Here is a 57,671-nt window from a genome sequence, read left to right as displayed (position 1 = left end):
ACCGTTCGGCAGTGCTCGAATGGGTGGGAACCAGGGGGGCGTTTTCGTGCGGTCCGGCTGTGTCCGGACGGGCCACGACAGTGCGCGCTCGGAGCGGGATCAGTCGCTGCCGGGAAGCGAGGCCAGCAGTTCCACGAGCTGATCGCGGTCGGCGTCGGTGAGTACCTCGAGCGCTTGCCCGAACGACTCGTTGGTGAGCTGCTCGGCCCGCTGCCTGCGTTCGACCAGGTCACGGCGCGCCTGCGCGCGGATGATCAGCGCGTCGGCGTCGTCGGCTCTCCACCCGGTGCGCAGCAATCGTCCGCGCCCTCCATCCGGGTCGGCAACCACGGCTTCGGAAATACCGAGTCCGCAAGCGCGTAGCGCCGCAAAGTGCAGGCCACCACGCAGTTCGCGCACGAGCATCAAGGCGTGTGCGAGGCGGGCGGGGGCGTCGGCGGGTCGTGTCCGAATCCGCCACCCGGAAACCAGCGGCAGTGTCGAGACGTCCGCCGCATCCACGATGCGGCAGAGCAGTGTGGCAGCGTGGGCCGTCGAGGGGACGTCGGCGAAGACCCGACGACCCCAGGCGGCGCACGCGCGCGTGTAAGCGTCGATGGCATCTGCCGCGGACACTGCGGGGGTCGTCTTGCCGATCATCAGCTCGATCAGCCAGTCGGGAAAGATCCCGAACAACGCCGTCACGACGTGTGCGGGCGGGTCGCCGAGAGCTGCGGAGCGACCCCGGAAGTACAGCGAGCGCTCCGGCAGACCGAGATCGGCCTCCTGGACTGCCATCTCCTCGGAAGTCATGAACGCCCCGCCGAGGGTGACGATCGGGCTGCGGGTGCGGTGAGCGGTATCGGTCGCGTGGTTCATGAGGACCTCTTCTTCCGGGACGACACTAGAGTGGCGTCCGGTCGGTGGACGGCGCGGCGTCCAGCGCTGCCATCAGCAGCTTGGTGTAACGGGCGTAGTCGGCGTAGGGGACGCCGCTGCGTTCCACGAGGTCGGCGAAGCGACGCTCGAGCAATTCCCGGCACTGTTCGACCAGCTGCTTGCCGGCCGGTGTGAGATTGAGGCGGCGCCGATTGCCGCCGGCGGGATCGAGTCGGGAATCGAGCAGTCCGGTTTCGGCCAGGGTGCCGGCCATCCGGCTCACCGACGGCTCGGTCACGCCCATCCGCTCGGCGAGGGCCCGCTGCGTGGTTGCGCCCAACTCGCCAACGAGCAACAACGTCCGGAACCGCCGATAGGACAGGTTGTACTCGGCCTGCAGGAGCCGATCGGCAGAGCGGTCCAGCCGCGCGGTCAGTGCGTGGAGATCGAAGCTGAGGGTGTGATCCACCTCTCTATGTTAGCATGCTAACTTAGCAATGCAGCATACCGGCAGGGCGAGGCCCGGTCATGTCTGCAGAGGCTTGGCGACAGGGGCAGTGCGAGGTTGGACGGCTTGGTCGGTGAAGCGGGCCCAGGCGACGAACCCGGCGAGCAACCCCAGTACGGCGGGCTGGATGGCCACCGAGTACGCCCCGATGATGATGTTCGTGATGGCGGCCCCGAGCATCACCACGACGAGCCCGCTGGCGGCCAGCGGTGTCAGGACCGGGCCGATCCGGGTGGCCGCGGGCAGGATCAACCCGAGCGCGCCGAGCACCTCGGCCGCCCCCGCGATCCGCAGCAGGATCACCGGAACTCCTTGGGACAGCTGCTCCATCCCGGCGGTTGGGGTGATCAACTTCATTCCGCCGACGAGGAAAAACGCAAGTGCCAGCAGGGCCGAAACGACCCACACAGCGACCTTCATGTCGACTCCCCTTCCGGACCTTGTCCGTGCTTTCCGATCGTCTCGGGCGTCCAAGCGGTACCCGCTGATCGTGTGGACCGGACGAGACATCGAAATTCATCGATCGAGGCACCGAGCCGCTCCGGCGGGGAACTCGGTGAGGACGTTGTACGACTTGCCGGGCAGTAGCACGGTCGCAACAGCCCGGGAGGTAGGCCCGTGACAGCCCCACACCGCGATTCCGCAGCCGAGGCGGATCCGGACGAAAAACCGCCGCCGCAGCAACCGAGACGGCGAGCTGCGCTGCGGCCGTTGTTGTGGCGGCTGCATTTCTTCGGTGGCCTGCTGGCCGCGCCGGTGGTGCTGTCCCTGGCAGTCACCGGAATCCTGTATGCCTGGAATCCGCAGATCGAACAGGCGCAATATCGGCAGGCGCTCACGGCGGTTGCCGAGGGGCCGGCGCGCCCGCTGAGCGAGCAGGTCGCAGCTGCCCGGGCCACGCACCCGGACTGGCAGGTGTCCACTGTCACTCCGCCCGCACCGAACACTCCGGGTGGGGAGGAAACCACCGGGGTCACGTTGACACCGCCCGGGGCCGACTCCGGCGGCTTCGGCCCGGTGGCCGGGGCCACGACCGTCTACGTCGATCCCGCCTCGGCGCAGGTGACCGGGCAGATCGTGGAGACCCGGCGTCCCGACGAGTGGCTGCGGAACCTGCATTCCAGCTGGCGTCTGGGGCCGGTGGCCGAGCCGATCACCGAGCTGGCGGCCAGCTGGGTGCTCGTGTCGCTGCTGACCGGACTGTGTCTGTGGTGGCCACGCAGCCGACGCGGCCTGCGGCGTGCCTTCCGGCTCTCCCGTCCTGGCCGGGCCCGCTGGCGCTCGCTGCACGGACTGCTGGGGGTGGGGTTCTTCGTCGGGTTGCTGCTCATGGTCGGTACCGGGCTGACCTGGACCAACTACGCCGGTACGTGGATCGACGTCGCCCGCTCCCAGTTCCGGTCCGAAGCTCCGTCGGTGTCCACCCAGCTCGCAGCCGCACCAGCGACCGGAGGACACCAGCCCGAGCAGCCTGGTGAGCAGACAGCCACCCCCGAGGCTCTGGCCGGTATCGACCGGGTCGCGGCCACGGCCCGAGACGCCGGCCTGCACGGGGTCCTCGAACTCGAACCCCCGGACAAGCCGGGACAGGCCTGGACGGCCGGCCTCGACGACAACCGCTGGCCGATCGAGGCAACCACTGTGGCCGTCGATGCCGCCCGTGGGCAGGTCACCGACCGCGTCGACTGGGACGACCACCCGCTGCTGGCCAAGGCCACCACACTGGGCGTCGCCTACCACCAGGCCCAGCTGTTCGGACTGGCCAACCAGATCGGCCTGACCGTGCTGGCCCTCGGAGTGATCGCCGTGGTCGCCGCCGGGTATCGCACCTGGTGGCTGCGCCGCCCGCCCGAAGGGCTCGGCGCGCCCCCAGGATGGGACCGCTCCTGCGCACCGTGCCCCTACCGTTGCTGGCCGGTTTCGGTGTGCTCATGGTGCTGCTGCCCATGCTCGGCGTGTCCTTTGTGGCCTATTTGATCATCGAGCGCGGCATCCGACGGCTGCGCAGCCGAGCCACGACAACCCCCTAGCCGCACGGACACCACGACGCCCGGGCGCCTACTCGTATGACCTGCAACGGCAGCCCGGGGACCGTGTGCGTGTGGTCTTCGCAATGCCACCGCCGGGAGCGTGGAAGAAAATCCGGTCGCCTGCGTGTTGCCGCCGACGATGATGCGACACGTCCCCCGCCGCCGGCCGGCGTACTGCACATGCCTGCTCGCGCACGCACTCCACCTTGTCGACGACGGCTTCTGAGCGATCCGCCCGCCAAGAATGCTCTCGATTCGTTGACTGGAGGTTTTGTCGTGTCCGCTCCCGAGCGTTCCCGGGCCCCGATCACCGGGCCTGCCGGGGCATCCGGCGTCACCGAACAGCCCCGTCCGGCGCGCCGCGTGCCGTTGATCGTGGGTGCCGTCCTCGCCGTCGCGCTGGGTGGGGCGACCGTTGCCGTCAGCGGCTGGCGGATGGCCGTACTGTATGTGATCGGTCTGGCGTTCGGTGCTGTGCTCTTCCACGCCCGGTTCGGATTCACCTCGGCGTGGCGCCAGCTCGTGGCCGTGGGGCAGGGGCGCGCTCTGCGCGCGCACACGCTCATGCTCGCGGTCGCCTGCATCCTTTTCGCTCCGCTGCTGGCAGCCGGCGTCGGCGTGGGGGTCGATCCGGAGGGCTATGTCTCTCCGCTGGGCGTGAGTGTGGTGGTCGGCGCGTTCCTGTTCGGCCTCGGCATGCAGATCGGCGGTTCGTGCGCCTCCGGCACGCTGTACAACGTCGGCGGTGGTCAGACCGCGATCGTGTTCACCCTCGTCGGCTTCATCGTGGGTTCCGTGCTGGGGGCGTGGAACTTCACCTTCTGGACTTCCACGATGCCGAGCGGACCGGCGATCTCGCTCGCGCAGATGCCATGGGGCTACGGGGGCGCACTGGCCGTTTCGCTGGCGGTGTTGGGGCTCGTCGCGGCCTCGACCTTCGTCATCACCCGGCGTAGGCAGCCGCCCGAAGTCGGCCGTCCACCGGCTGCGAAGGGCCTTGCCAGAATCGTGCGCGGCTCCTGGCCACTGTGGGTCGGGGCTCTCGCGCTCGCCGGACTCAACGCGCTCACCCTGGTCTTCAAGGGCAGCCCGTGGGGAATCACCTCGGCGTTCGCGCTGTGGGGATCGAAGATCGCCCAGGGAGCCGGCGTGGACGTGGCGAGCTGGCCGTACTGGTCCGCTCCGGAAAAAGCCGAGACACTGGCCGGTCCCGTGCTCGCCCACGCGACCTCGGTGATGGACCTCGGCATCATCCTCGGCGCCCTCGTGGCGGCGGCCGCAGGTGGTTCCTTCGTCCTGCACCGCAAGGTGCCGCCCAGGGTCGTGCTCGGCGCGATCGTCGGCGGGATCCTGATGGGGTACGGCGCACGCATCGCCTACGGCTGCAACATCGGCGCGTACTTCGGCGGTATCGCCTCGTTCAGTCTGCACGGCTGGTTGTGGGCGCTCGTGGCGATCGCCGGAACATATGCCGGACTCAAGGCCCGGCCGCTGTTCGGCCTTGCCGTGCCGAAGTCCACCGACTCCTCCTGCTGAACAGCAGCCCGGTGCCCGGTGAGCGCACTCCACCGGGCCGGGCTCGGCAGGAGCACCTCGCAGACACCATCGGGCGCCCGCCCCCGACTCGTCGATGGGGACGGGCGCCCGACGCGGAGAAGTTCAGCCCGAGTGCGCTCCGACACCGGTGAGCGAGCGGACCTCCATTTCCGCCTGCCGGTCGTCGTCCTCGGGACTCCGCTCCAGGAAGGTGCCGATGAACCCGCACACGAACGACAGGGGTATGGCGACGATGCCCGGGTTGTTCAGTGGGAAGAGCGCGAAGTCCACTCCGGGAATCATCGAGTCCGGCTCGCCGGAAACCACCGGGGAGAACAGGACAAGCAGCAGGCAGGAGCCCAGGCCGCTGTACATGCCCCAGAGCGTGCCCGTGGTGTTGAATCGCCGCCAGAACATCGTGTAGACCAAAGTGGACAGGTTTGCCGACGCCGCGAACGCGAAGGCCAGCCCCACCAGGAAGGCGATGTTCTGCCCGCTGACGAGGATGCCGCCGAGAACGGAGACGGCACCGAGCACCATGGCCGTCCGGCGGGCCACCCGGACCTCGGCTTCCGGACCGGCGTCGTTGCTTTTGAACACGTTCGCGTAGAGATCGTGGGCGAACGAGGCAGAGGCGGTCAGAGTGAGGCCCGCCACGACGGCGAGGATCGTCGCGAATGCCACGGCGGAGACCGCGCCGAGCAGGAACGTGCCGCCGACTTCGTAGGCCAGCAGCGGCGCGGCGGAATTCTCCCCGCTCGGTGCGTTGGCGATCTTCTCACTGCCGACCAGAGCCGCCGCACCGTAGCCGATGACCAGGGTGCACAGGTAGAACAGGCTCATCAGCCAGATCGCCCACACCACCGAGCGGCGGGCTTCCCGGCTGCTGGGCACCGTGTAGAAGCGCATCAGCACATGGGGCAGGCCGGCGACGCCGAGAACCAGCGCCAGCGACAGGGATACGAAGTCGAGTTTGCTCACCGCATCCTCGCCGTACTTGGCCCCGGGGGCGAAGATGTCCGAGCCGAGGGGGTTGTTGGCTGCGGCCTGCTCCAGCAGTGCGCTGAAGCTGAACCCGAACTTGCCGAGCAGGAACAGCGTGATCATCGTGACGGACAGGAGCAGCAGGGCGCCCTTGATGATCTGCACCCACGTGGTGCCTTTCATCCCGCCGATGAGCACGTACAGAACCATGACGAGGCCCACCACGGCGATCACCAGCGCCTGACCCCATTCACTGCGGACGTCGAGCAGCAGTGCCACCAGGCCACCGGCTCCCGCCATCTGCGCGATCATGTAAAAGCACGTGATCATGAGGGTGGACACGGCGGAGGCCGCGCGGACCGGGCGTCGGCGCATCCGGAAGCTCAGTACGTCACCCATCGTGAAGCGGCCGGTGTTCCGCAGCCGCTCGGCGATCAGGAGCAGGTTCACCAGCCAGGCCACCAGAAAGCCGATGGAGTACAGGAACCCGTCGTAGCCGTGTACGGCGATCGCCCCCGCGATACCGAGAAACGATGCCGCGGACAGGAAGTCCCCGGCCAGCGCGACACCGTTCTGCGGGCCGCTGAAAGCGCTGCCCGCGGCGAAGTAGTCGCTCGAGGTGCTCCGGCTGTTGACGAAGTAGACAACGGCCAGAGTCACCACGATCAGGCCCGCGAAGACGGCGACGTTGACCATCGGGCTGCTGTCGGGCAGCGGCGTGCTCTGGTCCATCTGCGCGAGGTTCATTGCTCGGTGTCCTCCACGTTCTGACGGATCTCGTCCGCGTACGGGTCGATCCGGCGGTTCGCGAACCGGACATAGATCGTGGTGATGACCACAGTCGTCACGAACTGGAGGACCCCCAGCAGGAGACCGACGTTGACCTTGCCGACCACGGGTTCGGCCATGAAGTCGTGCGCGTAGGCGGCGAGCAGGACGTAACCGATGTACCAGGCGAGAAACAAGATGGTCATCGGGAACACGAACCAGCGCACTCGGCGTCGGAGCCGGGTGAATTCCTCGGATCGCTGGATCACGGTGAAATCGGGTGCCGCCGTTGACCGGCGGGTTGCACTCTTATCGATTCCGCCGAAGGACGCCGGTGCGTTTCCGGTCCGCTCCGCGGATCGTGCCCGCAAGGGGGGCGGCGTTGCGTTGGTCATGCATCCTTCCGGGAGTCCAGGACAAGAGTCCGCGAACTGTGTGGACGGCTCGATCTACTCGAGGAACGAATGGATCGCAACGGTGTATATCGAACTGTTGCCGAAGTGATCCGCGAGTGGGGATACAACTTCGTGGTGAGGGACCTTACTAGGAGGCGAGTGGGCTCGTGATCCAGGGACCCGAAGCGCCCTCGCCTCCGAAAGCCCGTCGAGGGTGGCCGGATGTCGGGGAAGTACCGGCTGCCGTCCGACGGATGTGCCACTCGGAACAGGCGTGCGGCATCCCGATTACCGGTTGGTGCCGCACTTATTCGAAGCCGTTGTGCTTACCGGTTCTCATGGGCGCCCGAATCGACTAGGATCCGTCCGTTCGGCGGTTTTTGATTCCGGGTAAAACGAGCCCGGTGCGACTTGCGCTGGCCACATTACTTTCCGTGTCGAGCCATTTGGCGCCCGGTAATCAACCGCCTCCGTTTCTTTTCGGTGTACGGACCCTCGGTCGGTTACCGGTTGTGAGCCTCTATACTGAGAGCAGGCCCACAAGGAGCATGTGTGGAAATAACCGGTACAGCGATCCCGTGGTGAGCGCCGACCGGTGACGCAGAGTGTCACAGCTCCGTGTTGCGCCGAAAATAACGAACACCCGGCGGCGGATTCGTCTTCCCGGCAAACCGGACCTTTCGGACCGGCATTCCGGGCTGGTCATCGCCGTGGCAGAGTGCCAAGCGCCGTTCTCCAACGATTTGCTCGCTCGGAAGGGACCGCACTGTGACAGAGCACGACGCACGACAGCCCGGAATCCGGGGGGGCTTGTGACCCCGAGGGAACGAGCCACGGCATCGGGGACGGGGCAGCGCACGTCCCGGCGAGGCGTGATCACGCAGTGGCGCAACTGGAGGCTCCCGGTCAAGCTGGCCGCGGTGGTGTTGGTGCCCGTGGTCTTCGCGATCACGCTGGGTGTGATCCGGATTCACGACCAGGTGGAGAGCGCGGATCGCTATGAGCACCTCGGCAACATGGTCGAGGCGCGTGACCGTATCCAGCCGCTGCTCACCGGTTTGCAGAAGGAACGCACACTCGCGGCGGCGTTCCTGTCCGGAGCCGGCGATCCGAAGGCGCTGCGCGCCACGGCTGACGCTGTGACCAAGGCCGCTTCCCAGGCGCCCGAGGTGCTCGACTCGGTCGGCGGCTTCAGCCCCACCGCCGCGGCTCAGTTCGGTCGGCTGCAAAAGCAGCTCGCCGGGCTGGCGAAGCTGCGCAAGCAGGTGCTCACCCACTCCATCGATCCGGTCACCGCGGTGCAGACCTACAGCGGCATGGTCAGTGCGCTGCTGGGACTGGAGCGTGCGGTGATCAGTGACCTGGGAGACCCGCAGATTTACGGTCCGGTCAGTGCCCTGCACCAGCTTTCCGTCGCCGAGGACGAGGCCCGGATCCAGCGGGCGCTGATCGGCAGTGCGCTGGCACGGGGCAATTTCGGTGACGCCCTGCTGGACGCGGTCAACGATTCGCGAGCCAGGATGGACGCCCGGATCGACGAATTCCTGGTGGCCGCCAGCCCCGAGCAGCAGCGCGCTTACCAGCAGACGGTGGCTGTCGAGGAGACGGCCGCGCGCGAACGTTCGCTCAACCGGATCGTGGAACTCGCCTCGTCCGGTGATGCCGAGGACATCACGCTGACAGTGCGGGAGTGGAACGCCCAGTCCGAGGCGTTCATCTCGAGGACGACCGAGGTTCGTACGCAGCTGTCCCAGCATGTCAGTAGCATCGCGTCCTCGCTGTACGAGGACTCCAGCAACCGGGCCGGAGCCATCACGGTCATCCTGTCGGCCGCACTGATGCTCGCAGCGGCGGTCATCTACGTCATCTCCAGGAACCTGCTCGGTTCGCTGGCCGTCCTGCGGCGCAGCGCGCTCAACGCGGCCGAGCACCAGTTGCCCGAAGCGGTCTCCCGGGTCCGGCGAGGCGAGGAGTCGGAGAACTCGGTCGCCGAGGTTCCGGTGTCGACCACCGAGGAAGTCGGTCAGGTCGCACGGGCCTTCGACGAGGTGAACCGCCAGGCGTTGTACCTCGCGGCCGAGCAGGCGAGCTTGCGGCGCGCCTACAGTGACTCGTTCATCAACGTCTCCCGGCGGAGCCAGAGCCTGCTCGAACGGCAGTTGCGCCTGTTCGAGCAACTGGAGCAGGACGAGGACGATCCCGATCAGCTCGCCACACTGTTCCGGCTGGACCACCTGGCCACCCGGATGCGGCGCAACAACGAGAACCTGATGGTGCTGTCGGGCAACGATCTCGCGCGCCGGTTCAACCAGCCCGTGCCGGTGGCCGACGTGCTGCGCGCTGCGGTCTCGGAGATCGAACACTACCCGCGGGTGATCGTGCAGTCGCCCCCGCAGGCTCGCCTGGTCGGCTATGCGGGCAGTGACCTCGTGCGGCTGATCGCCGAACTGCTCGACAACGCAGCGAACTTCTCGGCGCCGAACACCTCGGTGACCGTGTCCAGTTACCAGGCCGATGACGGTTCGATCGGCATCGACGTGCTGGACCGAGGTATCGGGATGGACAACAGTGAGCTGGCGGAGGCCAATGAGAGGCTGGCCTCGAGCGAGGAACCGGACATGTCGACGTCGCGTCGCCTGGGGATGCTGGTGATCAGCAAGCTGGCGTCGCGGCACGGGATCGCGGTGCGACTGTACGGCGGTGAGGAATTCGAGGGTGTGCGCGCCGCCGTGCTGATTCCGGCCGAACTGGTGCTCTCCGCGCCCTCCCGAGGCAAGTCGCCGTCGTACGACCCTTCGCCGTCCCAGTCGGGGCTTCAGCCGACCGGGACGCAGCCGCCCTCTCCTCCGGAGCCACCCGTTCCGCAGATTTCCGGGCTCGCACCATCGGGCCCGGCGGGTTCGGACACCCCGAGGTCGGTACCCGAGCAGTCGCCGCCGCAGCAGTCCTCGCCCGGCCGGTCGTTGCCTGCCCGGTCGTCGCAGGAGCAGCACCACAACGGGACGGTGCAACAGCAGGGAACGGCTTCGCACAACAACGGAGCGGTCCGCAGGCAGGTTCTGGAGGGAGGTCTTCCCCAACGCACACCCCGGGGTGAGTTCCCCGACGGTCACTTCGCTCCGTTCGGTTCCGGCACGGCGTCGGCTCCTGCCCGGGAGCCCGAACCCGCGGACGCGGAACCGGTGACGGAGGAGCGCGTGCGCGGGCTGTTCGAGCCGCCCCCCAAGCAGGGTGAACCCGAGGCGCCGCCGGCTCGGCCCGGCCGGTCCGGACCGGATGGGGCATCGCAGCAGAGGTACTCGCCCGGGCAGGTGTCCGGGGACGGTCCCTCGCATGTCGGTGGAGCGGGTGACCAGCGCGGTCCGGAACTTCCCGGGGCGCCGCAGGCCTTCACCGAGATGGCGACCCAGTGGTTCCAGCCCTCCCGGGAGGACGCCCACTACCAGGAGACACAGCGGCAGCCTTCCGAGAGCCCTCACTGGCCCGGTGAGGACTCTCCGCAGCCGGGCGCCGGGCGGCGCGACACGAGGCAGCGGCAGCAGACGGGTTCCGGCAGCGGTACCGCGGCATGGAACTTCGAAACGGATCAGGCCCAGCACCAGGCCGACGCCATTGCCCAGCCCGAAGCCGCGAGCTACACCTCCTCGGGGTTGCCTCGCAGGAGTCCGCGCAAGCACCTCGCTCCCGGTGTCATGGCGAGCAAACCCGCTACGGGTGCCGGTCCCGCCTCCACGGCGGGAGTCAACGGCGCAGCCGGGGAGCAGAGCGGTTCCGGGCAGGATGCGGACGATCTGCGTGGCCGACTGTCCAGCTTCCAGCGTGGTGCGCGCCGGGGCGAGCCGGAGAAGCCTTCGTCGGCGGAAGCGAACGACTCCGGGCAACGGGCCGCCGCCCGGCAACGATCGGAAACTCCCGCGGGGGGAGATTCCGGCCGGGAGGCACCCGGAGGGACGGGAGCTGCCGGTCGGGAAGAGGCTGCGTGGAATTTCGTGACGGACTCGGCGCAGTACGAGGCCGATGCCGCCGCAAGCCACGAGCCCACGGATTTCACGGCCGCCGGACTACCCCGTAGGACCCCTCGTGCCCAGCTCGCACCCGGCAGTGCTCCGCTGATGGGGAGCGCGGGTGGTGACTCCGACACTCGTGTCTCATCCACACCGAACGATCTGCGTGGCCGGTTGTCCAGCTTCCAGCAGGGCGTTCGTCGGGGCCGGCACAGCTCGGACGAGTAGGAGCCGTCTCTTGCGTATCCCGGTTGCAATTGCTGAAGTGGAGCACTTGTTGGAGATGATCACTCTCAACAGCCCGTATCCCGGTGATTGCACCATGCGTTGACGAAACGCGCTCTGCTTGCCACGAGCCGGGCCCCTGGCTCGTGTGAGATCAGCAAAGGAGGCTGCATGACGTCGCAGCAGGCAAAAACCGACCAGTTCGCATGGCTGGTCACCGACTTCACCGAGCGAGTGGCCGGGGTGGCCCATGCCATTGTCGTGTCGGCTGACGGGTTGTTGCTCGTTTCCTCGGACAAGCTGCCGAAGGACCGGGCCGATCAGCTCGCCGCCGTCGCCTCGGGCTTGCTGAGTCTGACGCAAGGTGCCGCCCGGTGCTTCGAGGCGGGCGGGATCAAGGAGACCATTGTCGAGATGGACCGCGGTCTGATGCTGCAGATGGCCATCAGTGATGGCTCGTGCCTGACCGTGCTCGCTTCCCCACAGTGCGATATGGGGCTGGTCGCATATGAGATGGCCATGCTCGTGCAGCGCGTCGGACGTATTCTCACTCCGGAACTGCGGTCGCAGCTGCAGGGTTCGAATCGCCCCGTGACCGAGCAGTTGGTGTGAGGCCGCGATGAGCGAAGGGCCTGGTTACTACGAGCGCCCCCCGAGGGGTGGGCGACCACAGCCCGGGCGCGGGCGGGATGATGAGGACGGCGGTGCGACGTTCGCCGACGTGTTCAACGGGTTCACCTTCGGAAGCAACCGCGACCGTCGCCAACAGGAGGAGCAGGCATCATCCGCCGCGGAACGATCCGGTTACTCTGGCGGAGGCGCTGACGAGCCATCGTGGAGCGGTCATTCGGCCGATCCGGAGAATGATGACGCTGCTCCGGCAGCCAGCATCCGGCCGTATGCCTGGACCGGCGGCCGCACGAAGTCGAACGTCGATCTGGAACTGGAAACGCTGGTCTCCACCAGTGAGCACTACCAACCGGGAATGCCGCTGAGGCACGAGCACCAGTCCGTCGCGGAGCTGTGCCGTCATCCTCGTTCTGCTGCGGAGGTCGGCGCATTGCTCGGTGTTCCGTTCGGTGTGGCCAAGGTTCTGCTGGCCGACATGGCCGAGCAGGGCCTGATCCACGTCCACCAGACCGTGACCGACAGTGGCAGTGCACCGCATTTGATGTTGATGGAAAGGGTATTGAGTGGACTCCGTCGGCTATAGGGCGCCGCAGGAAAGCGGGAAATCGAGCACCAGTTCGGCCAAGATCGTGGTCGCGGGCGGGTTCGGAGTGGGCAAGACGACCTACGTCGGTTCCGTTTCCGAGATCGTGCCGCTGACCACGGAAGCGGTGATGACGGAGGCCAGCGAGGGCGTCGACGATCTCGCCGCGACTCCCGGCAAGACATCGACGACGGTCGCGATGGACTTCGGGAGATTGTCACTGGACTCGGACCTGATTCTGTACCTGTTCGGGACACCCGGGCAGCAGCGCTTCTGGTTCATGTGGGACGACCTGGTGCGAGGGGCGATCGGTGCGGTTGTCCTCGTGGACACCCGTCGCCTCGCGGACTGCTTTTCCGCCGTGGACTTCTTCGAGGACCGAGGCGTGCCGTACGTGATCGGGGTGAACTGCTTCGACGGTTCGTTGCGGCATCAGGTCGAAGAGGTGCGCGAGGCCGTCGCGGTCGGGCCGAACGTGCCGATCGTGCCGTGCGACGCCCGGGATCCAGAGTCCACGAAGCAGTCGCTGATCGCCCTGGTCGAATACGCCATGAGCTGGTGGGCTGCCGCCCATCCCACGCCTCAGCGTTAGTCCGGACGGGTGCCCCCCGGTCAAGCGAACACATCCGCCGTCCCGGTGAGCCGGAGAGGCCGGCTCGGTTTCGAGTCTCTCCGGCTTGCTCGAGGTCCCTCGTCGCCGTGTGGATTTCTCGCGATGTCCCGACCGGCGCAGTGGAGACCGCTCGGCCGGGCCACATCATCTCATCCGGTGCGGGGCTCGTCGCCGTAAACGAGTTCGTCGGCCTGAGCGAGACCCGCATCGAGTACTTCACGGTTCCGGGCGGTGAGGCACTCGCGAAAGTCCGTTCCCGCGGCCCGGACCAGCACCATCAGTTTTTTGGCCATCCCGCGCGCCTGGGTCAGGCGTACCTCCTCGCCGACGAGCAGCTCCCGGGAGTCGTGGATGAGTTTGCGGTACCGGTGGTTGAGTTCGGCATGCTCGTCCACCACGTTCAGCGCTTCCGCGAGCCGCGACAACCCGGCCGTCGGCATCCGCACGTGATACGGATCGTCCACCACATCCGGCACTCTAGTGGCCCGATCGCCCCGGTCGCCGATGGGCATGTGCGACTCGGTGGCTCTCGCTTCGGGGAAGTGCGCCGGAAACCAATCCCGATCGGAAATCTGCCGCCGCAACGACCCGCTCGTCGGTTCAGGCCTGGGAAGCCGCCCAGCCGGTCCAGCGGTGCACCCGGACGACGATCAGGGTCGACGATGGTCGGTGCTGCTGGTATTGCCCGTACTTGGTGGCCAGAGCCGCCACCAACTCCGGTCGCTCGGTAGCACCGGTGAGGCTCGCCGTGCCGTCCGCGCGGACCCACCACAGCCGTGACCAGTCGTCCTCGTAGTGATCGACGAGCAGGGTGACCTCGGGATTTTCTGTGATGTTGCGCAGTCTCTTCAGAGCCGTGGTGTGTTTGGGCTTGTGATCCACGGCCGTGGTGATCAGATCACCGGTCACCACGAACGTGACCGGCACCAGATGGGGCTGTGCCCGTTCGCTCGCGGTCGCCAGCCGGGCGACCCGTGCCCGGGAGAATTCCCGGCGTGCCTGATCGGACTTCATGAGCATGCCTCTCATCCGCCTCGGGTTCCGCGAGGAAGCCGGCCGGGAGTCACGTTCGGTTACTCTCAGTGCTCATTTTCCCGGTTTTACCCACGAACAGGCCAGCCCGGCTCTGGTCAACGCCCAGTGTCGTGCGTCAGGATCAGCACGGCGAGGGTGTCGCATGGTGGGAGGAAGTGGATGCTCGAGCGTCACCGCTCCCTCAGCCGGCAGGCGTACCCCGACGTGCCGAGGCCCCCCGTGCGGGCCGAGGCCGATCCGGCACGGACGCGAGTCTTCACCCGGTTCTCGCTCGGTGTACTGCTGGGCGGGATCGTCATCAGCGCGTCGACCTCGGCATGGCTTCCGTTCCGCTACACCCCCGAGTTGCTGCTCATCGGCCCACTGCTGGCGATGGGCTTTCTGCTGGCCGAGCAACTCACCATCGACGTCGACGTCAAGCGGGTCGGTTGGACGATCTCGTTCACCGAGATACCGCTGATCGTGGGACTGCTCACCGCTCCCTTCGAGGTGGTTCTCGCGGCCAACCTGCTGGCAGGCCTGGGGGCTCAGGTCGGCAGGCGGGCCGCCAGCCATGTCCTCTACAACGCGGGCGTCCTGTGCTTGGAAATCGCTGTGCCGTTCGCGGTCGCCACCGGAGTGAACACCGGCTTGGCCGGGGTGGCCCCGATGTGGTTCGGGGCGGCTGCGGGCACGTTGACCTCGACGCTGATCAGCTGTGGCTGTGCCCTGACTGCCCTGCACGTTCTCGGCGGTGGGATGCGGCTCGGCCCCGGCGTTCGCCTGGGGGTGCGCACGTTCGCGGTCGGTCTGCTCAATACCTCTCTGGGTCTGGCCGGGTACGAGGTCGCGGTGAAAACCGAGTGGGGATGGGCCCTCGTGGCGCTGCTCGGTACCGGCGCGGTCGCGGTGTACCGGACGTACTCGGGACTGCTGCGGGAACAGCGCGATCTGGAGACGCTCGGCGACGTCAGCCTCGGTGTCGCCCGGTCCGGACAGGCTGCCGCGCGCGGCCCCTCGGGGACGGATGTCTCCGAGGGGGACGATTCGGTCGGCGAGTGGGTTCCGGTTGCCGAACGCATCCGTGAGCAGCTCGACGCGACGCGGGTGGTGTTGCGGCTGTGCCTGGATCCGCGAGGTGAGGTGAGCACCCTTGTGGCCGGGAAGCCGCTGCCCGAGTCGGCCACGGGAGAGGGAGCCTCCCTGCTGCGCGAATGCCCGATACTGCAGCTGCCGGGCAGTCACGTTCGCTCGTATCGCACGCTGGACGCGCCGGAGGACATCCGTGATGCCCTGCGCCGGCGCGGGGCGCACGAGTCGTTGGTGGTACCGCTGCGAGGAGCGAACCAGATGCTCGGCGCGGTGGAGGCTCACGACCGGGTCAGCCGGTGGCGCGGCTTCGGGCGCGCCGACGTGCGCCTGTTGCACACGCTCGCCAGTCACCTGGCCACGGCGATGGACAACCGGCGCCTGCTGGCGCGATTGCGGCATGATGCTTACCACGATCCGCTCACCGGCCTGCTCAACCGCGCCGGATTCCGGGAAATGGCTCGCGAGGGCCTGCACGCAGGCACCGTTGTCGTACTGCGCGTCGATCTGGAACTGCTGACCACCGTCAGTGAGGCACTCGGCTACACCTGGGAGGACCGGCTGGTGGTCGCCGCCGGGCGGCGCATGCGTGAGACGCTCGGAGCCGATGTGCCGCTGGCCAGACTGGAAGCGCACTCGTTCGCGGTGCTGCTACGGGAGTACAGCGGACAGCAGGCCCACGAACTCGCCGAGCACCTCAGGTCGGTGATCGCCGAGCCGTATCCGGTGGACCGTCTCGTGGTGGAGGCCAGCGGCGTGGCCGGCTACGTCTCCTCCGCATCCGCCGAGCACGACGACACCGACGTCGACGTGGACACCCTGCTCCAGCGTGCCGATGTGGCGGTGCGCGCGGCACGGAATGGCGAGGACGGGGTGCGCGGTTACGTCGCCAGCATGGGACAGATCTTTCTGCGCCGGTTCCAGCTGGTCACCCAGTTCCGCCAGGCACTGGATGCCGGGCAGATCGAGGTGCACTACCAACCGAAGGTGGCCCTGCCCGAGCGGCGTGTTGTGGGTGCCGAGGCACTGGTGCGTTGGTCCCACCCGGAGTACGGACGGCTGAGCCCGGACGAGTTCATCCCCGTCGTCGAAGCGACCGGGATGGTCGATGCACTGACCACGTTCGTGATGGAGCGTGTGCTGGTGCGTGTGCGCGCCTGGCTGGCTCGGGGTTTGCGACTGTCGGGCGCGGTGAACCTGTCGGTGCGCAATCTGGCCGATGAGTCGTTCCCGGACCGGGTGGCCGAAGCGCTGGCTCGCCATGGCATCCCCCCGGGACTGCTGACCTTCGAGCTCACCGAGTCCAGCGTGATGGCCGACCCGGAACGGTGTCTGCCTGTGCTGCGGCGGCTGCGGGCGTTGGGTGTCCACCTGGCGGTGGACGACTTCGGTACCGGGTACTCCTCACTGGCCTACCTGCGTCAGCTACCGGTGGACGAAGTGAAGATCGACAAGAGTTTCGTCCTGGGGATGGGGACCGACCTCGGTGACATGGCGGTGGTGCGCTCGATCGTCGAACTCGGGCATTCGCTGGAACTGAAGGTGGTGGCCGAAGGTGTCGAGGACGACGCGGCACGGGACGAACTCGTGCGGATGGGATGTGACACGGCGCAGGGCTACCTGATCTCGCGACCGCTGTCCGAGAATCGTTTCGAGGTGTGGCTGCAGGCCCGTACCGTCCGGAAGTCCCGTCCCGGACAGGAAGCGGAGGAGCATGTCGCCGACTCCGTGGAGGAGATCCTGGCCCTGCAGCACCAGGACCAGGTGTGAACTGGGACTTCGCCGATGACCACCCCCCGCTTGAGGGACCGGCGGGTGCGGTGTGTAGAGTTTGGGTTGCTCCGCAAGGGCATGCCCCAATAGCTCAGTCGGCAGAGCGTCGCCATGGTAAGGCGAAGGTCTACGGTTCAAGTCCGTATTGGGGCTCTGAAAGCAGCTGCGGTACTCGGTAAGATGAGTGCTGCGGCTGCCTTGTGCAGAGCGGTCTGCAGGCTCTGCACAAGGAACCACGGGATACGTCCCACGGAGAGGTATCCTGCACGGCGGTGTAGCTCAGTGGTAGAGCAAACGGCTCATAATCGTTGTGTCGTCGGTTCGAATCCGGCCACCGCTACTACAGCTGCCGACCGCCCGTGAGGCGGTCCCCGCCCGCAAGGGGATCGGACAGTCGCACTGCCCGTTTCCGAGCACGAGAGAGAGGTCCTCCCGTGGCCAAGGCTGCCACCGATGTTCGCCCCAAGATCACTCTGGCGTGCGAGGTGTGCAAGGAGCGCAACTACATCACGAACAAGAACCGGCGGAACAATCCCGACCGGATGTCGATGAGGAAGCACTGCCCTCGTTGCAACGCGCACCGCACGCACAAGGAGACGCGCTGATTCCAGCGGCTCCGCCGCTGATCGAATCCGAGAATTCCCAAAGGCCCGTCCGGCTCCGGCCGCGGCGGGCCTTTTGCGTACCGGCTCTGCGGTAGCCTGCTGTGCGTGCCGCTCGATCAGTCATTCATCGGACGTGAGTACCCGCCCACTCGGCCCTACGAGGTCGGCCGGGAGAAAATTCGCGAGTTCGCCGAGGCCATTCGGGACGACTCCGCGCTGTACCGGGACATCGAGGCGGCGAAGGCCGCAGGATATCCCGACGTGATCGCTCCCCCGACCTTCGCCGTACTGCTGTCGATGTCGGCGCAGGAGACGATCGTCGAGGACGCACAGCTCGGTCTGGACTACAGCCGTGTGGTGCACGGCCAGCAGGATTTCACCCATCATCGCCCCATCCGCGCCGGTGACGAACTCGTCACCGTGGTGCACGTGGACGACATCAGGGCGCGGGCGGGCAACGACTTCCTGACGGTGCGCGTCGAGATCGGCACGGCGGGGGGCGAGGCGGTGTGCACCGCGACCTCCATGCTGGTGGCCCGCGGAACAGCCGAGGAGGAGCAAACGTGACGGTGCAGCTGTCCGAGGTCGCCGAAGGCGACCGGCTGCCGGAATTGTCGATTCCGGTAACCCGGGCCGACCTGGTGCGCTATGCGGGCGCTTCCGGGGACTTCAACCCGCTCCACTGGAACGAACGGTTCGCCGTCGACGTGGGGCTGCCGGATGTGATCGCGCACGGGATGCTCACGATGGCGCTGGCCGGCCGCCTGGTTACCGAGTGGACGGGCGATCCGGGTGCGATCCTCCACTACGGTGCGCGCTTTACACGACCCGTGGTGGTGCCCGACGACGGTGCGGGCGCACGGGTCGAGGTCTCCGGCAAGGTGGCCGCCAAGAACGCGGACGGCACGGTCAAGGTCTCCATCACCGCCCGCAGCGGGGGACAGGGTGTTCTCGGCGGGGCCAGCGCGACCGTGCGCCTGCCCGGGTGATCCCTCGCGGTGGGTAGCAGTGGGGCGTGAACTTCAACGGCGCCGAACGCCCTGCGTCAGGTAAGCGACGTCAGTCGCTTTCGTCGACGCACGCAGGCCGGCACCGCCCAGCAGTTTTCAGGCGGCGTCAGCCGCGTCCGCGGCCTGATCAACCGGCACCGCCGCGGGTTCTCAGGCGAGTGCCTCGCGAGGACAGTCCCGACGTGGTGTAGGTGGCTACATGATGTCGGGACTCCCACAGCGAGGCGCCGCCTGAGGTTCTGCTACCGAGCCGCTTCGCAAAGTAACCCGCCGAAAATGGGAATTACTTCGCTTCGCGGAGGAGGTTGCCCATCCGCCGAACCCCCTCGGCCAGGTCCTCGTCACCGAGGGCGTAGGACATCCGGAAGTAGCCGGGTGTGCCGAACGCCTCACCGGGCACCACGGCGACCTCCGCCTGTTCCAGGACGAGCTCGGCGAGTTCGGTGCTCGTCCGGGGCCGGACACCGCGGATCTCCGATCCCAGCAGCTCCTTCACCGAGGGGTATGCGTAGAACGCGCCGTGCGGTTCGGGGCAGCTCACGCCGGGAATCTCCGCGAGCATGTCGACGATGGTGCGCCGCCGCCGGTCGAAGGCCTCCCGCATCTCCGCGACAGCATCGAGCGGACCGCTGACGGCCTCCAGCGCGGCGCGCTGCGAGACGTTGGCGACGTTGGACGTCAGGTGCGACTGCAGATTCGTCGCGGCCTTGATGACGTCGGTCGGCCCGATCATCCAGCCGACCCGCCAGCCGGTCATGGCGTAGGTCTTGGCAACCCCGTTGAGAACCACACAGGTGTCGGCCAGTTCCGGGACCACAGCGGGCATCGACACATGGCGGGCGCTGCCGTAGACGAGATGCTCGTAGATCTCGTCGGTGATCACCCAGATACCGTGCTCGGCAGCCCAGCGCCCGATCTCCTCGATCCGTTCCGGTGGGTAGACGGCACCGGTCGGGTTCGACGGCGAGTTGAACAGCAGCACCTTGGTGCGCGGGGTACGCGCGGCCTCCAACTGCTCGATGCCGGCCAGGTATCCGGTGGATTCGTCGGTGCCGACCACGACCGGAACGCCGCCCGCCAGCGAGACGGCCTCCGGGTAGGTCGTCCAGTACGGCGCGGGGAGCAGCACCTCGTCCCCGCGGTCGAGCAGCGTGGCGAATGCCTGATACACGGCCTGCTTGCCGCCGTTGGTCACCAGTACCTGGTTCGGCTGGATCGTGTAGTTCGAGTCACGGGCTGTCTTGGTGACGATGGCCTCACGCAGTTCCGGCAGGCCCGATGCCGGACTGTAGCGGTGGTTGCGGGGATCTTCGCAGGCTGCGGAGGCAGCCTGCACGATCGGACCGGGTGTGGGGAAGTCGGGTTCACCCGCGCCGAAACCGATCACGGGTCGCCCCGCGGCTTTGAGCGCCTTGGCCTTGGAATCGACCGCGAGGGTGGCGGACTCGCTGATCCCACCGATACGTGCGGAAACGCGTGGCTTGCCTGCGCTGGAGGAGGACTGTGTCTCGGGTGCGGCCATGGTGGCATCCTCGCAGATGAGCGGCGCGCGCTCGCACGCTACCCGGCCGGGGATGTGCCGAAACGGGGATGCGGTTGGAGCCGCGCGGCCACCGTGCCGTACACTTTGGGACTTGGGATGGCTGGATCGCCCACATCCGCGGTGAAATGCGGCCGTGGGTGAGATCTGGTTGTCCTGTCTCGTGGCCGGTAAGGCGGTCACGAAGGGGTGTAGCTCAAGTGGCAGAGCAGCGGTCTCCAAAACCGCAGGTTGCGGGTTCAAGTCCTGTCACCCCTGCGTCGATGCGGACGGTGAGCGTCGGGATGCGGACGTTGAGCGAGCCGGAGGGCTCATCGACCATCGCAGCCGCGTTCACGCGTTCGACAGGCGCCGGTGAGGAGGATGCGTGAGCGAGGACCGCGAGCACGAGCAGGAGCCGAGCGGGGAGCAGCCCCGTCCGGCCGGTGCCGCGCGGCGTGAGCGCCGTGCCTCCGCCCGCTCGAGTGCCGGTAAGGGTCAGGGGGACCGTGGCGGCACGTCGAGCACTCCCGGATCGGCGGACGCGACGCAGCCCAAGGGTCGGCCGACCCCGGCGCGGGACGGTCGACAGGGCCGGGTGTCGCCGTTTCGGAAAGTCGGTCGCTTCCTGCGGGAAGTGGTCGCGGAACTGCGCAAGGTCATCTGGCCGACACGCCGGACGCTGCTGACCTACACCGCTGTGGTGCTGGTGTTCGTCAGTGTGATGGTGGCGTTCATCGCCGGCCTGGACCTGCTTTTCGGTCAGGGTGTGCTCCGGCTGTTCGGCTGAGTGCCGTACGAATCCGCACGCACAGCCGGTGATGGATACCACCGACCCGGCACGCAACACATAAGAGGAAGCGAGACCGACTGTGACCTCCTACGAGGGCCAGGATCTGTCCGACGAGCAGGCAGGCGTCGGTGCGGAGCAGCCTGCCGAGGAACAGGCTGCCGAGGTGTCGTCGGCGGACTCGAGCGACGTCGCCACGGACCCCGCGCAGGCTGCAGGCTCCGGTGAGGACACCGGTTCGAGCGAGGACGACTCGGATTCCGCCGCAGTGGTGAACGGGGCCGGCGAGACCGCCGAGTCCACCGGCGAGCAGGATGACGAGGAAGAGCCGGACCCGGTCGAGGAGCTCCGCGCGGCCCTGAAGCGGGCGCCGGGCGAGTGGTACGTCGTGCACTCTTATGCGGGCTACGAGAACAAGGTCAAGAGCAACCTGGAGCACCGCGCGCAGACGCTGGACGTCGAAGATTACATCTTCCAGGTCGAGGTGCCCACCGAAGAGGTTGCCGAGATCAAGAACAACCAGCGCAAGATGGTGCAGCGCAAGGTCCTGCCCAGCTATGTCCTGGTTCGGATGGAACTCAACGATGCCTCGTGGGGTGCGGTGCGCAACACTCCTGGGGTGACGGGCTTCGTCGGGGCGACATCGAAACCTTCACCACTGAGTATCGACGAGGTGCTGAAGTTCCTGGCGCCGCAGGTGGAGAAGGAAGCCAAGGCGGAGACGGGCAAGAAGGCGGCCAAGCAGGAGGCCGCTCAGTCTCCGGTGGAGGTCGAATTCGAGGTCGGCGAATCCGTTACCGTCATGGACGGGCCGTTCGCGACCCTTCCCGCGACGATCAACGAGGTCAACGCGGAATCCCAGAAGCTCAAGGTGCTGGTTTCGATCTTCGGCCGCGAAACTCCGGTCGAATTGTCGTTCAACCAGGTCTCCAAGATCTGACCGGCTCCCCCGGGAGCACGGCGGCCATGGCGGGTCGGCAGGGGCCTGCCGTGGAACGAGCGGCCGAGCCCTGCGGGCCCGTGCCGCCCGATTCGGCCCGTGGTCGAACGCGACGCGTGGAACGGCCACGGTACAGCGGCCGAACACCAGGTAACGAAGACACAGGAAGCACGAGATGCCGCCCAAGAAGAAGCGACTCGCAGCAATCGTCAAGCTGCAGATCCAGGCCGGCCAGGCCAACCCGGCACCGCCCGTCGGTCCGGCGCTCGGTCAGCACGGCGTGAACATCATGGAGTTCTGCAAGGCCTACAACGCCGCCACCGAGAATCAGCGTGGCGATGTGGTGCCGGTCGAGATCTCCGTGTTCGAGGACCGGTCCTTCGACTTCAAGTTGAAGACCCCGCCGGCCGCGAAACTGCTGCTCAAGGCTGCCGGTGTGCAGAAGGGCAGCGGTGAGCCGCACAAGACCAAGGTGGGCAAGGTCAGCTCGGACCAGGTCCGTGAGATCGCCCAGACCAAGTGGGTCGACCTCAACGCGCCGAACATGGACGAGGCCGAGAAGATCATCGCGGGCACTGCGAGGTCGATGGGCCTGCGGGTCGAGGACTGACTCAACCGACATATGTGGGAGGGCTTGCGCAGCCCAGCCACCACGACTGATCCATTGCGATAGGGACAGACATGGCAACGCGCAGCAGGACGTACAAGCAGGCCGCCGAGTTGGTCGACCGTACGCGGGTGTACACCCCGCGGGAGGCCGCCGAGCTGGCCCAGAAGACCGCCAAGACCCGTATGGACGCCACTGTCGAGGTGGCGCTGCGGCTCGGCGTCGACCCCCGCAAGGCAGACCAGATGGTCCGCAGCACCGTGAACCTGCCGCACGGTACAGGTAAGACTGCCCGCGTCGTCGTGTTCGCCTCCGGTGACAAGGCCTCCGAGGCCGAGGCCGCCGGTGCGGACGCGGCAGGCTCCGACGAGCTGATCGAGCGAATCCAGGGCGGCTGGCTCGATTTCGATGCGGCGGTGGCCACCCCGGACCAGATGGCCAAGGTCGGCAAGATCGCCCGTGTGCTCGGGCCGCGTGGCCTGATGCCGAACCCGAAGACCGGAACCGTCACCCCGGATATCACCAAGGCCGTCGCCGACATCAAGGGCGGCAAGATCAACTTCCGGGTGGACAAGCAGGCCAACCTGCACTTCGTCATCGGCAAGGTCTCGTTCTCCCCCGAGCAACTGGTGGAGAACTACGCTGCGGCTCTCGACGAGGTCCTGCGGTCCAAGCCGTCGACCTCGAAGGGGCGTTACCTGAAGAAGGTCACCTTCACCACGACGATGGGTCCGAGCATCTCGGTGGACCCGAGCCGGACACGCAATCTGCTCGACGCCGCCTGAGTAGCGGGCCGAGGCACTCGGGGCCGGTCTCCGCACGGCGCGGAGGCCGGCCCCGAGTCGTTCACGGCGCAGAGGCGAAGAGAGTGAACGGAACTTTCACTCGCATAGAAGTAACGAAAGTTCCGTTCACTCCCCTCTGCAGGAGGGCTCCTTCTCGTGTCCGTCGATGATCCAGCCCCCATTGGCCCGGCGTTCGAGTCCGAACTTGCCCAGGCGCGGGCCCCCTCGGACATCGAGCAGGCAGGAGGACACGGACGCGTCCGTGCCGACGATCTTCACCGCGCCCTTGCCGAACTCCGGGGATTTGTAGTTCTTGGGGAGGGTGACCCGGGCATGTAGCTGCCGGGCGGCGGTGGTGCAGTCCGGGGTCCCGTGGTTCGCCGCGAACCGGGCCTTGGCAGCCGGAGTGAACAGGACGCACACGGTGGCGGGTTTGGTGGCGACGAAGTCGTAGACCGTGGTGACCGTCTCCTCGGGAGAACTCGGCAGGACCGACCTGACGCCGTGGCCCGCCGTGGCGCCGGGAGCACCACCACCGGTGTTGCCGCTGTCGTCACCGCCGACGTAGTAGTCGATCGCGGCATTGAGCAGCAGCAGCACCACAAACACATACAGCAGCCTGCGTACGAGCTTGTACCGCAGGAGCCCCAGCGCCCGCTTCCACCACGCTCGCTTGGCGGGTGCGGCCCGGGAGGTGCCGAACTTGCCGGGCGATCCGGGGGTTTCCCCCTCGCCGTACTGGCGTTGCCATTCCTGGAACTTCCGGAATTCGAGGAACTGCTGGTACTGCCGGAACGCCTCGTCATCCTGCTGCGGCGGCGGGAGCGTGTCCCGGTGTTCCGAGGTGGTCGTCGGTCGGGGCTCGTCGACCGGTTCGGCGTCGACGACTTCCGGCACCGCCGGATTCGAGGGGGAGTCCGGGGACGATGTGTGCTGCGCGTGCTGGTCCGGCGAGTCGTTCGGGTCGGCCACGCCACACATCATGCCGTGCCCGACAAGTCACCCGCAGCCACCGGGCGGGGTGCCCTTCGAAGGACATTGCGTGTCACGTATCCTGGTGAAGGTTCCACCAAAGACCGCTGGTCTTCCCTGCGTTGCTCGCTTGGGCTCTCCTGCTCTGCCGGGCTGCGCCGGGAACGAAGGTCCCGTGAGAGGCGGGCGGACCCGCGCAGGAGAACGAGGCAACATCAGCGCGAGTTTCGCGCCCTGTGATCTTCATGCCCCGTGCCTGCTGCGCCGGGGCTTTTCTCGTCTCCGGGACTTGGTGACCGGCACCGTCGCGAGCACTAGAGAGGAGGCGAGATGGCGAAGCCCGAGAAGGTTGAAGCGGTCAACGAGTTGACGGAGCGTTTCAACAACGCGACCGCAACGGTCGTCACCGAGTACCGCGGGCTGTCCATGGGGCAGCTCAAGGAACTGCGCCGGGTCCTCGGCGAGAGCGCGACCTATCGTGTCGCGAAGAACACGCTGGTCAAGATCGCCACCAAGGAATCGGGCGTCGAGGGGCTGGACGACCTGTTCGTCGGCCCGACCGCGCTGACCTTCATCGAAGGTGAGCCGGTGGATGCCGCGAAGGCCCTGCGTGACTTCTCCAGGGACAACAAGGCCTTGGTGATCAAGGGCGGTTACATGGACGGCCGCCCGATCTCGGTGTCCGAGATCGAGCGCCTTGCCGATCTGGACTCCCGCGAGGTCACCCTCGGCAAGTTGGCAGGCGCGATGAAGGCCAAGCTGAACGAGGCCGCCGGCCTGTTCGCCGCTCCGGCGTCGCAGGTCGCTCGCATGACCGAGGCACTGAAAGAGAAGAAGGACACCGGCTCCGCCGAGAGCTGACCCACCCCCATCGACGAAAGCGTCCCTGGGTTGCGCCCGGTGCGGGCGCTGATGTGAGCTGAAAGGAACGCCATCATGGCCAAGATGAGCAACGAGGAACTGCTGGACGTCTTCAAGGAGATGACCCTCCTGGAGCTCTCGGAGTTCGTGAAGCAGTTCGAGGAGACCTTCGACGTCACCGCTGCGGCCCCGGTCGCCGCCGCGGCTCCGGCCGCTGCCGCCGGTGGCGCTGCCGAGGCGGAGGAAGAGCAGGACGAGTTCGACGTCGTGCTCGAGGACGCCGGCGAGAAGAAGATCAATGTCATCAAGGTTGTCCGCGAGGTCATCTCCGGCCTCGGCCTGAAGGAGGCCAAGGAGCTCGTCGAGGGCGTTCCGAAGCCGCTGCTGGAGAAGGTCGACAAGGACAAGGCCAACGACGCCAAGGCCAAGCTGGAGGAGTCCGGCGCCAAGGTCACCCTCAAGTGATCCCACGCTGACACAGCTCGGGCAGGGGCGGTCACCCGGTGCGGGTGGCCGCCCCTGCTTGTATCGGCGCCTTGCTGTGCCCTGGCACCGCCTGTGGGCGGATCGGCCCGGTGAGCGCCGCACCCTTGCCCGGGTGCGTGGCGAGTGTGGCCGCGCCGCTGCTCGTGGCGATAATGCGCCATGGCCTCTGATACAGCCTGTGCGGAATCGTTTCTACGGGTGTGGCTGGATCGCGAACTGTGGTTGTTCGTGGCGCCGCGTCATCGGCGTGCGCGGATCTCGGTCCGCTATGACGGCACGGCCTCGCTCGGGCACGTTGTCCAGTCTATGGGTGTCCCGCTGACCGAGGTCGGTGCCCTGCTGCTCGACGGGGTGTCCGCCGAGCACTCGCAGCGGCCCGGTCCGGCGTCGATCATCGAGGTTCGGTCGGTCGGGCGGCCGCAGGAGGTCCGTGGCTCTTTCGTGCTCGACGTGCACCTCGGGACTCTCGCGCGGCGGTTGCGACTGCTGGGGGTCGACACCGCTTACCGCAACGACGCCGCCGATGACGAGCTGATCGAGCAGTCGACGCGTGAGGGACGCGTGCTGTTGACGCGGGATCGTGGGCTCTTGCGGCGCCGGGCATTGTGGTTCGGGGCTTTCGTGCGGGGGTCGCGCACCTCCGAGCAGCTCGAGGATGTGCTGGAGAGATTCGCGCCGCCGTTGGAACCGTGGACGCGCTGCTTGGCCTGCAATGGTGAGCTTGCGCCGGTGCCCAAGGGGCAGGTGGCCGGTGAACTGGAGCCGGGTACTCGGCGCTGCTACGACGTCTATGCGCGCTGCCGCTCGTGCGGGCGCGTGTACTGGCGCGGAGCACATGCTCCCAAGCTCGATGCGATCGTGGAGCAGGCCCGTGCGGTTCACCCGGGCCAGGGGGAGAATCCTCGAATCCGAGGATCCCCATAGGTCCTCCGAACTACTGTATCCGCGCAGACGAGCGGATCACACACCGCCGGATTCTTCGGTGGTCTCGCAAGGCTCCCGGTACGCCCGGTATATGCACAAAGTGACCCGGCGTTTTCGCCGCGTCGAGGAAACTGCTTGTGTCGTTTCGAGCAGTTCTCCCGCAATGCGGGATTCCCACGTTTCTCCTTCCGCAGGTGGCGAGGCCGTTCACCACGCGAGGTCGAGAAATTTCTCGTGGGCCCTTGTGTGTGCGCGGTCATCCGGCGAGACTGCTCTCCCACCCGGGAGTCACGGCTCCCGCTGTGTCGTTACAGCATCAATACCGGCTGCTGAAGTGCAGACAGAGGGCAAAGCGGGCGCTGCCGATTTCCGGTGAAAAAGAAAGGCACGGCAGCAGTAACTCGGAGCTCCTGCGCTCGTTGCCTAGGTGTGACGCGCCCAACCCCGGTTAAGCGTGTCACATATGTCAGGCTCCCCGACTGAGCCGTTCGCCCCGGATCCCGCGTGTGGGGATTACCGGCGGCAGGGATGCCAGTGCGGGATGCGGCCAATGAGAGGCGCGGAGGTACGGATGGGCGTCGAAGTGGCCGTCGAGGGACTGTCGAAGTCTTTCGGTGCGCAGACCATCTGGTCCGATGTCACGCTGACCTTGCCGAGAGGTGAGATCAGCGTTCTGCTCGGACCCTCGGGAACCGGCAAATCGGTCTTCCTGAAGTCGTTGGTCGGGTTGCTCACGCCCGAGCACGGCCGAGTGGTCATCAACGGTGTGGACGTCTGCAGCTGCTCGGAGCGCGAGCTCTACGAGATCCGCAAGCTCTTCGGCGTGCTGTTCCAGGACGGTGCGCTGTTCGGGTCGATGAACCTGTACGACAACATCGCGTTCCCCTTGCGTGAGCACACTCGCTCCAGCGAGACCGAGGTCCGCAACGTGGTGCTCGAGAAGATGGAGATGGTCGGGCTCATCGGCGCCGAGACGAAGCTGCCCGGTGAGATCTCCGGTGGTATGAAAAAGCGCGCGGGACTGGCGCGGGCACTGGTGCTCGATCCCGAGATCATCCTGTTCGACGAGCCCGACTCCGGTCTGGACCCGGTCCGCACCGCCTACCTGAACCAGCTCATCGTCGACCTCAATGCGCAGACCGACGCGACGTTTCTGATCGTCACTCACGACATCAACACGGCGCGTACGGTGCCGGACAACATCGGCATGCTGTTCCGGCGCCACCTGGCCATGTTCGGCCCCAGGGAGGTGTTGCTGACCTCGACCGAGCCCGCTGTCGAGCAGTTCCTCAACGGGCGCAGGCAGGGCCCGATCGGCATGAGCGAGGAAAAGGACTCCGGGCAGGCAGCTGCCGAACTCGCCGAGCTGGACGACGACAAGGGCGTACCGGAGATCATCCCGCAACTGGAGATCTCGCCCGGTGTGCCCCGGCGTGCGGCCATTCAGCGACGCCAGGACCGGGTGATGGCCAACCTGCAATCCCTGGACGCCGATGCCCGGCAGGAAGTCCTCAGGAGTCTCGGCCCTCGGGAACGCGAGCGCTACGGCGTTTCCGCAGGCGACGATCCGGTGCTCGCCGAGGTGGGGCAACCGGCGGACGAATCCCCGGAGAAGGCCACCGTGCAGCGGACGGAGTCGATGCACGGGTCCCTGTCCGCGGAGCAGGTGGCGTCTCTGCCCACCGACTCCGGACAGCAGGAGCACCCCACCGAACCCCGGCCGGATTCCCCCCGAGTCGGTGGGCAACGACCCGATGAGGTCAAACCCACTCCCGCTCCGCGCCGGGAAGCACAGTCGATTCCCGAGCAGCAGTCCCAGGAGGACCGGGGATCGGCAGGCGCGCGGCAACCGGGTGGTGCACATCGGCGTAGCTGGTTCGGCCGTAAGAGCAACCGGGGTGGTGACCAGTGACCGCACCCTCGCAGGCGGGATTTCCCGGCGCGGGCGCGTTACGTGAAACCGGCAGGCTGTTCGCGCTGGCACTCGACGTGCTCCGCGCCCTGCCCAAGCGACCGTTCCAGATCCGCGAGTTCATCCAGCAGTGCTGGTTCCTGGCCGGCGTCACCATCCTGCCGACCGCGCTGGTGGCCATCCCGTTCGGCGCGGTGATCGCCCTGCAGCTCGGCTCGCTGACTCGCCAGCTCGGTGCGCAGTCGTTCACCGGTGCGGCCAGCGTGCTGGCGATCATCCAGCAGGCCAGTCCCATCGTGACCGCGCTGCTCATCGCGGGCGCCGGTGGCTCGGCGATCTGCGCCGATCTGGGCTCGCGCAAGATCCGTGACGAGATCGACGCGATGGAAGTGCTCGGAGTCTCCCCGATCCACCGCCTGGTGGTGCCGCGCGTGCTCTCGGCGATGCTCGTGGCCGTGCTGCTCAACGGCATGGTCAGCGTGGTCGGTGTGATGGGTGGTTACTTCTTCAACGTCATCATGCAGGGGGGTACGCCGGGTGCCTACATGGCCAGTTTCGGCGCGCTGGCACAGCTGTCGGACGTGTGGATCGGGGAGATCAAAGCGCTGTTCTTCGGCTTCATCGCCGGTGTGGTGGCCGCCTACCGGGGGTTGAACCCCCCGCCGGGGCCGAAAGGCGTCGGGGACGCCGTGAACCAGTCGGTGGTGATCACCTTCCTGCTGCTGTTCGCGGTGAACTTCATCCTCACGACGGTGTACCTGCAACTCGTTCCACCCCAAGGGATGTGACGGGCATGACGACGATTTCCCAGCGCGCCCGCCGCGCCCTGCGGCGCCCACTGGAGGTGCTCGACGATCTGGGGGACCAGATGTCGTTCTACCTGCGGGCGCTGGCGTGGATCCCGAAGTCGATCACTCGCTACACCAAGGAAGTGCTGCGTCTGCTGGCCGAGGTCAGTTTCGGCAGCGGTGCGCTCGCGGTGATCGGCGGCACGGTCGGCGTGATGATCGGCCTGACCCTGTTCACCGGCACCGTGGTCGGTCTGCAGGGCTATGCCGCCTTGAACCAGCTCGGTACCTCGGCCTTCGCCGGGTTCATTTCCGCCTACTTCAACACCCGTGAGATCGCCCCCCTGGTGGCCGGTCTGGCCCTGTCGGCCACGGTCGGCTCCGGATTCACCGCGCAGCTCGGTGCCATGCGGATCTCCGACGAGATCGACGCGCTGGAAGTGATGGGCATTCCGAGCCTGCCGTACCTGGTCACCACTCGGGTGATCGCGGGTTTCGTCGCGGTGATCCCGCTGTACGTACTGGGGCTGCTCACCTCGTACCTGGCTGCACGCACGGTGACGGTGCAGCTGTACTCCCAGTCGGGGGGCACCTATGACCACTACTTCAACTTGTTCCTACCACCGGAGGACGTGTTGTGGTCCTTCGGTAAAGTGCTCGTCTTCAGTGTGCTGGTGATCATGACGCACTGCTACTACGGCTACCGCGCCAGCGGTGGCCCGGCAGGTGTCGGTATCGCGGTGGGCCGTGCCGTGCGGACGGCGATCGTGGCCACCGCTTTGCTCGACTTCTTCCTCAGCCTCGCGATCTGGGGCACCACCACGACAGTTCGGATTGCCGGATGAGTGCCAAAAACCGAAGCAGGCGCGCGCTGACCACCATCAGGCGCCGGTTGATGGGGCTGGCGCTGTTGATGTGCATGGTGCTGTTCGTCGCTCTGACCGTGGCGACTTATCAGAAGGTGTTCAAGCCGGTCGTCACCGTGATGCTGCATGCGGGGTCCGTGGGCAACCAGCTCCAGCCGCGGTCGGACGTGAAGGTGCGCGGGGTTCTCGTGGGCAAGGTCCGCGAGATCACCGCCGGCGGTGACGGTGCAACCCTGCAGCTGGCGCTGGATCCCGACAAGGTCGATGCGATCCCGGCGAACGTCTCCGCCCGGCTGCTGCCGAAGACGCTGTTCGGTGAGCGCTACGTATCCCTGCAGTTACCGGAGAATCCGTCCACGCGGAACTTGTCCGAAGGGGACGTGATCCCCCAGGACCGCACGCGCGCCGCCATCGAGCTGCAGACGGTGCTGGCCGACACGCTCCAGACCCTGCAGGCGGTGCAGCCTGCGGACCTGGCGGCGACGCTGAACGCACTGAGCACGGCCCTCGACGGGCGGGGCGAGCAACTCGGCAAGACCCTCTCGCAGCTCAACACTTACCTGGAGGGACTGAATCCGTCGGTGCCGGACCTGCAACGCAACTTGCAGGAACTCGTCGGTGTCGCCCGCACCTACGAGGAGGCCGCACCGGATGTGCTGCAGGCGATGCGGAATCTGACCACGACCTCGCGCACGCTGGTCGAGCAGCACGAGAACCTCGATGCCCTGACCACGCGGTTGACCACGACCTCGCAGGATCTCCGGAAATTCCTCGAAGCCAATCGGGAGAACTTGATTCGCCTGAACGAGTCGTCCCGGCCGACATTGGGCATTCTGGCCAAGTACGCACCGGCATACCCCTGTTTCCTCAAGGCGATGTCGGGTCTCGTGCCGCGCATCAACAACGCCTTCGGCGTGGGCACCGACGAACCCGGCCTGCACATCACCCTGGAGATCACGTCTCATCGGGGCAAGTACAAGCCGAACCAGGACGAACCCGAGTACAACGACAAGCGCGGTCCGCGCTGCTACAACTTCAAGAACGGTCCGAAGCCGTTCCCGCAGTACCCGCCGGACGGTCCGGTCAAGGACGGCTCGTCCGCACCGCCCGCCGCACGGACCTCCAACAGCGGTCTCAACCCTCCGGCCGAACAGGCCGGGGCGCAGGCTCCGGCGGGCACGTCGCCGCAGTCGGCGGATCCGGCAACCGGCGGCCTCGGCATCGCGAACTCGCCCGCCGAACGCGACTTCGTCTCCGCACTGATGGCTCCCACGATGGGTGTGCCTGCCCGTGAGGTGCCGGAGTGGGGATCGCTGCTGGTCGGACCGCTTCTGCGGGGAGCGGAGGTGAGTTACCGATGAACGCACGTTCCCTCACCGGTCCGCTGGTGAAGTTCCTGATCTTCGTGCTGGTCACGGTGCTGGCCACCGGAGTCCTGATCGCCACCATCGCCAACGAGAGCCTGCGCTCCTCGAAGTCCTACTCGGCACTGTTCACCGACGTGACCGGGTTGTCCGAGGGCGACGAGGTGCGCATCTCCGGGGTGAAGGTCGGCGAGGTGGAGGACATCCGGGTCGTCGACCACGGCACCGCCAAGATCCGGTTCAGCGTTTCCGAACGCAGACTGCCCGAGTCGGTGACGGCGGCGGTGAAATGGCGCAACCTGATCGGGCAGCGCTACGTCGCCCTGGAACGGGGGGCGGGGCCGGTCGACGAGTTCATGGACGCAGGCGAGACGATTCCGGTGGAGCGGACCAAGCCACCGCTGGATCTCAGTGCCCTGCTCGGCGGGTTTCAGCCGCTGTTCGAGGCGCTGACACCGAAGGAGGTCAACAAGCTCTCGTTCGAGATCATCCAGGTGCTGCAGGGCGAAGCGGGCACGGTGGAGAGCTTGCTGGCGCACACGGCCTCCCTGACCAAGACGATCGCCGAGAAGGACAAGGTGATCGGTCAGGTGGTGGGCAACCTCAACAGCGTGCTCGCCACCGTCAACTCCCGCAGCGAGGAACTGTCCGGGCTCATCGTGCAGTTGCAGAAGCTGGTCTCGGGACTGGCTGCGGACCGCGGCTCGGTCGGCAGCGCCCTCAGCGCGATGGACGAGCTGACCAACACCACAGCGGGGCTGCTGGCCGAGTCGCGGCGCCCGCTGCGTCAGGACATCGCGGGCCTGCACGAACTGAGCAAGAACCTCAACGGGCACCAGGCCCTGGTCGAAAGGGTCCTGCAGAACATGCCGAACAAGCTGACCACTCTCTCGCGGACCGCGAGCTACGGCTCCTGGTTCAACTTCTACCTGTGCGAGGCATCCGGATCGGTCGGTATCGGTGAGCAGGAGCTGCCGCTGCCGTTGATGCCGGTGACTCAGCCGAGGTGCCGGCGATGACCTCATTCCAGAAACGTGACCCGCTGAAAATCGGTGTGGCCGGGCTGCTGACGCTGGCGCTGGCCTTCGTCCTGGCGATGAATTTCGAGAGCCTGCCGTTCGTCCGGGGCAAGACCTATGTTGCCCACTTCAGCGAGGCGGCCGGGCTGACCACGGACAACGTGGTGCGCGTGGCCGGGGTGGAAGTCGGCACGGTCACCGATGTCGAACTGGAGGGTGATCACGTCAAGGTCTCTTTCGCAGTCTCCGATGCGTGGGTCGGCAACCGGTCCCACGCGGCGATCAAGCTCGGAACCCTGATGGGGCAGAAGTACCTGGCACTGGATCCTCGGGGCAGCAAGGAGCTGCCGAGTTCGGAGCCGATCCCGCTGCAGCGCACGATGTCGCCCTACGATGTCATCGAGGCGTTCAGCGGCCTGTCCAAGACCGTCGGAAAGATCGACACGGATCAACTCGCCAAGAGTTTCCGTACGCTGTCGCAGACCTTCTCCGACACTCCGGAGGAAGTGCGGGGCGCTCTCGAGGGACTGTCCGCGCTGTCGAAAACGATCGCCAAGCGCGACCAGCAGCTCAAGGAGCTGTTGAACCGGACCAGCGAGCTCGCCGGAACCCTTGCGGACCGCAATGCCGAGATCGAGAAGTTGCTCGCCGACGGCAATCGATTGCTCGAAGAGCTGCGGGTCAGGCGGGACGCGATCAGTTCGCTGCTCGACGGCACCCGGGAGCTGTCCCGGCAACTGACCGGTCTGGTCGACGACAACGCGGCGCAGATCGAGCCCGCGCTCACGCAGCTGGACAAGGTCACCGCGATGCTGCAGCGCAATCAGGACAATCTCAGCCGCAGCATCGAGAAGATGGCCCCGTTCACCCGGCTGTTCTCCAACGTTCTCGGTAACGGCCGCTGGTTCGACGTCTACATCTGCGGTCTGCTTCCCCCCGCCGCCGGCCCGATCAATCGGGAGGGCTGCCTGCCATGAGGTCGATCAAAACGGCTTGGGCGGTGCGTCCGTCCCGCCTCGGAAAACCTCCGTTCACGCGGACACTGGCACTCGCCTGCACGTTCACACTGCTCGTGACGGCGGCCGCATGGTGGCTGTTCTTCGGTGCCAACGAGCGCCGGTTGACGGCGTACTTCGATACTGCTGTGGGCGTCTACGAGGGCAGCGAAGTACGGGTGCTGGGAGTGCCCGTCGGGCGGGTCGAGAAGGTCCAGCCGCAGCCGAAGAAGGTGCGGGTGGCGATGACCGTGCGGCGTGACGTCAAGATTCCCGCCGATGCCGGTGCCGTGGCCGTCTCGCCGAGCGTCGTCAGCGGCCGCTACATCCAGCTCGCTCCCGTCTACGAGGGAGGGCCGACGATGGACGACGGCGCGGTGATCGGCAACGAACGCACCGTCACACCCGTCGAGGTCGACGAGATCTTCAGCAATCTCAACAAGCTCAACGTGGCGCTCGGTCCGAAAGGCGCGAACAGCGACGGCGCCCTGTCGAAGCTGCTCGAAACGAGTGCGGCGAACCTCAAGGGCAACGGCAAGTTGCTGTCCGAGATGCTGAAGAACTTCGGACAGGCGAGTTCGACGTTGTCCGGCAGCAGTGAGGATCTGTTCGCCACGGTCGACAAGCTGCAGAAGTTCACCTCGATGCTGGCGTCCAAGGACGAGCAGGTCCGCCGGTTCAACACCCAGATGCGCGAAATCCAGGAGTTGTTCGCCTCCGAGCGACAGGACCTGGGAGCGGCGCTGTCCGAGCTGGCCCTGGCACTGGGCAAGGTCGAGTCGTTCGTGCGGAACAACCGGGAAAAGCTGCACAGCAACGTCGAGCAGTTGAACTCGGTGGCACAGGTGCTGGTCGAGCAGCAGGCGGCGCTGCGCAAAACACTCACCTACGCTCCGCTCGCCCTGGGCAACCTGCAGAACACCTACAACGCGGCCTCGGGCACGCTGGACACGCGGGCCAACATCAACGAGCTCAATCAGCCACCGATCGTGCTGGTGTGCAAGCTCGTGCAGCAGACGGCACCGGAAACGGGAACGGCGCTCGACAAGCTGCCCCAGGGCTTGACCGACCTGTGCAAGCAACTTCAGGGGGTCATCGACGGCACTGTGCCGCTGCCGACACCGGCGGAGACGATTTCCGCTCTCCAGCAGGGCAAACTGCCGGAACTGCCGCTGCCGGTGCAGCGCAGCAGTGATGCCGTATTCGGAACCCAGCAGCAATCCACCGAAGGAGGTGGCCGGTGATGGGCTCGCTGCGGACGAACGCCTTCGCGAGGAATCGGTCGATTTCCCGGGAACCCGATACGTCGCGGCAGGAGCGTTCCACCGGGCGAAGTCGGCATCGGGCGCTGTCTCCGGCGCGGGCACTGATCGCCGTGCTGGCCACGGTGGCGCTGGTCAGTGGCTGCGGGATCACCGAATTCAAGGGAGTCCACAGCCTGCCGTTGCCGGGTGGCGCCGACCTCGGGAACGATCCGTATCAGGTCACGGTGCGCTTCCGGGATGTGGTGGATCTCGTGCCCAACGCGGGAGTTCGGGTCGACAATGTCCCCGTGGGCAGGGTCAGCTCGATCGAGCTGACCCCGAAGTCGTGGCAGGCGCAGGTGACTCTCTCCGTCAACGGCGATGTCGACCTGCCTGCCAACGCGACCGCGTCGATTCAGCAGTCGAGTCTGCTCGGCGAGAAGTACGTCGAGCTGGCTCCACCACCGAAGTCGGAAAAGCCCGTCGGCACGTTGACCGACGGAGCGATGATCGGTATCGAGCGCACCGGGCGTGGCCCCGAGGTCGAAGAGGTGCTGGGGGCGCTGTCCCTGTTGCTCAACGGCGGTGGTATCGCACAGATCAAGAACATCGCCTCCGAGCTCAACGCAGCACTGGACGGTCGCGAGGCCGATGTGCGCAACCTTCTGTCCAACTTGGATGAACTCGTGTCCGAGCTGGACGCACAGCGGGACGAGATCACGAAGGCGCTCGACAGCGTGAACCGGCTCAGTGCCACTCTGAAGGCGCAGCGTGCCGACATCGATGTGGCCCTGCGCGACCTCGGCCCGGGACTGCGAGTGCTCAACGAGCAGCGTGATCAGCTCGTGACGATGCTCGAATCGCTGGACAAGCTCTCCGGTGTGGCCACCGATGTGGTCAACCGGACCAAGCAGGACCTCGTGGCGAACCTGAAGTCGCTGCAGCCGGTGCTGCGCCAGCTCGCCGCCGCGGGGTCGGACCTGCCGAAGTCCCTCGAGCTGTTGCTCACCTACCCCTTCACCGATGGCGCGGTCCAGGGCGTCAAGGGCGACTACACGAACCTGTATGTCGACGCGGACCTGAACCTGACCCGCGTTCTCGAGAACCTGGGGCGCAGCAGGCAGCCGATCGTCCACCCACCGGAGTCGGCGGGGTCCTCGGAGCCGCCGTTGCCGCTGCCGCTGCTGTCCGGCGGAGCAGGCAACGGGCAACCACCCGCCACCTCGCCCGGGGATTCCCCACCCGCGCCGTCTCCGGACTCGGGCTCTTCCGGCGGGATTCTGGACAGCCTCCTGGGAGGTGACTGATGCTCAGCCGCAAAGTTCGCATCCAGATCGCCGCGTTCGTCGCGGTCGCGCTGGTCGGCGTGAGCTATGCCGGAGCTCGTTACGCCGGTTTGGATCGTCTGTTCGGCCCGCGCGGCTACGTGGTGACGATGCAACTGGCCGATTCGGGAGGCATCTTCTCCAATGCCGAGGTGACTTACCGGGGAGTGCCGGTGGGTCGGGTGGGCAACCTGCGCCTGACCGACAACGGGGTCGCGGTGCCGCTGGACATCGAGCCGAGCGCACCCCCGATCCCGGAGAACGTCAAGGCCGTGGTCGCCCAGCGGTCGGCCGTGGGTGAGCAGTACGTGGATCTGCGTCCGCAGAGCACGGGCGGACCTTACCTCGACGGCGAATCCGTGATTCCGCAGCAGGCCACCGAGACACCGTTGCCGGTGGAAGACCTGCTCACGAACCTGGACGCCTTGGTCAAGTCGGTTCCCAAGGATGCCCTGCGGACGGTCGTCGACGAACTCGGCAAGGGTTTCGCGGGCACCGGACCGGACCTGCAGAAGATCCTGGACACCAGCAGCGACTTCGTCGCCGAGGCACAGCAGCACCTGCCGCAGACCCGGAAACTGCTGGAAGACGGCAAAACCGTGCTGGCCACCCAGAACGAGCAGGGTTCGGCGATCAGGTCGTTCAGCGAAGACCTGCGCCTGGTTTCCGAACAGCTCAAGCGCTCCGATGGAGACCTGCGCGCGGTGATCGAGCAGGCGCCGGCAACAGCACGGCAGCTCAGTGGCCTGCTCCGGGAGACCGGCCCCCAGCTGACCAACCTGGTGAGGAACCTGACCTCGACCTCGGAGATGCTGGCGACCAAGACCGACGCGATCGAGCAGATGATGGTGACCTACCCGCTCGTGACCGCAGGCGCCTACACTGTCACGCCCGGTGACGGGACCGCCCACTTCGGTCTGGTGGTCAACACGTTCGATCCGATGCCGTGTTATTACGAGAGCACCGAGAAGCGGGCGGGCAACGAACTGGCACCGGTGCCGCTGAACACCGAAGCACAGTGCAAGGTGCCGCCGGACAGCCCGACCGCTGTACGCGGAGCACGCAACGCACCTGGTCGGTGAGGGGCGCAACACTGGCCGCTGCCACCAGCGAGAAGGGGAACGATGTCGACCGCAAGCACAACCGGGAACCGCGCGCGCCGCTCTCGCGTGGCGCTGCTCGTGGCCGCGCTCCTGCTCGCCGCCTCCGCCGGAAGCGCCGGGGTGTCCTGGGCGATGGCCGAAAGCGACGAGTCGATCGATCTGGCGGTCGCCCGCGAGCAGGCCCTGCAGGATGGTCGTCAGGCGATCATCAACTTCAACACGCTCGACCACCGGAATTTGAAAGAGGGACTCGACCGGTGGGAGCGGAGTTCCACCGGGGCGCTGCACGAGCAGGTCAAGCGTGGTCGTCAGGCGAATGCCGAACGCATCAAGAAGGCGAAGACGAGCACGACGGCACGGGTGCTCGATGCGGCGCTGACCGAGCTCAACACCCGCGCCGGGAAGGCTCGCATGATCGCCGTGGTGAAGGTGACCGTACGGAAGAAGGGCGAGAAACCGGCGGACAAGCGCAGCCGCTACAAGGCCGAGCTCACCCGGGTGGACGGGACATGGAAGCTGAGCTCGCTGGGCGCGGTGGGGACCGGCAGTCCGGCAGCCCCGTGACGCACCTTTCGTGATCGCCCGAGAGCCCGGAACACCGGCTCCCCGATACCACCGTTGTTGTAGGAGTCAATCCCCATGTCCACTTCCCGCCGTAGCAGCTCGGGCCGTGGTCCGTCGCAGAAGTCATCCGGAGCTCGGCGGCCCCGCGTGGCCGGGCTCCGTCGACACACCGAGCAACATTCATCGAAGCCGGACGAGCAGGAACCGGTCGAATCGCAGGAGACTCCGTCGTCGGAGACCGATTCGGCGGGGGACGCGGAATCCGAACAGCCGGGCTCCGTCGTGCCCGCTCCGGCAACGGACGACTCCGGACAGCCGGAGCGGGTGGACTCCGGACGCGAAGAGCCGGGCCTCGAGGGGCCGGAGCAGTCCGAGCAGCCGGAGCCCGACCTGTCCCCCTCCGATGAGGAGGATGGTCCCGGTGAGGAGGGCAGCGCCGGCGAGGGTGACGGTGCCGGCGATGAGGACAGCGCCGGCGAATCACATCAGGAGCCGACTACCGCGTCACAGGAAGCTCCCGCGGAGGACGGCACTGCCGAGGAGAGCACGACCGGTGCGGGTGCAAGCAGGACCGGTCGGCGGCTGTCCCGGCCCGCCACCCTCCTGGTACCGCTGATGCTGGTACTGACCGTGGCTTTCGCCGGGCTGGCGGTGTGGTTCCAGACCGGCTCCTACTACTCGTTGCGAAGCGGTGGCGCCACCACGAACCGGGCTCTCGTGGACCACGCCGCCACGAGCGAGGCCAAGGGGCAGATCTCCACCGCGGTGGAGAAGCTGTTCTCGTACAACTACGCCGATACCGCCAAGACGGAGAAGGCCGCCAAGAATCTGCTCGTCGACGGTGCGGTCAAGAAATACGACAAGTTGTTCGCCACGGTGCGCAAGGAGGCTCCGAAGCAGAAGCTCGTCGTGTCCACGACCGTCCAGGCCGCCGGCGTCACCCGACTCCAGGAGAACCGTGCCGAGGTGCTGGTGTTCGTCAATCAGCGTGCCACGCGCAACGACAACGGCCAGAGCAATGTCGGGCCGGCCCAGCTCAGCGTCCTCGCGGAGAAGCACGGTGACCAGTGGAAGATCAGCCGGCTCACTCCGCGCTGATTGCTGATGCCGCCGTCACGGGCCGACGTGAGCGTGTGCGGCCCACAACGCCGGCTGCTCGGGACATTCCTCGCGCAGCCGGCGGGCCGCCGCGTGAAGTGCGTATCCCGAACGCTCGGTGGCGAAGTACCCCTCCTCGGAGAGGTCGTCGCAGACGTCCGCGTGTATCCGCGCGGCGCTGTCGCCGTCGACGGCCCACAGCGAGCTGACAACATGCGCGAAGCCGGCGAAGCCGAGTGCGCTACCCAGGGGCACTGCTGCAGTCGAGGGAGTCTCGGCCGTGCTGCCGCACCTTCCGAGGTAGGCGAACTCGGCGTCGGGCAGGTGGGTCTGCCCCAGCTCGATCAACCCGAGTGACCGCCCCTGGGAGCCCCGATCCAGGACGCGCCCCGCAGCGGGATGTGCCGGCCGCTCGATGCTCGGCTCGCAGATGTGTACCAGCGGGTAGTCGGGGAGGACGTCGAGCACGTCCTCCGGTGTACCGCCTTCCCGAGCCAGTACGTCGGCGCTCGGCCAGCACTGCGCCAGGGTGTGAGCCTGCATCGACGACGCGGGAGACGGGTCGGCGGGTGTCGGTGCTCCCACCACCAGCGCCCGCGATGAAGTCCCTGGCGTGCGCTGCTTCGTGCGGAGGAGAACGCTCAACCCCGGTGTGTAGGACGACACCACGCGGTCGAGCACGGACGCGTTGCTCGTACTCGTCGCCGCATGCAAGGGCAGAAACGCCAGCGCGCCGGTCACCGACCACCACAGTCTCGGCCACCTCTCGTTCCCTCCGGGGGTGCGCGTGTAGCCCATCCGGTCGAGCACGGGGCGCGCGATGGTGTGCCACAGCCAGTCCATGGCCTCGACCAGTCCCTGCTGATCCGGTGCTGCTTGCGTGTCCGCATGCGTCTGCTGGGCGGCGGACACGGCAGCCTCGGCTTGCTCGGTGGCCGATTCCGGCGTCGCATCGGGCAGCGGTACGGGCAGCACGCGTCCTGCGAAGACGATCAGAGCATCCGATCGGTACCGGCTCAGGTTGACCAGAACGACCGAGCCCTCGTCGGCGGCGGAGGCCAGTGCGGAGAAGGGGGTGATCCGCAGGTGATCGTTCTGGATGTGTTCGCTGCGGGCCTCCCGCAGCAGGTCGTCCCAGGCATCGGCGAGCCAGCGACGTCGCGCGTCCTCGGTGATGATGTCGCCGGCGGCCAGTTCGGGATCCTCGGGGGGTCGGTCCAGCAACCGACGTAGCCGGACCGCCTCGGTGGCCAGACCCTGCTGCTTGCGATGCAATTCACCGAGCTCCCCACCGGCGGGGAGCAATTCCGACAGCAGCGCTCGGCGGCCGTGTTCGAGCAGTTCGACCGCACGTTCCGGCTGTCCCACTTCCACTGCACAGGCGGCGGCGTCGGCGGTGACGTAAGCCCATTGCCGCTGCGTGGCGGGAGAGGCCACGGCCCTCTTGCCCCGCGTGACCAGAGGAAGGAGTTCGACGGCCATGGTGAACGACTCCAGCGCTTCCGACCACCGGCGGGCCTGTGCGGCGAGGCGGCCACAGAGGTTCGCCGCGCGGAGTCGCTGGTCGGCGGGACCGGTACGCAGGGTCGCGGCCTCGGTCAGTGTCTTGCGGGCCCAACGGTAGAGCTTGCGCCTGCCGGTTCTGCGGTGCAGCGTCTGCAGGGCGCGGCCGAGGTGGGTACTCACCGCGACCCGTTCCGGCGCGGTGTCGGGCATGGCGATCAGTGCGCGGTCGAACATCTCGACCGCCGTTTCCAGTTCGGCCGTCCTGGGATGCCGCCGGTAGCGGTACATGGCGAGGATGCCGAGCTGGGACCAGGCGGTGTGCTGGGGCACGCTCCCGTCCGGTGCGGTTTCCAGAGCTTCGGAGGCCGCGGTTTGCGCGCGCTCCAGATCCGCGGGTTCCTCCGAGTGTTCGTAACGGGTGAGCAGGTTGCTCACCAGCGAGTTCAACACGGCACACCGCTTGGGGGGTGTGCCGGCGGCCTCCACCGCGGCCTCCGCGGCGGACACTGCCGTGTCCAGCACGGAAGGAGCCGCACCGTGCAGGTAGTGCCTGCGGGCGAGCGAGCCGTAACCGGCCAGCGCCATCGCCCGGTGAGGGTCATCGGCAGGCAGACCGCGGACGGCGAGGCCGATGACCCGCAGCGTCTGATGCAGGTTGCCCGGTTCTCCCGTGCTGTCGACGTACTCCGTGGCCGCGGAGGCGAGGACCCAGAGCAACTTGCCGAGAAGCTTGTGGCCATCACCGAGGTCGTCGACGACGCCGAGCAGCTCGTTGATCGACGACTGCAGGTCGCCCAGGTCGCCGCGCTGGCGATAGCGCAGCCGCAATGCTTCGGCGAGGTGCACGAGGGCGGTGTGGCGCTGCTCTCCTCCCGGAAGGATGCCGATGCCGTTGTGCAGGTGGGTGATGCCCTCGTCCAGGTCCTCGGATGCGGCGACACGCTCATGGCGCCGCAGCAGAGCGGAACCGAGGTTGATGAGCAGTTCCGGAGCCTCGGAGCGGTGCTCCCGGGCGTGTTCGCCGTTCAGGGCTCCCCGTGCGGCTTCCCGGAAGACCTCCACGGATTCGTCGTCGGAGTCGGTGTCCTCGGCGAGCCGGGCACACAGCTTCAACGCGTTGGCCAGGCGGATCAGTGCCGTCACTCGACGCCGGTCGTCACTGCTCACACGATCGACCGCGCTCCGAGCGGCACGAAGCGCCTCGGAGACATGCTCCGTGCGGCCCGTCAACCCCGCCTGGTCGGCCAGGGCGAGCGAGAGATTGCACAGGTAGAGCACGAGGTCGGAATCGTCGTCCTGGGCACCGGAGGCGGCAGCGCGGTAGTAGCCCACAGCGTCTTCCAGGTCGGCAGTGTCGCCGCTGGAGATGTATGCGAGCTGAGAGGCACTGCCGAGATTGTTGAGCACACTCGGCAGTGACGGGTCCTGCTCGTGCAGTGCACCTGCGGTGGCACGCAGTACCTGGGTGACCCACGGCAGGGACGTGAAGTCGCGGGTGGTCACCATCTCACCCAGCGCCGACAGGGCGCGGGCATAGCGCTGCTGAGGACTTTCCCGGGATCCCGGAGAAGCCTGAGCGGGTGTCCCGGCCGGCCCCGTGCCCGTGGCTCGGCCCTCGGTCGTCTCCCGACCGGGTGCCTGGTGGTCTGCTGTCCGCCCGCTTCCCTCCGGGCGCGTGAACCAGGAATGGTCCGAGTGCTCCCGTGGCGGATCCTCCGCCGAACGTGGCGACCGTCGAAACGTCCGGTTTCGGCGGCTCACGTCGTCATCCATCCTGTTCTCCCGTGTCGCGGTTGCGCGAAAGTGATCTTTATCGCCGGTGGGCGGCATCACAGTACCGACATTTGTCGACGGGAAGTAGTCCGATCGTATGAGGTGGGCCCGCCGGTCGAGCGAGCCCCGTCCGACTCGGGGTGTTTCGCCCTCAGCACCGGAGCGCGCCGGCCGGTGCTACGGTGGGAAGCGCCGGAGGAGCTTCGTGGTGTTCCGTATTGCGAAAACGCTTCATCGCGAAGACGACTTCGGGTCCTTGCGAGACGTCATTCCGCTGCTCCTCGGGGCCGTTCGCCGCGGCCGGTACGTCGACGATGCGTGATTGTGGTCTGCGCCACCGGAGTGATGAGCAGATGATCTCTTGACTGTGGGCGCCGGTCGGGTCACGCTGGGGCTCGACGCGGGACAGGGCAGCTTGCAGTGACCCCCCTCTCGACAGCTGGTGTCGTACCGGCTAGACTGTCACTTTGCGCTGCCCTCTTTCCGTATCTCCTGGATTCGTGTGGATGGTTCATGTGAATCACGGGGGTCAGGGATCGTGGGCGCCATTGCACCCTTGACAGTCGTGTTAACCGGATGGTGCTGAGCGGTCATCGAGATCGGTCGGGGCGTCCGGAACGGCTGTAGCCAGTTCAGAGTCCCGGAAGGACGCATCTTGGCAGTCTCCCGCGCGACCAAGGTCTCTGCAGCTTCCAACTCCACGCCGGGGATCCCTGGGGCCCCGAAGCGAGTCTCGTTCGCGAAGATCCGTGAGCCGCTGGAAGTGCCAGATCTGCTCGATCTGCAGGTTCAATCCTTCGAATGGCTCGTCGGCGACGAGACCTGGTTCCAGCGCCGGGTCGACGCCGGCGAGGACAATCCTGTTGGCGGCCTGGCAGAGGTTCTCAGCGAGATCTCCCCGATCGAGGACTTCTCCGGATCGATGTCGCTGTCCTTCTCCGACCCGCGCTTCGACGAGGTCAAGGCCTCCGTCGAGGAGTGCAAGGACAAGGACATGACCTACGCGGCGCCGTTGTTCGTCACCGCGGAGTTCATCAACCAGAGCACCGGTGAGATCAAGAGTCAGACGGTGTTCATGGGCGATTTCCCCGTGATGACCGACAAGGGCACGTTCATCATCAACGGCACCGAGCGGGTCGTGGTTTCCCAGCTGGTCCGTTCCCCCGGTGTGTACTTCGACCAATCGGTGGACAAGAGCACCGACAAGGACGTGTACAGCGTCAAGATCATCCCCAGTCGCGGTGCGTGGCTGGAGTTCGATGTCGACAAGCGCGACACCGTCGGCGTGCGGATCGACCGCAAACGTCGCCAGCCGGTCACCGTGCTGCTCAAGGCGCTGGGGTGGAGTGCCGAGGCCATTCGCGAACGGTTCGGCTTCTCCGAAACGCTGATGGCGACCTTGGAGAAGGACCACACGGCAGGGCAGGACGAAGCCCTGCTCGACATCTACCGCAAGCTTCGGCCGGGTGAGCCGCCGACGAAGGAAAGCGCGCAGACACTCCTGGAGAACCTCTTCTTCAAGGAGAAGCGCTACGACCTCGCCCGTGTCGGCCGCTACAAGGTCAACAAGAAGCTCGGCCTGCAGCTGCCGTTCTCCTCCGGCGTGCTGACCGAGGAGGACATCGCCACTTCCATCGAGTACCTCGTGCGCCTGCATGCGGGTGAGACCTCGATGCCCGTCCGCGACAGCGGGCAGTCCGAGAGCGAGAGCGGGGCGACCGTTCCCGTCGAGCTCGACGACATCGACCACTTCGGCAACCGGCGCCTGCGCACGGTTGGTGAATTGATCCAGAACCAGGTTCGGGTCGGCCTGTCCCGCATGGAGCGGGTGGTCCGCGAGCGGATGACCACGCAGGACGTCGAGGCGATCACGCCGCAAACCCTGATCAACATTCGCCCCGTGGTGGCGGCGATCAAGGAGTTCTTCGGCACCTCGCAGCTGTCGCAGTTCATGGACCAGACCAACTCCCTGGCCGGTTTGACGCACAAGCGGCGGCTGTCCGCCTTGGGGCCCGGTGGTCTCTCCCGCGAGCGCGCTCTCGTGGAAGTCCGCGACGTGCACCCCTCGCACTACGGTCGGATGTGCCCGATCGAGACTCCGGAAGGCCCGAACATCGGCCTGATCGGTTCGTTGGCCACCTATGGCCGGGTCAATCCCTTCGGGTTCATCGAGACCCCGTACCGCAAGGTCGTCGACGGTGTGGTCAGCGACGAGGTGGACTACCTGACGGCCGACGAGGAAGACCGCTACGTCAAGGCTCAGGCGAACACGCCGATCGATGACGACGGCAACTTCCTCGAGGAGCGCGTGCTGGGGCGTCGTAAGGGCGGCGAGGTCGAGCTGCTGTCCCCCACCGAGATCGACTACATGGATGTCGCACCGCGGCAGATGGTCTCGGCGGCCACCGCGATGCTGCCGTTCCTGGAGCACGACGACGCCAACCGCGCGCTGATGGGCGCGAACATGCAGCGCCAGGCCGTGCCGCTGCTGCGCAGCGAAGCTCCCCTGGTCGGTACCGGCATGGAGTCGCGTGCCGCTGTCGACGCCGGCGATGTCGTCGTCGCAGGCAAGGCCGGCGTGATCGAGGAGCTGAGCGCCGACTACATCACGGTGATGGCCGACGACGGAAAGCGGCAGACCTACCGGCTGCAGAAGTTCGCCCGCTCCAACCACGGCACCTGCATCAACCAGAAGCCGATCGTCAACGAGGGCGATCGTGTGGAGGCCGGTCAGGTGCTCGCCGACGGACCGTCCACCGAAAACGGTGAGATGTCGTTGGGCAAGAACCTGCGCGTGGCCATCATGCCGTGGGAGGGGCACAACTACGAGGACGCGATCATCCTGTCCCAGCGGCTGGTGCAGGACGACGTGCTCACCTCGATCCACATCGAGGAGCACGAGGTCGACGCCCGCGACACCAAGCTGGGCTCCGAGGAGATCACCCGCGACATCCCGAACGTCTCCGAAGACGTCCTCGCCGATCTCGACGAGCGGGGCATCATCCGCATCGGTGCCGAGGTGCAGGGCGGTGACATCCTCGTCGGCAAGGTCACGCCGAAGGGCGAGACCGAGCTGACCCCCGAGGAGCGGCTGCTGCGGGCGATCTTCGGTGAGAAGGCCCGGGAGGTCCGCGACACCTCGTTGAAGGTGCCGCACGGTGAGACCGGCAAGGTCATCGGTATTCGCGTGTTCAACCGCGAGGACGAGGACGAGTTGCCCCCGGGGGTCAACGAGCTGGTCCGCGTCTACGTGGCGCAGAAGAGCAAGATCCAGGACGGTGACAAGCTCGCGGGCCGGCACGGCAACAAGGGTGTCATCGGCAAGATCCTGCCGATCGAGGACATGCCCTTCATGGCCGACGGCACTCCGGTCGACGTCATCCTCAACACCCACGGTGTTCCGCGACGGATGAACATCGGACAGGTGTTGGAAAACCACTTGGGCTGGATTGCCGCACAGGGCTGGTCCATCGACGGCGACCCGGATTGGGCGAAGAAACTGCCCGCCGAGCTCTACGACGTGGAACCGGGTACCAACACGGCCAGCCCCGTCTTCGACGGTGCCCGCGAAGAGGAGATCACGGGCCTGCTGGAATCGACGAGGCCGAACCGTGACGGTGAGCGTCTGGTCGGCGGCGACGGCAAGGCGACGTTGATCGACGGTCGCAGCGGTGAACCGTATCCGTATCCGGTCGCGGTCGGATACATGTACATCCTCAAGCTGCTGCACCTGGTGGATGACAAGATCCACGCCCGGTCGACCGGGCCGTACTCGATGATCACCCAGCAGCCGCTGGGTGGTAAGGCCCAGTTCGGTGGCCAGCGCTTCGGTGAGATGGAGTGCTGGGCCATGCAGGCCTACGGTGCCGCGTACACGCTGCAAGAGCTCCTGACGATCAAGTCCGATGACGTGCTCGGTCGCGTCAAGGTCTACGAGGCGGTCGTCAAGGGCGAGAACATCCCCGAACCGGGTATTCCGGAGTCGTTCAAGGTGCTACTCAAGGAGCTGCAGTCGCTGTGCCTGAACGTCGAGGTGCTCTCCAGCGACGGTGCCGCCATCGAAATGCGCGACGGTGATGACGAGGACCTGGAGCGGGCTGCTGCCAACCTCGGCATCAACCTCTCCAAGAACGAGTCACCCTCGGTCGACGACGTCGTCACCTGACCTCGTCGGCGGTGCGCGGGGGCCGCACACGGCCCCCGCGCACCGACCCCACGCCCACCCGGCAGAACCTCAACAAAGGGAGAAGACCCGACGTGCTTGACGTCAACTTCTTCGATGAACTCCGTATCGGACTGGCCACGGCCGACGATATTCGCCAGTGGTCCTACGGCGAGGTCAAGAAGCCCGAGACCATCAACTACCGGACCCTGAAGCCGGAGAAGGACGGGCTGTTCTGCGAGAAGATCTTCGGCCCGACCCGTGACTGGGAATGCTACTGCGGTAAGTACAAGCGGGTCCGCTTCAAGGGCATCATCTGCGAGCGCTGCGGTGTCGAGGTGACCCGAGCCAAGGTGCGCCGTGAGCGCATGGGGCACATCGAACTCGCCGCCTCGGTCACCCACATCTGGTACTTCAAGGGCGTTCCGAGTCGGCTGGGCTATCTGCTCGACCTGGCTCCCAAGGACCTCGAGAAGATCATTTACTTCGCCGCGTACGTGGTCACCTCGGTGAACACCGAGATGCGGCACAACGACATGCCGACGCTGGAAAGCGAGATCAGCGTCGAGCGCAAGAACATCGCCGACCAGCGTGACTCCGACCTGGAGGCTCGTGCTCAGAAGCTGGAGGCCGACCTCGCCGAGCTGGAGAACGAGGGCGCCAAGAGCGATGTGCGCCGCAAGGTCAAAGAGAGCGGCGAGCGCGAGATGAAGCAGCTGCGCGAGCGTGCGCAGCGTGAGCTCGACAGGCTCGACGAGATCTGGGAGACCTTCACCAAGCTGGAGCCCCGGCAGCTGATCTCCGACGAGTCGCTCTACCGTGAGCTCTACGATCGCTACGGTGAGTACTTCACCGGCGGTATGGGTGCCGAGGCGATCGAGGCCCTGCTGGCCAACTTCGACATCGACGCCGAAGCGGAGTCGCTCCGCGAGGTCATCCGGTCGGGCAAGGGGCAGAAGAAGCTGCGGGCGCTCAAGCGGCTCAAGGTCGTCGCGGCATTCCAGACCACCGGCAACAATCCGCAGGGCATGGTCCTGGGGGCCGTCCCGGTCATTCCACCGGACCTGCGCCCGATGGTGCAGCTCGACGGCGGCCGCTTTGCGACCTCGGACCTCAACGACCTGTACCGCAGGGTCATCAACCGCAACAACCGCCTCAAGCGGCTGATCGATCTCGGAGCTCCCGAGATCATCGTCAACAACGAGAAGCGGATGCTGCAGGAATCCGTGGACGCGCTGTTCGACAACGGCCGCCGCGGTCGTCCCGTGAGCGGTCCCGGCAACCGCCCGCTGAAGTCGCTGTCCGACTTGCTCAAGGGCAAGCAGGGCCGGTTCCGGCAGAACCTGCTCGGTAAGCGTGTCGACTACTCGGGCCGTTCAGTCATCATCGTCGGCCCGCAGCTGCAGCTGCATCAGTGTGGTCTGCCGAAGGAGATGGCGGTCGAGCTGTTCAAGCCGTTCGTCATGAAGCGGCTGGTCGACCTCAACCACGCGCAGAACATCAAGTCCGCGAAGCGGATGGTGGAGCGGCAGCGTCCGCAGGTCTGGGACGTGCTCGAAGAGGTCATCACCGAGCATCCGGTGCTGCTCAACCGTGCTCCCACCCTGCACCGCCTCGGTATTCAGGCTTTCGAGCCGCAGCTGGTGGAGGGCAAGGCCATCCAGCTGCACCCGCTGGTGTGCGAGGCGTTCAACGCCGACTTCGACGGTGACCAGATGGCGGTTCACCTGCCGCTGTCGGCCGAGGCGCAGGCCGAGGCACGGGTGCTGATGCTGTCCAGCAACAACATCCTGTCGCCCGCGTCGGGCCGCCCGCTGGCGATGCCGCGATTGGACATGGTCACCGGGCTGTACTACCTGACCAGGCAGGTCGACGGCGCCACCGGCGAGGGGCAGGCCTTCTCCTCCCAGGCAGAGGCGATCATGGCCCGTGACCTGGGCACGCTGGATCTGCAGGCCAAGATCAAGATTCGGTTGCACGACGTCGTTCCGCCGAAGGACGGGGCCCCGGAGGACTGGCAGCCCGGAGAGGCCCTGACGCTGGAAACCACGTTGGGCCGGGTGATGTTCAACGAGCTCCTGCCGTCGGATTACCCGTTCGTCAACGAGCTCCTGCCGAAGAAGCGGCAGGGTGCGATCGTCAACGACCTGGCCGAGCGGTATTCGATGGTCACGGTGGCGCAGACGCTGGACCGGCTCAAGGATGCGGGCTTCTACTGGGCGACTCGCTCGGGTGTGACCACCGCGATCTCCGATGTTCTGGTGCCGCCGAACAAGACGGAGATCCTGGACTCGTACGAGCAGAAGGCGGACCAGGTCGAGAAGCGGTACCGCCGTGGTGCCCTGTCCCACGCCGAGCGCAACGCCGAGTTGGTCAAGGTGTGGAACAACGCCAAGGACGAAGTCGCCGACGAGATGGAGAAGAACTTCCCGGAGGACAACTCGATCAACATGATCGTGAAGTCCGGTGCGGCCGGGAACATGTCCCAGATCGTCCAGCTCGCCGGCATGCGTGGACTGGTGTCGAACCCGAAGGGTGAGTACATCCCGCGCCCGATCAAGACCAACTTCCGTGAAGGTCTGTCGGTGCTGGAGTACTTCATCTCCAACCACGGTGCCCGTAAGGGTCTGGCCGACACCGCGTTGCGTACCGCCGACTCGGGTTACCTGACCCGCCGCCTGGTGGACGTCTCGCAGGACGTCATCGTGCGCGAGGCCGACTGCGGCACCGACCGCGGTGTTCGGATGCCGATCGCGGAGCGGACGGCGGACGGCAAGATGCTGCGCGACCCCAACGTGGAGACCAGTGTCTACGCTCGCACGACCGCCGAGGACATCACCGACTCCGATGGCAACCTCGTGCTCGCCCGCGGTTCCGACCTGGGTGATCCGGCGATCGAGATGCTGGTCAACGCGGGCATCACGAAGGTCAAGGTCCGCAGTGTGCTGACCTGTGAATCGGGGACCGGAGTGTGCTCGGTCTGCTACGGCCGGTCGATGGCCACCGGCAAGCTGGTGGATGTCGGCGAGGCCGTCGGTATCGTCGCCGCCCAGTCCATCGGTGAGCCCGGTACGCAGCTGACCATGCGGACCTTCCACCAGGGTGGTGTCACCGGTGGTGACGACATCACGGCCGGTCTGCCGCGTGTGCAGGAGCTGTTCGAGGCCCGGGTGCCCAGGGGCAAGGCACCGATCGCGGACGCTCCGGGCAGGGTTCGCCTCGAGGACAACGACCGCTACTGGAAGATCACGATCACTCCGGACGACGGCAGCGAGGACATCGTCTACGACAAGCTGTCCAAGCGGCAGCGCCTCGCCGTGATCGCAGTGGACGGTACCGAGCGCCAGATCGAGGACGGCGATCACGTCGATGTCGGCCAGCAGCTGATGGAGGGTGCGGTCGACCCGCACGAGATCCTGCGTGTGATGGGCCCACGTGAGGCGCAGCTGCACCTCGTCCGCGAGGTTCAGGAGGTGTACCGCTCGCAGGGTGTGGGCATCCACGACAAGCACGTCGAGGTCATCGTCCGGCAGATGCTGCGCCGCGTCATCATCATCGACTCGGGTGCCACCGAGTTCCTGCCCGGTTCGCCGGTGGAGCGCTCGCAGTTCGAGAGTGAGAACCGGCGCGTGGTCGCCGAGGGCGGCGATCCGGCCTCGGGACGTCCGGTGCTGATGGGTATCACCAAGGCGTCGCTGGCCACCGAGTCGTGGCTGTCGGCGGCTTCCTTCCAGGAGACCACGCGGATCCTCACCAACGCCGCGATCGAGGGCGCGAGTGACAAGCTGGTCGGCCTGAAGGAGAACGTGATCATCGGTAAGTTGATCCCGGCCGGTACGGGCATCAACAAGTACCGCAACATCCAGGTGCAGCCGACGGAGGAGGCTCGGGCCGCGGCCTACGCGATCCCGTCCTACGACGACGGCTACTACACGCCTGACGTGTTCGGTGCCGGCACCGGTGCCGCAGTCCCGCTCGACGACTTCGACTTCGGGCGCGACTACCGCTGATCGCCTCGAACGTGGACCGCTACCGAGTGCGGGTGGCCGGTGGTTTCGTGCGAAACCGCGCCATGTGAGCACTCGGTCGCTCCCCGGTGCCTCCGGATTCCGGAGGCACCGGCCCGCTCGGGTCGCGAAAGCCAGGGCTCCCTGTCCGTCTCCTCCGGACAGGGAGCCCTTTTCATGTCACGATGGTCCTGCCGACAACGTGGTGAGCGCGCCGCTTTCGGCGGGAAGGAATCAGGCGACGCGTTCGCAGGCGGCCCGGCGGCTCCTCCGACCGGGGCGAACCGTTGCTCAGCTTTCGAGTTCGGCGAGGGTCTTCTTGACGCGTTCCATCTCGGCTTCGAGTTCGGCGAGTTTGGCCTCGTGCTGCTGACGGGCCTCGCTGAGCACCGTCTCGATGGCCTCCGAGATGTCCCCGTGCAGTTCGGATGCGGCCTTGGACACGGCTGAGGCCGAGACGGGCAGGCCCTGCACGATGCGCTTGCCCGCGTGCGTCAGTTCGGCTTGCCACTCGCCCTCGGCGGTCCCGGTCACCGTCAACGTCAGCTCGACCGAGCGGGTCTTGCGTGCCGTGCTCTGCTTGCGGCCCTTGCCCTTTTTCGGTGCGACAGCCTCGCTCGCCACCTGCTCGTTCGCCACCTGCTCGGGGCTTGCCTGCTCCTGCGTGCTACCGATGTCCTGTTGTTCGTCCAACACTTCCTCCTTCGATCTTGCGCGGACAGATCAGGATAGAACACGTGTTCGGCATCGATGCAGGTGGTGGCTTGTGTACGAACCGTGTGCACTGCCGCTGTGAAAAGCGGCAACATCATCGCTCATATCCGCAACCGATAGCCTGCAGGACACCGGCACCATGTACGGCACGCGTGCCTCAGCGTTACCCCGCCTGGTAACCCGACCCTATGCACTGGAGACAGGGCGATGACCGAGAACGCTTCCTGGTTCGCCGATTCCCACGGCCACACACGTTCGGACGTGTCCCCCGGGCTGATGTGGTCCGAGCGCTTCCGTGGGGCGATGCTCGGGGGAGCCGTCGGCGATGCGCTGGGGGCGGGGGTACGGCACCGAAGCACTCCGGAGATCGAGCACTGGTTCGGAGCACAGGGCGTGACCGATTACCTGCCGTTGTTCGGGCGGCGTGGTGCGGCTACGGAGGTCACCCAGTTGACCGTGTTCACGCTGGAAGCATTGCTGCGGGCCAAGGCCGAACACGGTGAAACGGACGATCGGCTGCCCACGCTCACCGTGCGCGCCAATCACCTGCGGTGGTTGTACACGCAGGGAGTGCCGTGGGAATACGCGATGTCCGGCCTGCTGCGGACGCATCCGGAGCCGAATGGATGGCTGCTCGAGCGCCCGGAGCTGTTCTCCACCCGCAACCCGGGTGGAGAAGCGCTGCGTGGCCTGGGGTCGTTGGCATTGCAGTCACCGGCTGCGCCGGAGGAGCCGCTCGTGGGGGCGACGGGCCTGGCCGGCTGCATCACATGGTCGGCGCCGGCGATGGTGTGGAGTTCCTCGGAGGAGCGCGTGTTCGCCGCTGCCGCCGATGTCGCCAACACGCTGACCCCGGACGGCGACGTGCAGGGTGCGGCAGGTCTGCACGCCGACGTGCTGGCCCAGCTGCTCCAGGGAAGCGAGCTGTGGCCCGCCGTGTCCGCATCGGAGGACAAGCGACTCGCGGTCGTGCGTTACGCGACCGGGATACCGGCAGCACTCCGGCGTGTGATTCACGCCGCGATGTTTCTGACTCGACAGGGGCAGCGGCCGCTTCCGAGCGCACTGGACCTCGAATTCGCCACCGCCGACCGTCCGTGCGAACTCGGGATCGCTCTGGCCGCTGTCGCCACGGCCGATGATTTCTCCGGCGCCGTGCTGACGGCGATCAACCAGTCGTCCGACAGCAGCGTCGCCGGTGCGCTGGCCGGGCAACTCGCGGGAGCGATACACGGACCGGGCTCGATTCCCGCGCGCTGGCTGGAGGAACTCGAGCTCCGGGATGTCATCGAGACCCTGGTCGCCGACGCCACCGAAGCGTTCGCGCCGCCACCGTCACCACCACCCTTGCCGAAGTGGGCGCAGCGCTATGTGACCGAGAACCGCAGTACGCTCTCCGGACCGTTGGAGCTGGAACAGTCCGGTCCGACACCGCGGAATGCCGTGGACGATTCCGTTCCCGATCCGTATCCGGTGGTCTCGGAGCGCGTCGAGGACGATGTCGATATCGCCGACCCGGTCGACTCCGTACTCGAGGGAGACGAGGAGCACACGCTCGATGTCGATGCTCCCGCGTTCCGCGATATCGCGGCCGAACCGGGCTTCGCGGAGGTTCCGGTCCCGGATTCGTCGGCTCACGAAGACAGCGAATCCCTTGCTCGGGGAGACGAGCAGCCGATGGAGGTGGAGTCCGAGATCCGGCTTTCGGCCTCGGCGCCCCCCGAATCCGTGCCATCCGGATTCGCCGAGCTCGTCGCCGAGCAAGTCGGTGAGGGCGGCGAGAGTGCCGCAGACGAACATGCAGGCGGCGATGGAGACGTGTGGTATGCCGCCTCCGTGGGCACCGCCTCTTCGGATGAGGACGACGCACCGACGTCGGAGCACTCGCCGGCTTCGGACATCGCCGGCTTGCAATCCCCGCCTGCCGCGGCCGCCGCTGCCGAGGCGGACGTTGCCGAGACGCCGATCGGCACGGCGGGTCAGCGGGCAGCCGGTGAGCACGCCGCGGTCGAGGATGTCGACTCCGTCGCTCCGTCGAGGAACGAGCGGGTCCTGGGGTGCTTCCTCGGTGGCGCACTCGGTGATGCGTTCGGAGCGGATCTCGAGTCCGTCACCGCAGAGCAGGTCGGTGAGATGTTCGCCTCGCAGGGGCCGACCGGTCTGCGTGAGGCCTTCGGTGTCCACGGTGCGATCACCGACGGCACGCAGATGACCCTGTTCACGGCAGAAGGACTCATTCGAGCGAGCACGGCGTGCCGGATACTCGGTTCCGGGGAACCGCTTCCAGAAGTGCAGTTCGCATACCAGCGTTGGTTGCACACACAGGGCATCGCCTGGGAGGTGGCGGCCGGGTCGTGGCACTCCGCTCACCCGGAGCCCGACGGCTGGTTGCTCGATGTACCCGGCCTGTTCGCCAGGCGTGCTCCGGACAGGAGCGTGCTCGCAGCGCTGGATCGCCTCTGCCGGGGTCTGCAAGGTGGCTCGATCACCGAGCCGGTCAACGATTCGAGCGGGAGCGAAGGCGTCCTGCGCGCTGCTCCGGCCGCTCTGTGGTCGTCGGACCCCGCGGAGGTCTTCGACTTGGCCGCCCGGACGTCAGCGCTCACGCACGGCCATCCGAATGGCTATCTTGCTGCGGGCGCTTTCGCCGTCATCGTGCAACAGGCCGTTCTCGGCAGGGGACTCGACGACGGTGTCTGGCTGGCTCTGCAGGTGCTGGAGACCTGGGACGGGTACGAGGAAACCAGTACGGCCCTGGCCGCCGCGGTCGATCTCGCCTCGTCCGGTGTTCCCACGCCGGAGCAGCTTGCCGAGACCCTGGGGCAGGGCCGCAGCGCAGAGCAGGTACTGGCCATCGCCGTGTGCGCGACACTGGCATCCGGTGAGGATGTCGAGTCGGCGCTGCGCATCGCGGTGCGTCACTCCGGCGACAGCGATGCTGCCTGCGCCGTCTGCGGCACCATCATCGGGGCGCTGGTCGGCATTGCGGGACTGCCGGTCGATTGGCTCGCCGAGCTGGAGTTGCGCGAGGTCGTCGAGCGAATGGCGATGGACTGTATCGCCGAGTTCGACCGAACTCGAACGGAGCCGCACGAGCCGGGGCGGGATGAGTCGTCACCGGACGACGAGGAATGGAGCAGGCGCTATCCCGTGCGGCCGCTGCAGCCGGAGCGGCCGGCCACTACGAGCGACTTGCCGACGCAACTGCTGCCCGTGGTCACCGATGCGAGCGAAGATACCGAGCCCGGCACGGCCGGCGAGGTCGCGGATGCTCCGGAAGCCGTGGAATCCACCGAGGTCATGGAGGTCACCGGGTCCGGCGACGACGCGGAATCCGTCGAAGCCGAGCCTGTGCGCGCGGAAAGGCGCGAGCCCTGGAGCGGCGGCAGGGGTACCTCCACGTCCGGCAAGTTGCCCCTGCCGGATGCTCACCAGCCCAAACCGGCTCCTCGCCGTATCACGGGCCTCGGTGCACACACCGGCGCCCGGCAGACCGGGCCCGGGGCGACCGACCTGCCGCAGGCCGACTCATCGCAGGTGTGGCGGGACGAGACATCCACGTGATCGCCGCCACCGAGCGGGAGCGTGCCGTGGCCGCGCAGTCATCGTCGGCCGTTTCGGTGACGCCGCGGCTTCGGCCATGCGCGCCCCTTGCGTCGCTCGGTTAGAGTGGTGGTGAGACAGGGGTGAACCGACCGATACAGCAGTCGATGCGGCAGTCGAATGCGGCGGTGATCGACGGTGTGAGGCCGATCCGTCGGGGTCCGGCTTCGTCGGGCTCGTTCCCTCGCGGGAACACCGCGCTTGCCGGATGTGCAGGGGGTTGTGGCACCCCCCGTTTTGACCCTCTTCAAACGGGGCAGGTATCTTTATTGCTCGGACCCGACGCCCTCGGGTCGATCCGTATGCCCATGCGTGACAGTGTCCGCACAGTTCGATGGTCACGATGACCGCAGCGGGCGGTACGGAACTCCTCCTGACGGCCCACCGGGGTTCACGCCCGTTTGGGGCGCCATCGGAGCCGCGAGGCCGAGGTAAGGGCGACACGCCCGACCTCGTGTCCCGGGGTGGCGTGGGGGAGTCCCAAATACACAGTGCCACCATGGTGCTCGATACCGGGTGAGAAAGACGGTGCTCGGCGCCAGGGTACGAACGGTGCTCGCCACGAGCGCTGGTGTGAACGAGTACCACTGAAGACGCGAACGCTCAAGCAGAAAGCCGGTCCATGCCCACCATCCAGCAGTTGGTCCGTAAGGGCCGCCACGACAAGCCCAAGAAGGTCACGACTGCGGCGCTCCAGGGAAGCCCGCAGCGGCGTGGCGTGTGCACCCGCGTGTACACCACCACCCCGAAGAAGCCGAACTCGTCACTGCGCAAGGTTGCCCGCGTCAAGCTCACCACGGGCATGGAGGTCACCGCCTACATTCCGGGCGAGGGCCACAACCTGCAGGAGCACTCGATCGTGCTCGTTCGCGGTGGTCGTGTGAAGGACCTCCCCGGCGTGCGGTACAAGATCATTCGCGGTGCGCTCGACACCCAGGGCGTGAAGAATCGCAAGCAGTCTCGCAGCCAGTACGGTGCGAAGAAGGAGAAGCGCTGATGCCTCGTAAGGGTCCCGCTCCGAAGCGGCAGTTGGCCGCCGACCCCGTGTACAGCTCGCCGCTGGTCACTCAGTTGGTGAACAAGGTGCTGGTGGACGGCAAGCGTTCGCTCGCCGAGCGGATCGTGTACGCGGCATTGGAAGGCTGCAGGGAGAAGACCGGAACCGACCCGGTGGTGACGTTGAAGCGCGCGCTCGACAACGTCAAGCCCTCCCTCGAGGTTCGCAGTCGCCGCGTCGGCGGTGCCACCTACCAGGTCCCGATCGAGGTGCGTGCGGGGCGTTCCACCACGCTGGCCCTGCGCTGGCTGGTGCGCTTCTCCCGGCAGCGTCGTGAGAAGACCATGATCGAGCGACTGACCAACGAGCTGCTCGACGCGAGCAATGGTCTCGGCGCGAGTGTCAAAAAGCGCGAAGACACGCACAAGATGGCGGAGTCCAACAAGGCCTTCGCGCATTACCGGTGGTGACGTCGGGTCGGCTTTTGCCCGCCTCGGCTCACCGATTCGACAGCTTCCGACTGCTGTAGGGAACGGGGAGAGAACTCGTGGCACGCGACGTGCTGACTGACCTGACCAAGGTCCGCAACATCGGCATTATGGCCCACATCGACGCGGGCAAGACCACCGCAACCGAGCGCATCCTGTACTACACCGGGATCAACTACAAACTCGGTGAGACGCACGACGGTGCGTCGACGATGGACTGGATGGCCGAGGAACAGTCGCGGGGTATCACCATCACCTCGGCTGCCACCACGACCTTCTGGGGCGACAACCAGATCAACATCATCGACACCCCGGGCCACGTCGACTTCACCGTCGAGGTGGAGCGGTCGCTGCGCGTCCTCGACGGTGCCGTTGCGGTGTTCGACGGCAAGGAAGGTGTCGAGCCGCAGTCCGAGCAGGTCTGGCGGCAGGCCGACAAGTACGACGTCCCGCGCATCTGCTTCGTCAACAAGATGGACAAGCTGGGTGCGGACTTCTACTTCACGGTCGGCACGATTCGCGACCGGCTCAACGCCCGCCCGCTGGTGCTGCAGCTGCCGATCGGTACCGAGTCCGACTTCGAGGGTGTCGTCGACCTCGTCAGCATGAAGGCGCTGACCTGGCGCGGTGACGTCGAGAAGGGCGCCAAGTACGCGATCGAGGACATCCCGGAGAGCCTCGTCGAGACCGCCGAACGCTATCGCACGGAGCTGATCGAGTCCGTCGCGGAATCCGATGAAGCGCTGATGGAGGCCTACCTCGGTGGTGAGGAACTGACCACCGAGCAGATCAAGCAGGGCATCCGTACGCTCACCATCAACCGTGAGGCGTTCCCGGTGATGTGCGGGTCGGCCTTCAAGAACAAGGGTGTTCAGCCGATGCTGGACGCGGTGCGCGATTACCTGCCCTCGCCGCTGGACATCCCGCCGGTGAAGGGAACGCTGCGGGACGGGGAGACCGAGGCCGAGCGCAAGCCCAGTACGAAGGAACCGTTCGCGGCGCTGGCGTTCAAGGTCGCCGTGCACCCGTTCTTCGGCAAGCTGACCTACGTCCGGGTCTACTCCGGCCGGATCGAGCAGGCTCAGCAGATCATGAACTCCACGCGGGAGCGCAAGGAACGCATCGGCAAGCTGTTCCAGATGCACTCCAACAAGGAGAACCCGGTCGATGAAGCTCAGGCCGGGCACATCTACGCGGTGGTCGGACTCAAGGAGACCACCACCGGCGACACCCTGTGCGACATGCAGGACCAGATCGTGCTGGAGTCGATGAGCTTCCCCGAGCCGGTCATCGAGGTGGCCATCGAGCCCAAGACGAAGTCCGATCAGGAGAAGCTGTCGACGGCGATCCAGAAGCTCGCCGAGGAGGACCCGACCTTCCAGGTCAAGCACGACGAGGAAACCGGTCAGACGATCGTCAAGGGCATGGGTGAGCTGCACCTCGAGGTGCTGGTCAACCGCATGAAGTCGGACTTCAAGGTCGAGGCGAACATCGGTAAGCCGCAGGTGGCCTACCGGGAGACGATCCGCAAGACGATCGACAAGCACGAGTTCACGCACAAGAAGCAGACCGGTGGGTCCGGCCAGTTCGCTCGGGTCATCATCAAGCTCGAGCCGATCGAGCAGACCTCGGAG

45 protein-coding genes and 3 tRNA genes (1 of these 48 only partly in view) are annotated in these 57,671 nt (G+C 66.7%); 37 read left to right on the top strand and 11 right to left on the bottom strand.

Features of this window, described 5'->3' with window-relative positions; genetic code table 11:
- Nucleotides 1-99: 99 nt before the first annotated feature.
- The 3 genes from DFQ14_RS00795 to DFQ14_RS00785 are packed head-to-tail and all read right to left on the bottom strand — an operon-like array spanning nucleotide 100 to nucleotide 1,786.
- A complete protein-coding gene (locus tag DFQ14_RS00795) occupies nucleotides 100-858 on the bottom strand; it encodes an SCO6745 family protein (protein WP_114451084.1) in 759 nt (252 codons plus the stop codon).
- A 25-nt stretch (nucleotides 859-883) separates the two neighbouring features.
- On the bottom strand, nucleotides 884-1,327 hold the full coding sequence (locus DFQ14_RS00790) for a MarR family winged helix-turn-helix transcriptional regulator (RefSeq protein ID WP_114451083.1): 444 nt from the start codon (nucleotides 1,325-1,327) through the stop codon (nucleotides 884-886).
- Between the two features lie 57 nt (nucleotides 1,328-1,384).
- Nucleotides 1,385-1,786, bottom strand: a complete 402-nt coding sequence (locus DFQ14_RS00785; protein WP_114451082.1) for a DoxX family protein — start codon at nucleotides 1,784-1,786, stop codon at nucleotides 1,385-1,387.
- A gap of 198 nt (nucleotides 1,787-1,984) precedes the next feature.
- Here DFQ14_RS00785 and DFQ14_RS00780 point away from each other — a divergent pair, with 198 nt between their 5' ends.
- Together DFQ14_RS00780 and DFQ14_RS00775 are read left to right on the top strand one after the other, a co-directional pair.
- Nucleotides 1,985-3,343: a PepSY-associated TM helix domain-containing protein gene (locus tag DFQ14_RS00780; protein WP_114451081.1), complete on the top strand. Its 1,359-nt coding sequence runs from the start codon at nucleotides 1,985-1,987 to the stop codon at nucleotides 3,341-3,343.
- 329 nt (nucleotides 3,344-3,672) lie between these two features.
- Nucleotides 3,673-4,932 (top strand): YeeE/YedE family protein, encoded by a 1,260-nt coding sequence (locus tag DFQ14_RS00775; RefSeq protein ID WP_257233528.1) that lies wholly within the window; start codon nucleotides 3,673-3,675, stop codon nucleotides 4,930-4,932.
- 123 nt (nucleotides 4,933-5,055) lie between these two features.
- On the opposite strand, the gene DFQ14_RS00770 is transcribed toward DFQ14_RS00775, so the two are convergent.
- Together DFQ14_RS00770 and DFQ14_RS00765 are read right to left on the bottom strand one after the other, a co-directional pair.
- Nucleotides 5,056-6,612, bottom strand: a complete 1,557-nt coding sequence (locus tag DFQ14_RS00770; protein WP_420810124.1) for a solute symporter family protein — start codon at nucleotides 6,610-6,612, stop codon at nucleotides 5,056-5,058.
- A 47-nt stretch (nucleotides 6,613-6,659) separates the two neighbouring features.
- A complete protein-coding gene (locus DFQ14_RS00765; RefSeq protein ID WP_114451079.1) occupies nucleotides 6,660-7,079 on the bottom strand; it encodes a DUF485 domain-containing protein in 420 nt (139 codons plus the stop codon).
- A gap of 812 nt (nucleotides 7,080-7,891) precedes the next feature.
- On the opposite strand from DFQ14_RS00765, the gene DFQ14_RS00760 reads away from it, so the two are divergent.
- The 4 genes from DFQ14_RS00760 to DFQ14_RS00745 all read left to right on the top strand — a co-directional run bounded on the left by DFQ14_RS00760 (nucleotide 7,892) and on the right by DFQ14_RS00745 (nucleotide 13,113).
- Nucleotides 7,892-11,311: a sensor histidine kinase gene (locus DFQ14_RS00760; RefSeq protein WP_257233526.1), complete on the top strand. Its 3,420-nt coding sequence runs from the start codon at nucleotides 7,892-7,894 to the stop codon at nucleotides 11,309-11,311.
- A gap of 168 nt (nucleotides 11,312-11,479) precedes the next feature.
- On the top strand, nucleotides 11,480-11,920 hold the full coding sequence (locus DFQ14_RS00755; protein WP_114451078.1) for a roadblock/LC7 domain-containing protein: 441 nt from the start codon (nucleotides 11,480-11,482) through the stop codon (nucleotides 11,918-11,920).
- Nucleotides 11,921-11,927: 7 nt separating this feature from the next.
- Entirely contained in the window at nucleotides 11,928-12,521 is a 594-nt protein-coding gene (locus DFQ14_RS00750; protein ID WP_114451077.1) for a DUF742 domain-containing protein, read from the top strand.
- The gene (locus DFQ14_RS00745) at nucleotides 12,502-13,113 is read left to right on the top strand and encodes a GTP-binding protein (protein ID WP_114451076.1); all 612 of its coding nucleotides are present in this window, start codon (nucleotides 12,502-12,504) and stop codon (nucleotides 13,111-13,113) included. The genes DFQ14_RS00750 and DFQ14_RS00745 overlap by 20 nt, the downstream gene beginning before the upstream one ends.
- Nucleotides 13,114-13,283: 170 nt before the next feature.
- Here the strand turns inward: DFQ14_RS00745 and DFQ14_RS00740 are convergent, their stop codons facing one another.
- The gene (locus DFQ14_RS00740) at nucleotides 13,284-13,646 is read right to left on the bottom strand and encodes a hypothetical protein (protein WP_257233524.1); all 363 of its coding nucleotides are present in this window, start codon (nucleotides 13,644-13,646) and stop codon (nucleotides 13,284-13,286) included.
- An 88-nt stretch (nucleotides 13,647-13,734) separates the two neighbouring features.
- Nucleotides 13,735-14,148 carry a TIGR03668 family PPOX class F420-dependent oxidoreductase gene (locus DFQ14_RS00735; protein ID WP_338072551.1) on the bottom strand — a complete coding sequence of 138 codons (414 nt, stop codon included), beginning with the start codon at nucleotides 14,146-14,148 and terminating at the stop codon, nucleotides 13,735-13,737.
- 180 nt (nucleotides 14,149-14,328) lie between these two features.
- On the opposite strand from DFQ14_RS00735, the gene DFQ14_RS00730 reads away from it, so the two are divergent.
- The 6 genes from DFQ14_RS00730 to DFQ14_RS00705 all read left to right on the top strand — a co-directional run bounded on the left by DFQ14_RS00730 (nucleotide 14,329) and on the right by DFQ14_RS00705 (nucleotide 18,604).
- Nucleotides 14,329-17,007 carry a putative bifunctional diguanylate cyclase/phosphodiesterase gene (locus tag DFQ14_RS00730; RefSeq protein WP_114451074.1) on the top strand — a complete coding sequence of 893 codons (2,679 nt, stop codon included), beginning with the start codon at nucleotides 14,329-14,331 and terminating at the stop codon, nucleotides 17,005-17,007.
- A gap of 83 nt (nucleotides 17,008-17,090) precedes the next feature.
- Nucleotides 17,091-17,163: transfer RNA gene (locus DFQ14_RS00725), tRNA-Thr, on the top strand.
- Nucleotides 17,164-17,278: 115 nt separating this feature from the next.
- A tRNA-Met gene (locus DFQ14_RS00720) sits at nucleotides 17,279-17,350 on the top strand.
- A 94-nt stretch (nucleotides 17,351-17,444) separates the two neighbouring features.
- The gene (gene rpmG / locus DFQ14_RS00715) at nucleotides 17,445-17,615 is read left to right on the top strand and encodes a 50S ribosomal protein L33 (RefSeq protein ID WP_114451073.1); all 171 of its coding nucleotides are present in this window, start codon (nucleotides 17,445-17,447) and stop codon (nucleotides 17,613-17,615) included.
- Between the two features lie 105 nt (nucleotides 17,616-17,720).
- The gene (locus DFQ14_RS00710) at nucleotides 17,721-18,182 is read left to right on the top strand and encodes a MaoC family dehydratase N-terminal domain-containing protein (RefSeq protein ID WP_114451072.1); all 462 of its coding nucleotides are present in this window, start codon (nucleotides 17,721-17,723) and stop codon (nucleotides 18,180-18,182) included.
- Nucleotides 18,179-18,604 (top strand): MaoC family dehydratase, encoded by a 426-nt coding sequence (locus tag DFQ14_RS00705; protein WP_114451071.1) that lies wholly within the window; start codon nucleotides 18,179-18,181, stop codon nucleotides 18,602-18,604. Before DFQ14_RS00710 ends, DFQ14_RS00705 begins: the two co-directional genes overlap by 4 nt.
- A gap of 304 nt (nucleotides 18,605-18,908) precedes the next feature.
- Here the strand turns inward: DFQ14_RS00705 and DFQ14_RS00700 are convergent, their stop codons facing one another.
- Nucleotides 18,909-20,147 carry a pyridoxal phosphate-dependent aminotransferase gene (locus tag DFQ14_RS00700; protein WP_114451070.1) on the bottom strand — a complete coding sequence of 413 codons (1,239 nt, stop codon included), beginning with the start codon at nucleotides 20,145-20,147 and terminating at the stop codon, nucleotides 18,909-18,911.
- 203 nt (nucleotides 20,148-20,350) lie between these two features.
- On the opposite strand from DFQ14_RS00700, the gene DFQ14_RS00695 reads away from it, so the two are divergent.
- The 5 genes from DFQ14_RS00695 (at nucleotide 20,351) to rplA (ending at nucleotide 23,266) form a co-directional block, all read left to right on the top strand.
- Nucleotides 20,351-20,423: transfer RNA gene (locus DFQ14_RS00695), tRNA-Trp, on the top strand.
- A 109-nt stretch (nucleotides 20,424-20,532) separates the two neighbouring features.
- Nucleotides 20,533-20,934, top strand: coding sequence for a preprotein translocase subunit SecE (gene secE, locus DFQ14_RS00690; protein ID WP_114451069.1), 402 nt, complete (start codon nucleotides 20,533-20,535; stop codon nucleotides 20,932-20,934).
- An 82-nt stretch (nucleotides 20,935-21,016) separates the two neighbouring features.
- Nucleotides 21,017-21,874: a transcription termination/antitermination protein NusG gene (nusG, locus tag DFQ14_RS00685; RefSeq protein ID WP_114451068.1), complete on the top strand. Its 858-nt coding sequence runs from the start codon at nucleotides 21,017-21,019 to the stop codon at nucleotides 21,872-21,874.
- Between the two features lie 175 nt (nucleotides 21,875-22,049).
- Nucleotides 22,050-22,484 carry a 50S ribosomal protein L11 gene (gene rplK / locus DFQ14_RS00680; protein ID WP_114451067.1) on the top strand — a complete coding sequence of 145 codons (435 nt, stop codon included), beginning with the start codon at nucleotides 22,050-22,052 and terminating at the stop codon, nucleotides 22,482-22,484.
- A 71-nt stretch (nucleotides 22,485-22,555) separates the two neighbouring features.
- Nucleotides 22,556-23,266, top strand: a complete 711-nt coding sequence (gene rplA / locus DFQ14_RS00675) for a 50S ribosomal protein L1 (protein WP_114451066.1) — start codon at nucleotides 22,556-22,558, stop codon at nucleotides 23,264-23,266.
- 126 nt (nucleotides 23,267-23,392) lie between these two features.
- Here the strand turns inward: rplA and DFQ14_RS00670 are convergent, their stop codons facing one another.
- Nucleotides 23,393-24,238: a hypothetical protein gene (locus DFQ14_RS00670; RefSeq protein ID WP_114451065.1), complete on the bottom strand. Its 846-nt coding sequence runs from the start codon at nucleotides 24,236-24,238 to the stop codon at nucleotides 23,393-23,395.
- A 330-nt stretch (nucleotides 24,239-24,568) separates the two neighbouring features.
- Between DFQ14_RS00670 and rplJ the strand changes: the two genes are divergently transcribed.
- From rplJ to DFQ14_RS00600, 14 genes are all read left to right on the top strand, one after another.
- On the top strand, nucleotides 24,569-25,099 hold the full coding sequence (gene rplJ, locus DFQ14_RS00665; protein WP_114451064.1) for a 50S ribosomal protein L10: 531 nt from the start codon (nucleotides 24,569-24,571) through the stop codon (nucleotides 25,097-25,099).
- A 75-nt stretch (nucleotides 25,100-25,174) separates the two neighbouring features.
- Nucleotides 25,175-25,564 (top strand): 50S ribosomal protein L7/L12, encoded by a 390-nt coding sequence (rplL, locus tag DFQ14_RS00660; protein ID WP_114451063.1) that lies wholly within the window; start codon nucleotides 25,175-25,177, stop codon nucleotides 25,562-25,564.
- Between the two features lie 180 nt (nucleotides 25,565-25,744).
- Nucleotides 25,745-26,509, top strand: a complete 765-nt coding sequence (locus DFQ14_RS00655) for a Mut7-C RNAse domain-containing protein (protein ID WP_114451062.1) — start codon at nucleotides 25,745-25,747, stop codon at nucleotides 26,507-26,509.
- Between the two features lie 571 nt (nucleotides 26,510-27,080).
- Nucleotides 27,081-28,421, top strand: a complete 1,341-nt coding sequence (locus DFQ14_RS00650; protein ID WP_114451061.1) for an ABC transporter ATP-binding protein — start codon at nucleotides 27,081-27,083, stop codon at nucleotides 28,419-28,421.
- A complete protein-coding gene (locus DFQ14_RS00645; protein WP_114451060.1) occupies nucleotides 28,418-29,209 on the top strand; it encodes an MlaE family ABC transporter permease in 792 nt (263 codons plus the stop codon). The genes DFQ14_RS00650 and DFQ14_RS00645 overlap by 4 nt, the downstream gene beginning before the upstream one ends.
- Before the next feature lie 5 nt (nucleotides 29,210-29,214).
- Complete coding sequence (locus tag DFQ14_RS00640) at nucleotides 29,215-30,054, top strand: MlaE family ABC transporter permease (RefSeq protein ID WP_114451059.1); 840 nt, start codon at nucleotides 29,215-29,217, stop codon at nucleotides 30,052-30,054.
- Nucleotides 30,051-31,436: an MCE family protein gene (locus tag DFQ14_RS00635; protein WP_114451058.1), complete on the top strand. Its 1,386-nt coding sequence runs from the start codon at nucleotides 30,051-30,053 to the stop codon at nucleotides 31,434-31,436. The genes DFQ14_RS00640 and DFQ14_RS00635 overlap by 4 nt, the downstream gene beginning before the upstream one ends.
- A complete protein-coding gene (locus tag DFQ14_RS00630) occupies nucleotides 31,433-32,458 on the top strand; it encodes an MCE family protein (RefSeq protein WP_114451057.1) in 1,026 nt (341 codons plus the stop codon). Before DFQ14_RS00635 ends, DFQ14_RS00630 begins: the two co-directional genes overlap by 4 nt.
- Nucleotides 32,455-33,435 carry an MCE family protein gene (locus tag DFQ14_RS00625; RefSeq protein WP_114451056.1) on the top strand — a complete coding sequence of 327 codons (981 nt, stop codon included), beginning with the start codon at nucleotides 32,455-32,457 and terminating at the stop codon, nucleotides 33,433-33,435. The genes DFQ14_RS00630 and DFQ14_RS00625 overlap by 4 nt, the downstream gene beginning before the upstream one ends.
- Nucleotides 33,432-34,697 (top strand): MCE family protein, encoded by a 1,266-nt coding sequence (locus DFQ14_RS00620; protein WP_114451055.1) that lies wholly within the window; start codon nucleotides 33,432-33,434, stop codon nucleotides 34,695-34,697. The genes DFQ14_RS00625 and DFQ14_RS00620 overlap by 4 nt, the downstream gene beginning before the upstream one ends.
- Entirely contained in the window at nucleotides 34,697-36,004 is a 1,308-nt protein-coding gene (locus tag DFQ14_RS00615) for an MCE family protein (protein ID WP_114451054.1), read from the top strand. Before DFQ14_RS00620 ends, DFQ14_RS00615 begins: the two co-directional genes overlap by 1 nt.
- Nucleotides 36,004-37,104: an MlaD family protein gene (locus DFQ14_RS00610; RefSeq protein WP_114451053.1), complete on the top strand. Its 1,101-nt coding sequence runs from the start codon at nucleotides 36,004-36,006 to the stop codon at nucleotides 37,102-37,104. Before DFQ14_RS00615 ends, DFQ14_RS00610 begins: the two co-directional genes overlap by 1 nt.
- 42 nt (nucleotides 37,105-37,146) lie before the next feature.
- Nucleotides 37,147-37,689: a hypothetical protein gene (locus tag DFQ14_RS00605; RefSeq protein ID WP_114451052.1), complete on the top strand. Its 543-nt coding sequence runs from the start codon at nucleotides 37,147-37,149 to the stop codon at nucleotides 37,687-37,689.
- 75 nt (nucleotides 37,690-37,764) lie between these two features.
- The gene (locus DFQ14_RS00600) at nucleotides 37,765-38,787 is read left to right on the top strand and encodes an ICP22 family protein (RefSeq protein ID WP_141921423.1); all 1,023 of its coding nucleotides are present in this window, start codon (nucleotides 37,765-37,767) and stop codon (nucleotides 38,785-38,787) included.
- A 15-nt stretch (nucleotides 38,788-38,802) separates the two neighbouring features.
- Here the strand turns inward: DFQ14_RS00600 and DFQ14_RS00595 are convergent, their stop codons facing one another.
- The gene (locus tag DFQ14_RS00595; RefSeq protein ID WP_114451050.1) at nucleotides 38,803-42,066 is read right to left on the bottom strand and encodes a CHAT domain-containing protein; all 3,264 of its coding nucleotides are present in this window, start codon (nucleotides 42,064-42,066) and stop codon (nucleotides 38,803-38,805) included.
- A gap of 655 nt (nucleotides 42,067-42,721) precedes the next feature.
- Between DFQ14_RS00595 and rpoB the strand changes: the two genes are divergently transcribed.
- A complete protein-coding gene (gene rpoB, locus DFQ14_RS00590) occupies nucleotides 42,722-46,231 on the top strand; it encodes a DNA-directed RNA polymerase subunit beta (RefSeq protein ID WP_114451049.1) in 3,510 nt (1,169 codons plus the stop codon).
- Between the two features lie 92 nt (nucleotides 46,232-46,323).
- The gene (locus DFQ14_RS00585) at nucleotides 46,324-50,238 is read left to right on the top strand and encodes a DNA-directed RNA polymerase subunit beta' (RefSeq protein WP_114451048.1); all 3,915 of its coding nucleotides are present in this window, start codon (nucleotides 46,324-46,326) and stop codon (nucleotides 50,236-50,238) included.
- Between the two features lie 288 nt (nucleotides 50,239-50,526).
- On the opposite strand, the gene DFQ14_RS00580 is transcribed toward DFQ14_RS00585, so the two are convergent.
- Nucleotides 50,527-50,928, bottom strand: coding sequence for a DUF6319 family protein (locus DFQ14_RS00580; RefSeq protein WP_114451491.1), 402 nt, complete (start codon nucleotides 50,926-50,928; stop codon nucleotides 50,527-50,529).
- A gap of 228 nt (nucleotides 50,929-51,156) precedes the next feature.
- On the opposite strand from DFQ14_RS00580, the gene DFQ14_RS00575 reads away from it, so the two are divergent.
- From DFQ14_RS00575 to fusA, 4 genes are all read left to right on the top strand, one after another.
- Nucleotides 51,157-54,513: an ADP-ribosylglycohydrolase family protein gene (locus DFQ14_RS00575; RefSeq protein WP_114451047.1), complete on the top strand. Its 3,357-nt coding sequence runs from the start codon at nucleotides 51,157-51,159 to the stop codon at nucleotides 54,511-54,513.
- A 661-nt stretch (nucleotides 54,514-55,174) separates the two neighbouring features.
- Nucleotides 55,175-55,549, top strand: a complete 375-nt coding sequence (rpsL, locus tag DFQ14_RS00570) for a 30S ribosomal protein S12 (protein WP_114451046.1) — start codon at nucleotides 55,175-55,177, stop codon at nucleotides 55,547-55,549.
- Entirely contained in the window at nucleotides 55,549-56,019 is a 471-nt protein-coding gene (gene rpsG / locus DFQ14_RS00565; protein ID WP_114451045.1) for a 30S ribosomal protein S7, read from the top strand. The genes rpsL and rpsG overlap by 1 nt, the downstream gene beginning before the upstream one ends.
- A gap of 77 nt (nucleotides 56,020-56,096) precedes the next feature.
- On the top strand, nucleotides 56,097-57,671 hold the 5' portion of the coding sequence (fusA, locus tag DFQ14_RS00560; RefSeq protein ID WP_114451044.1) for an elongation factor G. Its footprint extends 528 nt past the window's final position; 1,575 of the gene's 2,103 nt are visible here — the first part of the coding sequence; the start codon lies at nucleotides 56,097-56,099; its stop codon lies off the right edge, out of view.

Source organism: Halopolyspora algeriensis (assembly GCF_003337235.1).
Classification (GTDB): Bacteria; Actinomycetota; Actinomycetes; order Mycobacteriales; family Pseudonocardiaceae; genus Haloactinomyces; species Haloactinomyces algeriensis.
Note: the sequence above shows the minus strand (reverse complement) of the source record. Positions and strands in the feature narration are given on the sequence as shown.

What these genes read in the sequence shown, in the direction of transcription:
- DFQ14_RS00615 (WP_114451054.1), top strand. Translation starts at nt 34,697, where the DNA reads ATGGGCTCGCTGCGGACGAACGCCTTCGCGAGGAATCGGTCGATTTCC.
- rplA (WP_114451066.1), top strand. Translation starts at nt 22,556, where the DNA reads ATGGCAACGCGCAGCAGGACGTACAAGCAGGCCGCCGAGTTGGTCGAC.
- rplK (WP_114451067.1), top strand. Translation starts at nt 22,050, where the DNA reads ATGCCGCCCAAGAAGAAGCGACTCGCAGCAATCGTCAAGCTGCAGATC.
- DFQ14_RS00755 (WP_114451078.1), top strand. Translation starts at nt 11,480, where the DNA reads ATGACGTCGCAGCAGGCAAAAACCGACCAGTTCGCATGGCTGGTCACC.
- DFQ14_RS00595 (WP_114451050.1), bottom strand. Translation starts at nt 42,066, where the DNA reads ATGGATGACGACGTGAGCCGCCGAAACCGGACGTTTCGACGGTCGCCA.
- rplJ (WP_114451064.1), top strand. Translation starts at nt 24,569, where the DNA reads ATGGCGAAGCCCGAGAAGGTTGAAGCGGTCAACGAGTTGACGGAGCGT.
- DFQ14_RS00795 (WP_114451084.1), bottom strand. Translation starts at nt 858, where the DNA reads ATGAACCACGCGACCGATACCGCTCACCGCACCCGCAGCCCGATCGTC.
- DFQ14_RS00630 (WP_114451057.1), top strand. Translation starts at nt 31,433, where the DNA reads ATGAACGCACGTTCCCTCACCGGTCCGCTGGTGAAGTTCCTGATCTTC.
- DFQ14_RS00650 (WP_114451061.1), top strand. Translation starts at nt 27,081, where the DNA reads ATGGGCGTCGAAGTGGCCGTCGAGGGACTGTCGAAGTCTTTCGGTGCG.
- DFQ14_RS00605 (WP_114451052.1), top strand. Translation starts at nt 37,147, where the DNA reads ATGTCGACCGCAAGCACAACCGGGAACCGCGCGCGCCGCTCTCGCGTG.
- DFQ14_RS00740 (WP_257233524.1), bottom strand. Translation starts at nt 13,646, where the DNA reads ATGCCCATCGGCGACCGGGGCGATCGGGCCACTAGAGTGCCGGATGTG.
- DFQ14_RS00765 (WP_114451079.1), bottom strand. Translation starts at nt 7,079, where the DNA reads ATGACCAACGCAACGCCGCCCCCCTTGCGGGCACGATCCGCGGAGCGG.
- DFQ14_RS00600 (WP_141921423.1), top strand. Translation starts at nt 37,765, where the DNA reads ATGTCCACTTCCCGCCGTAGCAGCTCGGGCCGTGGTCCGTCGCAGAAG.
- DFQ14_RS00620 (WP_114451055.1), top strand. Translation starts at nt 33,432, where the DNA reads ATGAGGTCGATCAAAACGGCTTGGGCGGTGCGTCCGTCCCGCCTCGGA.
- DFQ14_RS00700 (WP_114451070.1), bottom strand. Translation starts at nt 20,147, where the DNA reads ATGGCCGCACCCGAGACACAGTCCTCCTCCAGCGCAGGCAAGCCACGC.
- rpsL (WP_114451046.1), top strand. Translation starts at nt 55,175, where the DNA reads ATGCCCACCATCCAGCAGTTGGTCCGTAAGGGCCGCCACGACAAGCCC.
- DFQ14_RS00750 (WP_114451077.1), top strand. Translation starts at nt 11,928, where the DNA reads ATGAGCGAAGGGCCTGGTTACTACGAGCGCCCCCCGAGGGGTGGGCGA.
- DFQ14_RS00770 (WP_420810124.1), bottom strand. Translation starts at nt 6,612, where the DNA reads ATGGTCAACGTCGCCGTCTTCGCGGGCCTGATCGTGGTGACTCTGGCC.
- DFQ14_RS00575 (WP_114451047.1), top strand. Translation starts at nt 51,157, where the DNA reads ATGACCGAGAACGCTTCCTGGTTCGCCGATTCCCACGGCCACACACGT.
- DFQ14_RS00625 (WP_114451056.1), top strand. Translation starts at nt 32,455, where the DNA reads ATGACCTCATTCCAGAAACGTGACCCGCTGAAAATCGGTGTGGCCGGG.
- DFQ14_RS00635 (WP_114451058.1), top strand. Translation starts at nt 30,051, where the DNA reads ATGAGTGCCAAAAACCGAAGCAGGCGCGCGCTGACCACCATCAGGCGC.
- rpsG (WP_114451045.1), top strand. Translation starts at nt 55,549, where the DNA reads ATGCCTCGTAAGGGTCCCGCTCCGAAGCGGCAGTTGGCCGCCGACCCC.
- rplL (WP_114451063.1), top strand. Translation starts at nt 25,175, where the DNA reads ATGGCCAAGATGAGCAACGAGGAACTGCTGGACGTCTTCAAGGAGATG.
- DFQ14_RS00730 (WP_114451074.1), top strand. Translation starts at nt 14,329, where the DNA reads ATGCTCGAGCGTCACCGCTCCCTCAGCCGGCAGGCGTACCCCGACGTG.
- DFQ14_RS00655 (WP_114451062.1), top strand. Translation starts at nt 25,745, where the DNA reads ATGGCCTCTGATACAGCCTGTGCGGAATCGTTTCTACGGGTGTGGCTG.
- DFQ14_RS00640 (WP_114451059.1), top strand. Translation starts at nt 29,215, where the DNA reads ATGACGACGATTTCCCAGCGCGCCCGCCGCGCCCTGCGGCGCCCACTG.
- DFQ14_RS00785 (WP_114451082.1), bottom strand. Translation starts at nt 1,786, where the DNA reads ATGAAGGTCGCTGTGTGGGTCGTTTCGGCCCTGCTGGCACTTGCGTTT.
- DFQ14_RS00735 (WP_338072551.1), bottom strand. Translation starts at nt 14,148, where the DNA reads ATGAAGTCCGATCAGGCACGCCGGGAATTCTCCCGGGCACGGGTCGCC.
- DFQ14_RS00610 (WP_114451053.1), top strand. Translation starts at nt 36,004, where the DNA reads ATGCTCAGCCGCAAAGTTCGCATCCAGATCGCCGCGTTCGTCGCGGTC.